The following is a 57671-nucleotide window of genomic DNA, read 5'->3' as shown; positions in this document are numbered from 1 at the left end:
GGCCAGAAATTCCGTGTGTCCGGGGAAGTCGAACCCGACCTGATGCAGGGCCTGTTTGTGGATGGGGTTGGTCACCACGGCGGCGGCGCGCCCGGCCTGGGTCAGGGCGACGGCGGTTTCGATGGCGGCAATCACCGCCGGGCCGTTGGCCGGGTCGAGCCGGCCCGGGACCACGGGCGCGGGCAGGGGGCGATGGAGGACCGGCAGGGCTTGTCCAAATACCTCGCCCGCCTGATCGGGAGACTCGATGGGCTGCACGGGAATGGACGGCCCGAGGGTTGCGGCCATGCGGGCCATGCGGTCGGCGTCGTCGATGAGAAAAAACGGCGGCACCGGCTCGCTACGGGATCTCAGCCAGGCCTTGAGGGTGATTTCACCCCCGATCCCGGCTGGCTCCCCCATGCTCAGGGCGAGTGCGGGAGCGGGGCTCACAGTCGAATATCCACCAGGGCGTCGCGGCGCAGATCGCGCATCAGGCGTTGGGCCGCCTTGTCGGTGCGGGTGTCGAGCAGCATGTCCTTGACCTTGGTCCGCAACGCCTCCTCCGAGGTCCCTCCGGAGCGTTCACAGACCATCAGCACCACCACACCCTGCTCGGTGCGGATCGGCGGGCTCGGTTTGTTGTCGGGCAAGGGACCAATGACCTGCTGGAAGGGCAGCGGCAGGCTGGTCAGTTCGAGCGTACCCAGACTGCCGGACATGCGGGTACCCAACTGCTGGCCGATCTTTTCCATGTCGTCGCAGGAGGCGGCGGCCTGGGTCGCCTCGCGCAGCCGCCGGTTGCTCTCTTCCAGGGCGGTTGCCGGAGCTTGCCCGGCCAGCGGCAGAAAGACCTGATACAACCGGACCTTGGCCGGTTCTCCGGCCGACAGACCGGCGCTTATGCGGCGCTTGCGCAACAGCAGAATATGATACCCCGAAAGGGTGCGGACCGGATCGGAGACCGTTCCCGGCTCCATGGTGGCGAGAGCGGCATCCAGTTCCGGATCAATTTGGCCTTGCAGGACCCAGCCAAGATCGCCGCCATTGGCGGCGGAGGCGGACTTGGAGAAGCTGCGGGCCAGGGCCTGAAAATCCGCCCCGGCCCGGATCTGGCTGATCAGGCGCTCGGAGATCTGGCGGACTTTTTCTTCCTCGCGCGGGTTGTCCACCGGCAGAAAGATTTCCGCCGCCAGATGTTCGGGTTTTCCCTTATTGGCCCTGATGCGTTCGATGGCTTCCTCGACCTCGTCCTCACCGACGCGAATGTTCGTGCGCAGACGGAAGCGTTGGACCTTGCTCCAGGACATGGCGGCGCTGAGTTGACGTTCCAGGGCCGTTTGATCGACGCCCCGGGCGGCCAGAAACTGGCCCAGGGTACCGGGCGGCAGTTTGTTCTGTTGCTCCAGGTCGGCCTTGGCCCGCTTCATGTCGTTTTCCGTCGCCTCAATGCCCAGGCGGCGCGCCTCCTGAAGCTGCAGGGTTTCGTCGATGAGGCCGCGCAGCACCTGGGGGACCAGGCGTTTTTGGACTTCCGGGGTGTTGGGCAGGTCCGACGAAGAGATGACAATCTGCATGCGCGCCCAGACATCATAGACCGAAATGACCTCATCGTTGATGACGGCGGCGATTCCCTGAATCGACTGCTGCGCCCGACTGTCCGGCTGGACAAGCAGGCAGGTGAACACCAACGTGAAGAGGCCTAGGCGAAACAACGACATGATCGGTCCTGATTCAGGTCATACGAGAGACAAGAGCATAGTCCGGCCTGTCCGGGAGAGCAACTAATAGGCCTGGGTTTCGGTGTCGCCCAGGGTCTTGAAATTGAACCGCAGCATGACGGAGTCGGCGGGCTGTATGTCGCGATCCTTGAACAGGGTCTTACGATACACGATGCCGAACACCATGCATTCATCCTCGTAGGTCAAATCGGTCTGCAACGATCGCAGTTGATTGTCGTCGTCCAGATCGTGCAACGCCGACAGGCTGCCGGACCAGTAACGGGACAATTGCGACCGAATGCCGGTCTGCAATTCTTCGCGGGTGGAGAATTCCTGGTCTCCCTGAGCTTCCAAAAATTGGTACGACATATTGAAACGGAAGGCTGGAACTCCTGCCGAAAAGTCCAGTTCATTTCGGGTTGGGGAGAGGTCGTCCTTGTCAATTCTCGCGCGGTAGGACAATTCCAGGAAATCCTCACGGCTGAGGGTCAGGCTACCGACAATATCTGAAAAATGATCTTCGAGTCCCGAATTGGCGGCGAACGTGGAATCCACATGGGTGCGGTAGGATTGTCCGATGATGGCGGTGGCCTGGCCCGTCGTCGGGGCGAAAATGCCCCAGCGCATTCCATAATTGATTCGTGGCCCTCCTTCGACTCGGTCCAACCCGGTAAATCTGTTGGAGCTGAACAGGTTGGTCTCATCAAATTCGAAATCGATGCTGTCCTCGTTGGGAATCTTCTCGGAATTGCCGCCATAGGGGCTGACCACCACGGAGGCGATGGGTTCGATCATCTGGTGCACCCGCCGACCCTGGCGCACGAACGGCAGCCGCCAGTCCAAGGCGACCTGGGGAAGGATGCGCCCGGTGGTGCCATTGTAGTTTCCCGGCTGTCCGGCCATGGGGTGATTGTTGACATAATAACCGTCGCCCCGCAGGGACACCGACAGGCTGTAGCGGTCGCCGATCCAACCGGTATAGGGCAGTTGCCACCCCCCTTCCAGCGAGGCCCGGTGCACGTCGCGGCCTTCGGTGCGGAACAAGGTGAGATAGGAGGCGTCGAGGCTGGTCCGACCGCCGAAACGGTCGGCCTCTCCCACATGATTGTATTCGGCCAGGGGTAGGATGTAGGGCGTCTCGCCCGGATCGTCGTTGGTGCTCAAGCCTTGAAAGGCAAAGGCTTCCACCGAGGCGTGATTGCGTTTGCGAAAGCCTTCCGTATAGGCCCGGGTGGTCAGGGTTTGTTTGCTGTCAAAGCCATAGCGTCGCAGATAGGTTTCGCCGCTGGCCCGTTCCACATCCAGACCGGCGCGCCAGGTCTCGTCCAGATCGAAACGCATTTCGCTGTCCACGTGACCGAGCCACTCATGGCTTGAATTCCGGGTGATGCTGGCACCCATGTCCCAGGTGCCGTCCCTGTAGCGTTGGCGGAACTTACCCGATAACACCCCGCCTTCTTCCGTCGTCAGGATCGGTTCAAGGGTCATATCGGCCGTTTCGGAAATGGCCCAGAAATAGGGTGTGCGCACGATGAATCCCAAATCCGAGGAACTGCCGAAAGACGGAATCAGGAAGCCGCTCTGGCGTTTCACCGTCGGGTCCGGATGCGACAAATAGGGTGTATAGAGCACGGGAATCCCGGCCACTTCCAGCCAGACATCCTCATAGCTGATGGTCTTGGCGTCGGTGTCGTGGGTCGCGCTTTCCGCCTTGACCTGCCACAGGGGGTCTTTGCTCGGGTCGTCGCGGCAGATTTCGCAGGGGGAATAGACGACCCGCCTGAATTCGGTGATGTGCCCGTCGGTGCGCCGTCCGCCGTTGGCCGCCAGACGGGCACCATCCTGCAAAATAATGCGCAAGTCTTCGATAATGCCGTTTTTCAGGTCGCCGGTAAGCGCCACATGGCGAGCAAACATTACCTCTCCGGTGGGTTCATGGATGACCACCTGTCCGGTCGCGGTGACCACATCGTCCTTTTGGTTATAGGACAGCACATCGGTAAGAAGCGTCCGCTCGCCGTAGGTCACCTCCACATGGCCGCGGGCGGTGATGGTGTGCAAGGCCCGGTCGTGGACCACCTCATCCGCAGTAAAGACGGCGGATTCCTCTTCGGCGGCAATGGCCACCGAGGGCAAGGCGGCCAGCAGGGCCAGGGCAGTGAGCGTGGCGAGGGTCCTCATGGGGGCTAACCATCTTCCAGATGCAGCAGCATGGCAAGCCCCAACAAGGTGGTGACGCCCGAGGGAGTCCAGGCCGCCAGAACGACCGGAATGCGGTCCGACAATCCGAGGGCAAACACCACATCGGTAAAGACATGCAGCATGAACCCGGCCAGGACACCGCCAACGATAATCCGCGTCGCGCCGCCGCGCCGTTGCGACAGGCGCAGGGTGAAAGTGGCAGCAATCAGCACCATGGCGCAAAGCAACAGCGGCGCCGCCAATAGGGCATGGAAATGCAGCCGGTGGCGCAGGGCCGAAAAGCCGGACGCCTCCAAGGTCTTGATGAATTTCGGCAGGTCCCAGAAGGACATGGTCTCCGGCGGGGCAAAACTGTCCTGGATGCGGTTGAGCGTCAGGTCGGTGGCGAACAGCAGTTCCTCGGCGAAGCGCGGCGGCTGCTCGGGGGTATAGATCCAGACCTTGTAGAGATGCCAGAACCCATCCTCCAACTCGGCGCTTTCCGCCTCGATGCGATTGCCGAACTGGTCGATGCCCTTGTAGATGATGATGCTGACATCCTCCAGGCCAACCGATGTTCGGGCCTGATGGACCCGGACCGCATGGACCACCGATTGCCCGTCCTCATTGGCCTGGCGTAGCCAGAGTCCGGTCTGTGAAAGGGCTAGGGCGCTTTGCTGACCTTTCAGAACCGCCGTTTCGATCTGTACGAAGCGGGCTAGGGTCATGGAGGAAACCGGGTTGAAGACGGTGACTTGTAGAATCCCCAGGGTCACCGACAGCACCATCACCGGCAGCAGGAATTGCCAGGCCGAAACCCCCGCCGAGCGGGCAATGACCAGTTCATGATTGCGGCTCAATCGCCAGAAAGCCATCATGCCGCCAAGCAGCACCGCGAAGGGCAGCGCTTCCTGTCCCATCTGCGGCAATTTGAGCAGGCCCATTTCGACGATCAGACCAAAGGATATATTCGGTTTCGACGCCGCCCGGCGCAGCAGTTCGATCATGTCAAAGATCAGGATCAACGTCAGGAACGACACATACAGCCCGAGCACCGAAATCAGGAAACGGCGACCAATGTAATAGGACAAGGTGGAGGAAACGCGCATGTTCGACTCGCCTAGACGGGGGAAGGCGGGGCATGGCGGCCCGCGCGCGGTCGCAGATGAATGGCCGCAAATCCCAGAATAATCGGCAACAGGGCCACCAGATAGATCAGCGGTACCAGTTCCAGACGCTTGGCCGCCAGATTTTCCACGCCGAGATAGGTGGCCTGGAGGCCGACCACCAACAAGACGGCGATCACAATGCGCTGGGTCTGACTGCGGCGGGTGATGCTGCCGGAGATCAGGGCACCGATTCCGACCATCACAAAGCCGAAGATCCAGAGGGGAGAGGCCAGCCGTTTGTGCCCCTCGACGATGAAGCGACCCCGGTCGCGGGCATCGGGAACGGATTCCGCGTTGGCCCCCAGCAGCTCGGGAAGCATATGCTCGCGCGGTTCCCGGTAGCGTTCGGCGGCATCGGCCTGCGGTCCGACGATATCCAGGGCATAGCGGTCGAAGAACAGCACCGACATCTTATGTTTTTCCCGGTCCACCACCTGCCGGTTGCCTTTGAACATGATGACCCGAGGACCGGTTTTCGTCATCACCAATGCCCCGCGTTCGGCCATCAGGGTGGTCGGATGATCGGGGTCCTTGGTCATATGGGCCAGAATCCCCTTGAGCTGGCCATCCGGGGTGCGTTCCCGAATATAGACGGTGATATCCGGGGTCAGGGAATTGAAGGCCCCTTCCTGCAAGACCACGTGGGAATAGGAGTAACGGACCTGCCATTGGAGATCCCGGAACATCTGATAGGACTTAGGCAGGAAATAGAGATTCAGGGCATAGCTGGCGGCCATGGCGATGAGGGTCAGCACAACGGCCGGAAAAATCAGCATCCCCTGACTGAGCCCGGTGGCGCGCATGACCACCAGTTCCCGGTCGCCGATCATCTTGGCATAGACAAAGAGCACTGCGGCAAACAGCGCCAGGGGCAGAATGATGGTCAGAATATCGGGCATCAACAGCATGGTCAGACGCAGAAAACCGCCCATGTCCAAGCCGCGATTGACGATCATCTCGATGAATCGCAACGACTGGGTCAGCCAAATGATCGTGGTGAGGCCGAGGGTTACCAGAATGGCCCCGGTCGCCAACTGCCGAAAAATGTAGCGGGATATCCCGTTCATGCCCAATGTCTTGTTCCCAAGGTCTGGGCCAACCTGTCAAAAAAACCGGCTTTTAGCAATAGAATGCGGTGTTCAGTCGTCGTCGGCACCCCGCAAGGCAAAAAAATGGGGCGGCAGAGCCGCCCCTGAGGTTGCTTGGGAGGTGTAATAAAAAAACAGTCCGACGCGTTAGTTGAACGCCTGCCCCGGCTTGATCCCCAGTTTCTTCAGGATGATGGCCAGCGGGCAGAACCCGGTGAAGGCCGCCTGAAGAAGGTTCAGACCGACGAAAGCGGTCAGAAAAAGCCAATAGACATGGACGTAATGCCCCAGCGCAACGCTGGCGAGAATGACGATACCGGCAAAAGCCATAACCATACGATCGATAGACATGACGCTTTCCCTGCTTCCTGCGTTGAGGTTCAATATATTAACTGATACTAAATTAGTGCATGCTAATATAATTGTCAACAGGTTTTTCTCACGGGCTCCCGAAGGAGGGTGTAGGCTGGAGGGAATAACGAGGGAAGGCACGATGATCGTCGAGGACCAGTCGGAAGTATTGCAATTCTTGTCCCGTGTGGAGTCGTACGAAACCCGGGCCAAGGCCCCGGTGGTGCGCCTGGACACCCATATATCGGCGGTGTTCAAGGTCGGGTGCCGGGTTTTCAAGCTCAAGCGGGCGGTTAAATTCTCCTACCTGGATTTTTCCACCGCCGATCTGCGCCATGCGGCCTGTCTGGAGGAAGTGCGGTCCAACAGCCGGGCGGCGCCGGATCTCTATATCGGCGTTCTGCCGGTAACCCGCGAGGCCGATGGGCGGTTGGCCCTGGCCGGTCGGGGCGATCCGGTGGATTGGCTGGTTGAAATGGTGCGCTTCGACGAGGCGCAACAGTTCGACCGTCTGGCTCAACAAGGCGCGTTGAAGCGGCGGCGCATGGAGGATCTGGCGGCGGTCATTGCCCGCTTTCACGCCGAGAGCGCGTCGACCCCGGATTTCGGCGGCCACGACGGTCTGGCCTTCATCATCGACAGCAACAGTGCCTGTTTTGCCGAGGCCCCGCCGACCATGTTCGATGCGGCGGCGGTGCGCGATCTGGAGGCCCGCTCCTGGGCTGCCTTGCGGGAGCAGCGGACGCGCCTCGAACGCCGTCGGCAACAGGGGCGGGTCCGCCATTGCCATGGCGATCTGCACCTGCGCAACATTTGCATGATGGGCGAGGGGGATGCCTGTCTGGGTGGCAGTCCGGGGAGCCTGCGGCCCATCCTGTTCGACGGTATCGAGTTCAATCCGGCCCTGGCCAACATCGACGTGTTGTACGATCTGGCCTTCCTGTTGATGGATCTGGAGCATCAGGGACTGAAGCGACAGGCTGGCATTCTGTTTAATCGCTATATGGATATCACCGGCGACACGGCAGAACTGGCCGTGCTGCCGCTATTCATGTCGGTCCGGGCGGCCATCCGGGCCCATGTGGGCGGGGCGGCTCTGGCGACCCTTGAAGACGCAGCGCAGCGGGATGCCCTCATCGCCGACTCCCGGCGCTATCTGGACAGCGCCCGCGCCTATCTGGAGCCCCCGTCGCCCCGACTGGTGGCAGTCGGCGGCCTGTCCGGCAGTGGCAAGTCCCGACTGGCGAGAGAACTGGCGCCGGAGCTGGATCGCGGACCCGGGGCGCTGGTGGTGCGCACCGATGTGCTGCGCAAGCGGCTGTGCGGGGTGAGTCTGTTCGAGCGCCTGCCCCCGGAAGCCTACAGCCCGGAGATGACCGAACGTACCTATCAGGCGCTGTGGGAAGAAGTGGCCCAGGCGCTGGCCGGAGGGCGTTCGGTGGTGGCCGACGCCGTCTTTTCCAAGCCCCGTGAACGACAGCGGGCGGAACAGCTGGCCGCCGCCGCCGGGGTGCCCTTTGCCGGGCTCTGGTTGAGCGCCGCGCCGGAGATCATGGCTGCGCGGATCGTCAAACGGACCCACAACGCTTCCGATGCCACCCCCGAAGTGCTGAATCGGCAACTGACCTATGATCTGGGGGAGATGACCTGGAGCGAGATCGACAGCGGCGGTCCGCGCGAGGCGACATTGAGCGCCGGGCGGGCGCGGCTGGGCCTGTGAAAGGCCACCGTCGTTTCCCTTTGCTCCCCGTCGCCCGAAGTGAGATAATGTTACTCTATAAGAGGTTAGACCATGGGAGGGGCATCATGACATTGCGAACAATCCTGGTTCCGGTCGATGGGTCCAAGGCGGCACGGGCGGCACTGGAGTTGGCGTTCCTGGTTGGACGAGGCTTCATGGCCCATGTGGACGTGGTCCATGTGCGGGCCGATCCCAAGAACGCCCTGCCCATGCTCGGCGAGGGCATGTCCGGGGCGATGATCGAGGAAATGATGGATTTGGCGGAAAAGGAAAGCGCCGGTATTGCCGCGGCGGCCCGCGCCATGTTCGAGGATCTCACGACCGATCAGGGGGTAACGGTGGTCGATGCGCCGCCCGGACCGATTGACGTCTCGGCCAGTTGGCGCGAAATGGTCGGTCGGGAGGATGATCTGGTGGCCCGCATGGGACGAATCCGCGATCTGGTGTTGCTCCCCGCACCGGTGGACGGCATCGAAGGCCCGACCGATCAGACTCTGGTGGCGGCGCTGTATGAGACCGGCAGGCCGGTTCTGGTGGCTCCCGCACAGGTCACCGAGACCATCGGCCGCAAGATCGTGGTGGCCTGGAATGGCAGCGCGGAAGCCACCCGCGCCGTGACGTCCGCCATGCCGTTTCTGGCGCAGGCCGATTCGGTCTATCTGTTGACGGCAGAAACCGAGGGAGATGCGGAATTCGGGGTGGATGAACTGGCGACCTATTTGTCGTGGCACGGCGTTTCCGCCCTGGCGCAGGTTTTTTCGCCGGGCGGCTTGTCGGTGGGCGAGGCGCTGCTCGGGGAGTGTGGGAAGGTGCAGGCCGACCTGCTGGTCATGGGGGCCTACTCCCACTCCCGCATGTGGGAAATGGTGCTCGGCGGCGTTACCCGCCATATTCTGGAAAAGTCGCGCATTCCGGTTCTGATGGCACACTGAGTGCGGTTCAGAACAGCGACATCTGTGGGTCCGGCGGCGGTGTTTCCTCAACGAAGCAGAGGGTGTCTGCGGCCTCGGGCGGGCGCAGCAGCGGGGAAACCCGGTCGAACGGCAGGTCGTTGTCCATCCATTGCCGTTCTGCGGCAGGGTCCAGGATGACCGGCATGCGGCCATGGATATGGGCAATGACCGGCGCGGGGGCGCAGGTGATCAGGGTCACGAAGCTGCCGTCGGTGAGGCCGGCAAAACCCATGGGCAATCCATCACACCGCCCGATTTTGTTCTTGTAGCTGCGTTTTCCATCCTTGCGCCATTCCGTGTACCAGGCTGCCGGAACCACCACGCGGGAACGCAGCAACGGGCGAAAGGTCGGCTTTTCTCTCAGGGTCTCAGCCCGCGCGTTGATCAACGGCTTGCCGTCGAAGGGGGAGGGCAGACCCCAGGTGAGCAGTTTTGCACCGAGGGCCGGGGAGAGGGCCAGAACCGAATCCGTAGGCCGACACTCACCGAGGGGGAGGCCTTCGGGCCACGGCCAAACGCCGAACCGAGGTTGCAATTGCGCGGGCGTGCCGCCACTGTTGAAGCGTGAACACATGCGCTAAACTGACTCTCTGAGGGTTCCATTGCAACATGTCTGCGCGACCAATAAAGGCTTGCCGAGTTTCCACCATGCCCTGCCAGATTCCGTTTCCCAGCCGTAACCGATTGTCGTTCCGCCATGCGTTCTGAGACTTGGTATCCCGCCATTCCAGGTATCTTCAATCCGGCCCCCATGGGGCTCGTGGTGCGTCGGTTCCTGCTTTATTTTCTGCCCATTACCGCCGGGCTGATCGGCATCTTTCTGCTCTACGAGGCATCCGAACACGAACAGAACATCGCGATGCGCCTGACCAACGAACGCGCGCAGTTGCAACTCTATAAAACGTTGATGGAGCGAGACCTGGAAATTCTGGTGGGTGACCTGTTCGTGCTGGCCGACAGTTCCGATCTGCGGCGGATGGTTGACGACCCCACCGAGGAGCACCGCCGGGAACTGGAGCACCGGTTTCTCAATTTTGCCAGCGACCGCCGACAGTACGATCAGATTCGCTATCTGGACGAGACCGGTCAGGAAGTCGTGCGAGTCAATTACAACGACGGTCGTCCCTCAGGCGTGCTTCAGAGAAACCTGCAAAACAAGGCGGATCGGTATTATTTCAAGCAAACCCAGGCACTGGGTGATCAAGAAGTCTATATTTCGCCACTCGACCTGAACATCGAAAACGGGCAAATCGAGCACCCTCTGAAGCCCATGTTGCGGGTCGCGATGCCGCTCCGGGACGCCAGCGGTCGGCGCCGGGGAATCCTGATTCTCAACTATTTGGCCAAGATCATGCTGCACCGCCTCACGACCCAGCTAGCGGACGAGGAGAAAGCCAAATCCTCCATTACCAACAGCCAGGGGTATTGGCTGCACCACCCCAATCCGCAGCGGGAATGGGGCTTTGCCCTCGAACACGGGGAGTCTTTCGCCCGGGATGACCCCGAAGCCTGGCGTTTGATGATCCATTCCGACCAGGGGCAGGTGAAGTCGGCGGGCGGCGTCTACACCTATGCCAAGGTCCGTCCGCTGGCGGTGATGATGTCGCAATTTCTCAGCCCCATGTCCGACCTTGGCGCGGTGACCGGCCAGTCGGATGCGGACTCGCGGTTTTGGATCATCATGACGCGACTGGATCCCGAAGAACTTCGGTTCACGCTGGCCCAGGTGCTGGAGGACCAGATCATGCTCGCCGCGCTGTTCGGATTGCTGTTGTTTTCGGCCTTCGGCATCTGGCAGATGGCGCAGTCCCGAATTCTGCGCGAACAGTCGGAAACCTATCTGCGCGTCCTGTCCCTGGGGCTGGAACAGAGTCCGGCTGCCATCATGATCACCAACGCCTCGGGCCTGATCGAGTATATCAACGGCAGGTTTACCCAGATTACCGGTTACGGACCGTCTGAAATGATTGGCCATAATCCGCGCATCCTCAAATCCGGAGAAACCGCACCCGAGGAATACGGGCGGCTCTGGGACACCATTACCCGTGGCGAGACCTGGCGTGGCGAGTTTCATAACCGACGCAAAAACGGCACGCATTTCTGGGCCAAGGCGCAAATTTCTCCCATCCACGATGCTCAGGGACGGATCACCCATTTTATCGGCGTCCAGGAGGATATTTCGGAAAAGCGCGAGTTGCAGAAAAACCTGAAGACTCTCTCTGCCCTTGATCCTTTGACCGGGGTCTATAATCGCCGCCAATTTTTCACCCTGGTGGAGGCCGAGGTGGCCCGCAGTCGGCGTCAAAATCACCCCATGGCATTGATGATGATGGACCTGGACCACTTCAACAATATCAATACCAAATACGGATATCCGGCCGGGGATGCCGCCCTGGTGGGGTTTGTCGAGGTGCTTCGCCCATACCTGCGCGCCGGAGATATTCTGTGTCGGTTCAGTGGTAAGGAATTCGCGGTCGCGCTGCCTGAAACCACGATGCTCGATGCGGTGGCCCTGGCCGAACGGTTGCGCCAGAAAGTGGCCGACTATAGGGTCGCCCATGCCGGATTGGAATTCGGCCTGACGGTCAGCATCGGCTGTGCCGCCTGGACCCGCAGCGAGCCGACCCTGGAAGCGGCGCTGCACAGGGCCGAAGACGCCCTCGCCGTGGCGCAACAGGGTGGGGGAAACCGGGTCATCTCCAAATAGGGAACGGTTCAGCCGAGGGACAGACAGACCATGACCGACCACCGCAAGACCGTCGTCATCACCGGGGCCAGCCGGGGCATCGGCCATGCCACTGCCTTGCTGTTTTTCGAGCGGGATTGGGAAATCATCACCTGCGCCCGGGGCGCGGTGCCGCCGGAATGCGGGCGTGATCCCCGCTGGACCCTGCATGTGCCGACGGATCTTTCCAATGCCGAGAGCACTGCGGCCTTCGTCAAGGCGGTCAATGCCCATCTTGGCGAGCGGCCGTTGCATGCCCTGGTGAATAATGCCGGCGTGTCGCCCAAGACCTCGTTCAAGGAGCGCCTGGGCTGTCTGAATGGCGATTTGAATGCCTGGCGCGAGGTTTTCGAACTGAACTTTTTTGCCGGATTGCGGCTGGCGCGGGGTTTCGCCTCGGCGCTGCATCGGGGGCAGGGGGCGATCGTCAATATCACCTCCATTGCCGGGCACGCGATCCATCCCTTTGCCGGGTCGGCCTATTCCATTTCCAAGGCCGCCCTGTCGGCGCTGACCCGTGAAATGGCCAACGAGTTCGCGGCGCTCGGCGTGCGGGTCAATGCGGTGGCCCCGGGCGAGATTGAGACGGAGATGGTGCAGCCCGAGTACGAGGTGCTGATTCCCCGCATTCCCCTGGGGCGCATGGGGACGGCCCGGGAAACCGCGACCACCATTTATTTCCTCTGTTCCGAGGACTCGTCCTATGTCACGGGGACCGAGATCTGGGTCACCGGGGGGCAGCACATGCTGTGATAGTTTGGACCTGTTTCAAACTAGAATTCTTGCTCCGTTGTCTGGGCTGTTGTTAGAGTGAAGTCGAAAACCAAGAAACAAGACAAAACAGGCAGGCAGGGAACATCAAGGATCATGTCGGAAAGGCGCGACTCTCTTCCGTCGACGGTGGACGGGACGTTGGAGGTGTATCAGGAGCTTCTCACCTCCGTCGGTCGCCGGTTTTGCGCCCTGGGCATCGACATTGCCGACATTGCCGGCCACATGGACGATATCAGCGAACAGGCGGGTAAGCAGGTTGGGAGAACCGAGCGCCTGCATCACATGGCAGGCCAGATGCTCGATACCAATTCCGGCATCAGCGAGGCGGCGGCCAAGGCGCTGGGGGTCACCATGACCGTCGAGCGCGATATCTCCGATTCAAGGCAGGCGGTGGATACGGCCCTGGAAAACATTCAGCATTTGGTGGCGGGGGTGCACCGGATCGCCGAGCAGTTCGCCACCTTGAGCCGCGCCCTGGGCGGGGTGGCCCAGGTTTCGAGTTCCATCGAGGCTATCGCCAAACAGACCAACCTGCTGGCGCTCAATGCCACCATCGAGGCGGCGCGGGCGGGCGAGGCGGGCAAGGGGTTCGCGGTGGTCGCCGGAGAGGTCAAGCGGCTGGCCGACCAGACCCGGCTGGCGACCCAGAAAATCGGCGAGACGGTCCTGACCCTGACCGATGAAATCCAGATTCTGAAAGACATCGGCTCGGCCGCCGCCGAACAAGCCGGGGTGGCCAGCGCCGGCTCGGTGCAGGTGATCGAGATCGTGACCCGGCTGGATCGGCATGTGGCGGCGGTCAATCAGGAAGTGGAACATATCGCAAATGCAGCCGGGGACAATCGGGCCTCCTGCGAGGCGGTGCTGGCCGATGTGGAGTCTCTGCACCAATCGGTCCAACTGTCGGCGTCCAGTCTGCGGGAGGCCGACGTGCGACTGGGCGGCATGCGCGACCGGGGCGAAAAACTGATCGAGGAGCTGGCCTCCTCGGGGCTGCGCAACGACGATACACCGTTCATCGAGGCGGTGGTGAAGGGAGCTGCGCATATTTCCCAGCTGTTTGTCCAGGCGCTGTCCGAGCGGCAACTGAGCGAGGCCGATCTGTTTGACGAGAATTATCTGCCTATTGCCAATACCGACCCGCAACAATTCACCTCCCGCTTTCTGCCCCTGACCGACCGGCTGCTGCCCGAACTGCTGGATGACATGCTGCGCCTGGACCCGCGCGTGGTGTTTTGCGCAGCGGTGGATCGCAACGGCTACCTGCCGACTCACAACAAGAAATTCTCGGCACCGCAGGGACCGGACCCGGTGTGGAACGCCGCCCACTGCCGCAATCGACGCATGTTTGATGATCGTACCGGGCTGGCCTCGGCGCACAACCGGAAGCCCCACCTGATGCAGGTCTATCGCCGCGACATGGGGGGCGGCAATTTCGTTATCATCAAGGAAGTGGCGGCTCCGATTTTCATCCGGGATCGCCATTGGGGCGGGCTGCGGATGGGCTATTTGCCGTTGTGATTTCCCCAGTGCCAAGCGGGTTGAACCGCCGCGCCGGGCGGTCCATATTCCTGGTTCGATTTCAGCAGTGATTCCCAACGAAAGGGCCGTGCCCATGCAGGTGACCATTAACGGCGAACAGCGGGGCTTCGACGGCCCGCTGTCGGTGGCGCAACTTCTCACCCGGATCGGTCTCGATCCGGGCAAGGTGGCGGTCGAGCGGAACCTGGAAATCGTCCCCAAGTCCACCTATGAGCAGGTGAGCGTGGGCGAGGGGGACAAGCTGGAAATCGTTCATTTCATCGGCGGCGGGGCGTTGATGAGCGATGACGACTATTTCGAGGTGGCGGGACGCAAGTTCTGGTCGCGGCTGCTGGTTGGCACCGGCAAATACAAGGATTTCGAGGAAACCAAGGCGGCCATCGAGGCTTCGGGAGCCGAAATCGTCACCGTGGCGGTGCGCCGGGTCAATATCTCCGATCCCACCCAGCCCATGCTGATCGATTACCTGGACCCCAAGGTTTATACCTATCTGCCCAATACCGCTGGCTGCTTCACGGCGGACGATGCGGTGCGGACCCTGCGTCTGGCCCGCGAGGCCGGGGGCTGGGATCTGGTCAAGCTGGAAGTGCTGGGCGACCAGAAGACCCTGTATCCCAATATGGCTGAAACCTTCCTGGCCGCCGAGGCGCTGATCAAGGACGGCTTCAAGGTCATGGTCTATTGTTCCGACGACCCCATAGCCGCCCAACGCCTGGAGGACATGGGCTGCGTGGCGATCATGCCGCTGGGCTCGCTGATCGGTTCCGGCCTGGGCATTCTCAACCCGGTCAACATCCGGCTGATCAAGGAACAGGCCAAGGTGCCGGTGCTGGTCGATGCGGGAGTCGGCACGGCCTCCGATGCGGCGGTGGCCATGGAACTGGGCTGTGACGGGGTGCTGATGAACACGGCCATCGCCGGAGCCCGCGACCCGATCAAGATGGCCAAGGCCATGAAGCTGGCCATCGAGGCGGGCCGTCTGTCCTACCTGGCCGGACGGATGCCGAAAAAAAGCTACGCCGATCCCTCGTCGCCCCTGGCCGGGTTGATCTGATCCGATGATCGACGCCGCTTGGCGTCTGCTATACCGCCTGGCCTATCCGTTGGTGCGGGGCTGGTGGCGTCTGACCCGCCGCCACAGCCACGGCGCGGTGGTGGCGCTGGTCTGCGAGGGGCAGGTGCTGGCTGTGCAGCCGTCTTACCGGCGATACCTCTCACTGCCCGGAGGATATCTACAGTCTGGAGAGACGGCCCTTGATGCCGCCTGTCGAGAACTGGGTGAGGAACTGGGGGTGGTGGCCCAGGCGGCGGACCTGCAATGGGTCCTCCAGGTGCGCGACGGACACGACGTGACGGACTGTTTCCGTTGGGATTTGGAGCGCCTACCGCCGTTGCGACCGGACCGACGGGAGATCGTCGCGACCCGTCTGCTCCCGTTGGACAACCTGTCGGCAGCGGATTTCGTGCCCATCCTGCGGCCGTTCGTGACCTTGCTCTAACGGACCGGGAAACGCATGTAGTAGTAGCCGCTGGGACGTTGAACCATCAGCAGGACGAGCTTCTTGCCCTTGCTCCGGGCGGCGTCGATCAGGTCAATGAACTGTTTCGGCAGCCAGACGTCTTGCTGATTGACCTGCATGATGACGTCACCGGGGGCCAGGGAGATATCCTCGCCGGCGATTTTGGCATCGACGATGGTCACCAGCACTCCGGTGGTGCCCCAGCGCAGGGCGAATTTATCCAAAAAGCGTTCGCGCAGTTTATGAGTCAAGGCGGACAGGGTGATGCCATGGGTCGGCAGGGTGGCGAAAGCCCCGCGCTCCACATCCCAGGCCTCTTCCCAATGGGCCAGAGTGACCTTGAGATCCAGTTCCTTGCCGTTGCGACGTACCTTGAGGGCCAGAACATCCCCGGGCTTGCTGGCCTGCATGATCTTAATCAAATCCGGGTGGGTGGTCGGGGCGCCGTTGACCGTCAGGATCAGATCGCCGCGCCGGAGTCCGGCCTGGGCACCGGGCCCGTCGGCGGCCACGTCGCGGATCAGGATCTTCCGGTCGTCGGGCAAATCGAGGATCTCGGCCAGTTCCTTGTCGACCCCCTGGATCTGGATGCCGATGAAGCCAAAGGACGGCTCGGCCATGACCATGCCGGACGTACCCAGAACGCCCAGATGGATGCCCAATATCATCACGATAAGCCGCAGCGATGGCCGCATGAATCCCTATCCCCTTTTGCGCCGATCCTAACCGGCGAAACGCTTCCGCACAACCGCTACCAGGGCGTTGGCCGTCCGCTGCGCCGTCTCCTCCCAGGAGAATAGCGCGGCCCGCCGCACGGCGCGTGCGGAATATTCTTCTCTTCGGGCCGCATCGGTCCACATGTTTTTGAGTGACCGGGCCATGTCGGCGGGGTCGCGGGGATCGAAATACTCCACCGCATCGCCCGCCACCTCGGGCATGGCGGTGATTCGGGCACAGGCCACGGGGGCCCCGCAGGCCATGGCTTCGACCAAAGGATTGCCAAAGGTCTCGGCCAGCGACGGAAACACGAACAGGCGGCATTGACGATATAAATCGGCCAGTTGGTCGGGGGCGAGCGAGCCGAGGAAGTCGACCCGGTCGCTCAGACCCAGTTGGGCCAGACGTTGGCGCAGGCGGTCCCCATAGGCCTTATCGACCGGTCGCCCGGCCACCTTGAGGCGCAGATCGGGCAGTGCCTCGGCCAGCAGCGCCAGCGCCTCGATCAGCCCGTGCAGGTTCTTCTGTACGTAGAGATCGCCCACCGCCAGCAGGAAATCCTGGCGCGGGGAGTCGTCCGGGTGGAAGCGCGGCGAGACCCCATGGGGCACGATGACCAGCTTGTTTTTCTGGTGCGCCGACAGCCCCTCGGTGAGCACTTCCCCGGCGTAGCGCGAGACGGCCAGGGCGACCGGGGCCCGGCGCACCGACCAATGGGTCATCCAGCCCAGGACCAGCCAGTAGATTTGTTTGCGCCAGCGCCGGTCGCTCTGCCCCACGGCCAGGGTGTTGCGCAGCAGGACCACCGGCGCCGGGGCGAACAGGGGGCCGAAATTGGCCGGAGAATAGGTGACCGCGCTGCCCAGGCGACGGGCCAGGCCGGGGAGCCGCAGTTGCTCCCAGATTAAGAGGCGGGCGAAGCTGTTGCGGAAATCGACCCAGTGGATCGGCAGCTGATCGGGCAGGTCGGGATAGAGGCCGCGCTGATCCTCGTGCAGCAACAAGGTGACCGCCAGTTCCGGGAGGGCGGCGAGGCGCGGCATCAGTTCCCGGAGATAGGTCACGCCGCCGCCGCTCTTGGCATGCAGGCCGTTGACCAGGACGCGCACCGGCGCGGGAGAGGCGTCAAAAACCAAGGCCTAGGACTTTTTCGCGCTCTCGACCGGCAAGGCCTCGACTTCGTGGGTCAGGCCATGGGTAACGGTGAACGGCAGTTTGAGACGCTGGGAGCCCTTTTTCAGCACCAGATTGCCCTTGTGCAGGCGCTGCTTCCAAATGATCCGATAGAGCACCTTGGTTTTCGGGGCGACCTTGAAGGTGACATGCAGGCCGCGCGATTCCTCGACTCCGACCTTCATGCCGAGGGATTTTTCAAGACTGTGGGCCAGCCCGGCCTCAATGATCTTGACCACCCCCTGCTCGACGAACAGATTGGTTTCGGTTGTGCGCTCCATGCTCAGATGGCTTTCCGCCGTGCAGGAAAACGAATGTTCCGAGATCAGGGTGTCGGAGCCCTCGCGGTTGTCCAGCGGTACGTCCTCGGTGGTGACGACGACCGTCTCGTCGGGATGGGCTTCACCGTCCTTGTCATCGTCCATTTCGATGCCTTCGATGACGGCCTTTTCCTTGGACTTGCCGCCGAACAGCAGCAAGACGAAAGACGTCAGCAGCATGGCCAGACCACCGGCGATCATGAAGGGAATGAGGGGCATGTCGAACCTCCTTCGGCTCAGTCAACAGGATCAGTATGGTCCTCTTTGTCACCGTTTTGCAACGACCCCTTGCCGCCGCACCAGGAACGGTCACGGGGCAGGCCAATCGGCTCTTCGTGAATTTGCACATCAATGTTGGTGAAGGCCGCCTCAAGGTCCGAGATGACCGCCTCGGAAACCGCGTGGGCCTGGGCGAGGGTCAGGGTGGGGTCCATTTCCAGGTGCAACTGCACAAAGAGTGTGGGGCCCGAGGTGCGGGTGCGCAAGTCATGCACGTTTTGAACTTGCGGATGGGCCAGGGCCAGTCCGCGAATGCGTTTGCGGTCCTCTTCGGCGATTTCCTTGTCCACCAGCACGTCCAACGCCTCCTTGGCAATATGTCCGGCGTTCCACAACAGGAACAACGCGATGCCAATGGTCGCCACGGGATCGACCCAGGGCAGGGCCAGCCGTTCGGACAGGGCCAGCGAGGCGATGATGATCCCATGCATCATCACATCGGCCTGATAATGCAGGGAATCGGCGCGTACCACCAACGAACCGGTGAGGCGGATCACCCGCCGCTGATAAAAGATCAAACCCAGCATCAAGACGGTCGCCAGGACAATGGCCCAGATTCCCGCGTCGGCATTGGCCATCAGCACCGGATGGCGCAGGCGGTCTATGGATTCGATGATGACCATCAGCCCGACCCCGGAGATGAAGGCCGCCTGCACCAGACCGGCCAGGGGTTCCAACTTGCCGAGGCCGAAGCGGTAGGACCGGCTGGCCGGCTTCAGAGCCTGTCGGATGACCACGAAATTCATCACCGCCATGGCATTGTCGAGCACCGAATCCAGCACCGCCGTCAGCACCGACGTCGCCCCGGTCATCGCCCAGGCCGTTATTTTCAGGCCGAGCATGACCAGCCCGACGATCAGCGCCAACAAGGTCGCCCGTTTCTTCAGGTGGGCGATCTGTTCGGCGGAGAGAGGAGACAAAGACATGAAGCGAATCCCAGGCTGTTCAGATAATGTTATAATATAACATATTTCAAATATAACGGAAAGCCTAGAGTGGGGCGCTCAGGTCCGCCGCCATGGTGCGCCGATGCCGGAGGATCAGATAGGTCAAGGGCAGCAGATGGACCAGGAGCAACAGACCAATCAGCACATCCCCCATTGACCAGACGAACGCTACCGGCAGGAACGGGCCGACGAACGAGACCCCGGCGAAGAACCAGCGATAGGCCAGGACGTTGGTGCCGCCCAGGCGCTGGAAGCAGCGCTCGGTGAAATAGGCCCAGTTGACGATGGTGGTGAAGGCGAACACCACCAGTGCGAGGGTGACGAACGTGCGGCCCGGACCGCCCAGGCTTTCCTCGAACACCGAGACGGTGAGAAAGGCTCCGGTGAGGTCGGTCCACATGTCGGTGCTCAGAATGACCAGCCCGGTGGTGGTGCAGACCACCAGGGTATCGACCAGCGGCACGGCGGCGGCCATGTAGGCCCCGCGCGCCGGATGATCCTTGTTGGCCCCGTGCCAGAAGGGGGCGATGCCGATACCCGAGCCATGGGAGAAGACACCGCGCGAAATGCCGTATTGCACCGCCTGCAAGGTGAGATATCCGGCCGCTCCCCCTGCTGCGGCATAGGGTTCGAAGGCGTAGCGGAACACCTCGCCGAGGGCCTTGAGAGTCAAAACCGGATCGCCGAGCAGGAGAATCCAGGACAGCAACAGATAGCCCAGCACCATCCAAGGTGCGGCGGCGACGCTGAACTTGAGGACGCTTTTGGCCCCGCCGACGACCACCGCCGCCACCGCACCGGACAGCATCAGGGCGACCACCAGATGGGAGGTCCCGATTTCGTCGCCGATGGCATGGGCCACCGAATTGGCCTGAATCAGGTTGGCGGTGACCAAACCCTTGACCAGCATGATCCCGGCCAACACCGCGCCAAGGAAGCGCCAGGGCTTGGGCAGCAGACGCTCCATGTAGAGCATCGGAGTGGCGAACAGTTCGGGGCTCTTGTCCTGGCGGGCCAGTTTGACGGCGAAATAGGTGGAACTGAGGCGGAAGCTCATGCCGACCAGGGCCGAAACCCACATCCAAAACAGAGCTCCCGGTCCGCCCAGATGCAGCCCGGTGGCCACCCCGGCCAGATTGCCGACCCCGATGCTGGCCGCCAGGGCGGCGAGAAACGCCTTATGGTGTGCGACGTGATCTTCGTGCGTCGCTGCACCCCGGTCCTGCCAGATGGCCGTCAGGGCGCGCTTGAGATGACGGAACGCCGCGCCCCGGGTCACCAACAGGAACAGCAGCCCGATCTCCAGATAGAGAAAGGCCAGCAGCGGATTCCAGAGCCAGGCGGAGAGGGTATCCAAGAATCAGGCGTCCTTGACAATGCGTTGGCGATTTATGCCACGGTTCCCGTGCTTCGGTCATCCCAAAACACGATTGAAGCGTCGTCCCCCCCTTGCGCCGACCGGGAGGCGAGGGTAGGTTAACGCCGTTTTCGCAGGGAGCGCAGCATGGACGTCATCCTGATACCTTTGATCCAAGTCATCCTGATTGCCATTGATCTGTATATCTATGTGCTGATAGCCAGTGTCATTCTGAGCTGGCTGGTGGCCTTCAACGTGGTCAATACCCATAACCAATTCGTCCATACCATCGGCACCTTCCTGCATAAGGCGACGGAGCCGCCGTTGCGGTCCATCCGGCGCTATGTGCCGGACCTGGGCGGCATCGACGTGTCGCCGATCATTCTGATTCTGCTGCTGTATCTGGTGCAGAACATTTTGGTGCAGATGGCGAACCGCATGTGAGCGGCGGGGGGCCATTTACATCCGTGGCCGACGGGGTCCGGGTCGCCATTCGACTCACCCCCAAGGCGGCGCGCAATGGCATCAGTGGACTTGCCGGGGAGGCCGACGGGGGGACTCTGCTCAAGGTCACGGTGACCACGGTGCCGGAAAAAGGCAAGGCCAACGCCGCGCTACTCAAGCTGCTGGCCAAGGCTTGGCATCTTCCCAAGTCGGATCTGGCGGTGGTGACGGGGGCCACCGACCGCCGCAAATGCGTACATATCGCCGGGGATTCCGAGGTGATTCTCGGCAAGTTGACCGGCTGGCTGCAACAGGAGGGCTATGATGTCCGAGGCAAAAATCATTGACGGCAAGCAATTCGCCGCCGGGCTGCGCGGGCGCATCGGGGCGGTGGTCCAGGAATTGAAAGCCCAACACCGGCTCACGCCGGGGTTGGCCGTGGTTCTGGTTGGCGAAGACCCGGCCAGTCAGGTCTATGTGCGCAACAAGGGTCAGCAGACCCTGGAAGCCGGGATGCATTCCTTCGAGTTTAAGCGTCCGCCGGACATTGCCCAGGACGACCTGCTGACCCTCATTGCCGGGCTCAACGACCGGGACGACGTGCACGGGATTCTGGTCCAGCTGCCGCTGCCGAAACATATCGATTCCCATGCCGTGCTCGATGCCATCGACCCGGCCAAGGACGTAGACGGCTTTCATGTGATCAATACCGGGCGGCTGGCCACCGGCATGGACAGTCTGGTGCCCTGCACCCCGGCGGGGTGCCTGATGATGCTCAAGGATGTGCTGGGCGACGACCTGTCGGGACAGCGCGCCCTGGTGCTCGGGCGGTCCAACATCGTCGGCAAGCCGATGGCGCAGTTGCTGCTGGCCGAAAGCTGCACGGTGACCATTGCCCATTCGCGAACCCGCGATCTGGCCGAGGAATGCCGCCGGGCCGATATCCTGGTCGCCGCCGTGGGCCGTCCGCGCATGGTGCCCGGCGACTGGATCAAGCCCGGGGCGACGGTCATCGACGTGGGCATCAACCGCATCGACGCGCCGGAAAAAGGTCCCGGCAAGACCCGGCTGGTCGGCGATGTGGATTTCGAAACGGCGGTGCAAGTGGCCGGGGCCATCACCCCGGTGCCCGGCGGGGTCGGTCCCATGACCATCGCCTGTCTGCTGCGCAACACGGTGATCGCCGCCTGCCGCCAGAATGGTCTGGACGATCCGGAGATCTGAGCCATGAAAACCGCCGTTGCCCTGCGTCACGTGCTGTTCGAGGACCTGGACCTGCTGGGGCCGCTGTTGACCGAGCGGGGCTATGCGGTGGGATATTTGGAGGCCTGGCAGGCGGCGGCGCTCGATCCTCTGGCGGCCGACCTGCTGGTGGTTCTGGGCGGCCCCATCGGGGTCTATGAAGAGGCCCAGTATCCCTTCCTGAGCGACGAATTGCGACTGATCGAGGCGCGCTTGCAGGCCGGACGTCCGACCCTGGGCATTTGCCTGGGTTGCCAATTGATGGCGCGGGCACTGGGGGCGCGGGTCTATCCCTCGGGACTGAAAGAAATCGGCTGGGCCCCTCTTGATCTGACCGACGCCGGGCAACAATCGGTGCTGGCGCCGCTGGGGGAGGGGGATCGTCATGTGCTGCATTGGCATGGCGATACTTTCGACTTACCCGACGGCGCGCGGCATCTGGCCCGTTCGGCGCGGGTTGAGAATCAGGCCTTTGCCTGGGGTGACCATGCGATGGCCTTGCAATTCCATGTGGAGGCGACGGCGGTCGGACTGGAACGCTGGTATGTGGGCCATGCGCTGGAGATCGCCACCACCGAGGGGCTTGATCCCAAGGGGTTGCGACGGGATGCAGATATCCATGCGGCGGCCTGCAACGCCCGGGGGACGAGGTTCCTGGGGGATTGGCTGGATTCCCTGGAGTTACGGTAAGCCGGTCATGTGTGAGCTTTTCGCCATGTCCAGTTCCCACCCGACGACGGTCACCCTGTCGCTGACCGAGTTGGCCCGTCATGGCGGGCTGACCGGGCCGCACAAGGATGGCTTCGGCATCGCCTATTACGAAGCGGGGGACGCCCGGGTGATCCGCGACGTGGGGGCGGCCTATGACAGCCCCTGGGTCCGTTTGGTGGCCGAGCGGGCGCTGACCTCGGACTTGGTGCTCAGTCACATCCGCAAGGCGACCCTGGGCAAGGTCTGTCTGCGCAATACCCATCCGTTCCGCCGCGAACTGGGCGGGCGGCTGCATGTGTTCGCCCATAATGGGGATCTGCATGATCTGGCCCAGGTGCAGCCGCTGCCCGGCCCGCGTTTCCGGCCTATCGGCGAGACCGACTCCGAACATGCCTTCTGCCTGCTGCTCAACCGTCTGGCCCCGTTGTGGGACGCCGGAACGCCGAGTCTGGAGGCCCGTCTGGATGTGGTGGAAGCCTTCGCCGCCGATCTGCGGGACCTGGGACCGGCCAATTTTCTCTACAGCGACGGACAGGTGCTGTTCGCCCACGGCCACCTGCGGACGCAGCGGGAAGGCCAACCGCCTCGGGCTCCCGGGTTGCAGGTGCTGTGCCGTCACTGCACCCGTCAGCGCGGCGAGCACGACAAGACCGTGGACGGGGTGACCATCGGCGGCGGGCGGCAGGACGTGGTGCTGCTGGCCAGTGTTCCCCTGAGCGATGAATCCTGGCGTCCCCTGAACGAAGGCGAAGTCCTGGCAGTGACCCAGGGGCGGATTGCCGCCCGGCGAACAGTCGATTGACCGGCGTGCAATAGTTGCTAGAATTCGTGGGAGTTATCCGAAGGGGGGGGAGAATGACCAATTTTGCCGAGGAAACCATTCGGCTGTTCGAAACGGTGCTGGAGGATATTGCCGACACCCTCGAACGTCAGCAATTCGCTGCCGGGGACAGCATCTTCAGGGAGGGAGACCCGGGCGACAGGGCCTATTTCGTACGCTGGGGGGGCGTCGAAATCGCCAAAAAAACCCAGGATGGTAATATGATCCACCTCGGGGCCATTCATCCCGGCGATATTTTCGGTGAAATGGCGCTGATCGACGGTCAGCCGCGCATGGCCAATGCCATCGCCATCCGGGAGACCGAATGCATGGTGCTGCCGCGCCCGCTGTTCTTCAAGGAACTGTCCAAGACCGAGCCGTTCACCCGCTTTCTGATCAATACCTTGTTGGTCCATGTACGCAACATGGGCATCCGCATTGTCTCCCAGGCCGATCTGGCGCAGGTGCCGTTCGTCGAGCGGTTCGTCAATGCCTATGTGGCCCATGGCCGGGGAATCAGCGATATCAGCTATTTCTTCTGCGATGCCGATGGCGAAAAAAGCGAACTGGCGGTCCGGACGATCAATAACGACCCCCTGTGCAAGACCTGGGGCACCATTGCCGCCAAGCTGGGCTTCGTCAACGACATGAATGTGCTCGACATGGACGAACAGAAGGCGATGGCGGAGATGTTCGGCGAACAGGAGATCGAGGACCACGATAGCAGCCTGATCGAGTTGATCTACGAGTCCCTGACCCAGCGGGCCCGTCTGGTGGACAGCGCTCAGAACCTCTACGAATCGCACTTCAAGGCCTATGCCTCACCGCATCATCTGGAAAATTCTTTCCTGCCCTGAGGACATTTTTGTTCAAGCCTTCAAGGGATTGAGCACGAAAATTTTTTTCTGGGCGGTGCTTGATTTTCTTAACATTAGATTCATATAATATGCTATACTATCACGATTGAAGGCCACAGAGGGGGATTGTGGAACGATGAACTAGAGGAGATTTGAGATGAACAGAATTCTGCCGATGAGCGTGTTAGCCCTGATCCTTTTGGGCGGCCTGCTGTTTGCGTTTCTGGCCACTCCGGTGCTGGTCTGATCTCCTCTTCTCGACCCTCTTCGGTTCGACCATAAAGATACGCCGCGCCCGGCTGACGAGCGCGGCGTCCGAGTGTTGAAACGACGGGATCTCAACACAGCATTCCTTAAGACATCGAGGCGATAGGGGCGGCCCAGGTTGCTCCATATGGCGCTTGTTATTTTCTTGTTCCGACACTTTCCACAGGGTGTGATGACCGTCACAGATATCATAACGATATCGTAATAATATAAGTGAAAGTCAGGTATTCAAGGAGTGCCGAAAATGTATAGATCCCCAGTTTCCTATGCCATAGGCATTTATAAAGCGCATGGCCCCTCTATAAAAAGGGTCTTATCGGTGCTTTCCTCAGACTTGCAAGATTCTAAAGACGCCAAGTTCTTCTCAGAGGCATTGCGCCACATAGAGCACATGCATAAAAACCCCTACAAGAACAATATTCAGTGGTGAAGTTGGATTTCCCAGCCGCAAGATAGCGGGGACGGATGCGGCGGCCGTTGGCCGATGGTGTGTCCTCCGTCCCCGCGATGCCAGCTTGAAAACCCCCCCTGCAGGGCGCACGTTCTCGTCACATTTTCTCTCTCCAGGACGGGGTCCCCCATGTCAACGCTCGACAAGCAGCACAAAGCCAAATTTGGCACGGTTCTCGGGGTGGCCGAGGGCGGGGTGGCGGTCTACTCCTCCCACTACGCCTCCGCCGACAGGGACGATCTGCCCAACCGGCAGGCCTACCGCAGCGTGATCGACGGGGTTTATCTGGGCTACAAATGGCAATGTGTCGAATTGGCGCGGCGATGGCTTTACCTCAATAAAGGCTATGTCTTCGATGATATCGCTATGGCCTATGACATCTTCCGGCTGCGTCATGTCACGGTGGTTGCCGACGGCACCAAACTGCCTCTGCATTCCTTTGCCAACGGGTCGAAACGTCCGCCGGAGCCCGGCTGCCTGTTGATCTGGAACGAGGGCGGCGAATTCGACGTCACCGGTCATGTGGCGGTGGCCACCGAGGTCCTGCCTGACCGGGTGCGCTGCATCGAGCAAAACGTGGAGGACAAGATCTGGCCGCCGGGGCAGTCATTTTCCCGCGAACTCAAGGCCACCACCGGGGCCGATGGCAGCTACTGGATCGACTGCACCTACGGCAACTCTGGAATCATGGGCTGGGTGATTCAGACCGACGACCCGACCCACGCCGAAGATCTCTCCGACCCTTCGCCTGACCTGTTCAATCTGCGGGCGCGGGAATTGCCGCCGGAGCAGCGGGCCGATGGTCCTTGGCTCGATCAATCCCGGGCCGACGATGCCGCCTTTCTGGCCCTGATGGGGGGCGACCGCCTGTCGACCCAAAGCGCCGATCAGTTCAGGTATTTTCACGTCAGCGAGACGGCGATCAGGGAAGTCAAGCGGGCCACCAACGAACTGCACGCCATGTTCATGCACGCCACGGAGCGGGTGCTTCAGGATGAGACCCTGCTGCGCCATTTCAATCTGCCTCCGGCGTTGTTGCCGCGCATCCGCCAATCCTGGGACAATCGTCGCAACCAGATGATCACCGGACGCTTCGACTTCTGCCTCTCCGAGCGCGGCCTGAAGGTCTATGAGTACAACTGCGATTCCGCCTCCTGTCACATGGAAACCGGTCGAGTGCAGGGGCTGTGGGCCGAGCATTTCGGCTGTTCGGAAGGCCGGGATGCGGGCGCGGATCTTTTCAAGGAACTGGTGGCGGCCTGGTCAGAGGCCGAGGTCGGCGGCGTGCTCCATATCATGTGCGACCGGGACGCCGAAGAGACATACCACGCCGAATTCATGAAAACGGCGATGGTGGCGGCGGGCCTGTCCTGCAAGATCGTCAAGGGGGTCGCCGGGCTGCGTTGGGGGGCGGACGGCCGGGTGCTGGACGCCGAAGGAACCGAAATAAACTGGGTCTGGAAGACCTGGGCCTGGGAGACCGCCCTGGATCAGATCCGCGATCAGTTGTCGGAGGATGATCAGAACCTGCGCCTGGGCAGGACCATCGACCGGGCGACCCAGCCGCCGCGTCTGGTGGATGTGCTGCTGCGGCCCGATGTGATGGTCTTCGAGCCCCTATGGAGCCTGATTCCCAGCAACAAGGCCATGCTGCCGGTGCTGTGGAGCATTTTCCCCGATCATCCCTACCTGCTCGACAGCCACTTCGAACTGACCGATTCCCTGACCGCCAATGGCTATGTGGTCAAGCCCATCGTCGGACGCTGTGGCGAGAACATCCGCATCGTCGACGCCGCCAACCGGTTGATGACCGAAACCGAGGGCCGCTTCGACGACCGGGACCGGATCTATCAGCAACTGTTCCCCTTGCCTCGGTTGCACGGCCTCAATGTCCAACTTAGTTCCTTCTCCGTCGCTGGAACCTATGCCGGCTCCTGTCTGCGCACCGACTCCTCCGCCATCATCACCACCGGCAGCGACATCCTGCCCCTGCGGGTCCTCCCGGACGACGACCTGGCCCCGGGGGAAGGCTGAAGGCGGGGGATGCCGGTAGGGGCGGAGACGCCCGAGTCCAGGTTATGGGCCGGGATATGCCAAATCCTTCATTCGCAATTTCAGTTTGAATTCAGTTGGTTGGGGGCGCTGATCGGCCTTTTTGTGTCGGGTATAAAAAAATATTCCTACAAATGGTCATTATATCCTTGATATTTGGCGTTCGTAGATATATGTTCACTTATGTTCTGACTTTTTTGTCTCTTTTTAGGAGTATCGACCATGCCCGTCCTTCGCCCCACGACCCGCCGGGCCCGCGCCTTCGCGGCCTTTGCCCCACCGTCGGACTACGACTGGGACTGGCGGGAGACCGTGCCCGAGACCGTGGCCGAGCGGGTTTTGTCCCGCCCCATCGAGACCTGGACCAGTTCCGACATGGCCAGAGTCATGGGCTCGGACTGTTATGGGAATCGTTTTCACCGGCTTCATCGCCGGGCCCAGGAGGCGGTGTCCGACTGGTTCAAATATGCGTTTCCCGAGGACCCGGCCCTTGCCGACCTGCCGCGAACCCAGTGGTCGGCCCATTCCTTTCTTCATGCGGAGGACCGCCGCGCCGTCGATGCGCAACTCGCCGCCCGCGCCGCCGCCCGCGCCCTGGCCGGACTGGGCCGCCATGGGGACACCATCCTGGCCCACCTGACGCCCGAAGAGGCACGGTTCCTGGATCGCGTCACCGATGGCGGCTCCATCAACCCGGCCACCGGATTGCTGGAATTCTGGCAGGAAGGCGACGCTCTCAATGACGACACGGAGCAGAAGCAGGGCAAATACATCTGGCACACGGCAGGCGACAGCAAGGTCCGCCCCGCCCATGCCGAACGGGATGGCAAGGAATTCTCCTGGGACGATCCCCCCGAAGGCGGCCACCCCGGCGAAGAACTCAATTGCCGTTGCTGGGCGGAGGAGCCCAATTGCACCAAAGAATGGCTTGATCTCCGTGAAATTGTCAAAGAGTTGGTAGGTCTGGACGCTGAACTCAGTGAGCTAAAACGAAAAATACACAATAAGAAACTGGATATTGAAATTGACGAGGCGGATATCGAATTTTATGAAGCCGTTAACACCGCAGCAAAATATGGATCATTACTTAAAATGGTTCCCCATCCAGCAGGAAGGTTTGCTGGCTGGGTTTTCACCTTTGGTGAGACAATCTCGTCAAGTATTCTCATTGAAATCAATGCCTCTTTAGTGAATAACATGGCCGAACTAGACAGTCTTGAGTCGGGACATCCTGAACTGGAAAGGATGGTTATTAAACTTATGGATCGAGAAAAAAATGCAATTCAATTATATAACAAGTGTAAAGGAATTATATGATAATTAAAAAAAGAGTATTAATATCATACTTATACAAAATCCATTGTATTTCACGGTATTTGCTCTTTAAACTCAGCGAATCTCTGGATCTTATTGGCAAGCAAATAATGGCTAAAAAGCACATATGATTCCTCAGGGTCGGCATTTATTCGCTCAATATTAAAGCTTCTGAGGCTGCTAGAACCAAATATTTCGAAGTGCTTTGCTGCAAGCTCGCGTAAAGCGACCGGATTCATTTGGTTCAAGCTTTTCGCCCATAAGAGAGCCTCGGCCATTCCTCGACTCTCCAGAGTTGGATAAATCCGTCCGCATTGCAGAATATCCTCTACATTTTGGATGAATCTCTTTTCGAACTGGACAGACAACGCGAGTTCTTTTTGCCTAAGTTGCTCAGCGGGACCCATGCGACTTTTAGGAAATATTCTCTCAATCGACCGCTGGTAGTTACATATACGCAGTACGAATTCATCGTTATCCATTCCCAAGGGGCGGATCTGCGCATGGATGGACAGATTGCCCAGATATCGGAGCCCCCCAGTCCGGGCCATCAGTTCGTGTTCCACTGCAAGGTAGGCTTTGATGTCCGTATGTTTTTTTAGGCCTCTGAACTTTTCCATATACGTCACAACTTCCTGGTCCGTCAGGGGTTCGGGAACCTCGTGCGTTAAGGGCTGGAATGATGGCGGGATGTTGATACCGCTCAAATCGAGGTCATCATGGACATGCGCCAGATAGGCCAAAACAAAGCGTTCTTTTTCATCCATCTCTTCAAGGAGACGCTCTAAGGGGATCGTCGTGATGAGGGATATGTCGGCGTTTGCTTGCTGCGCCCGTTTCAGCCAATACCAGGCCACGCCTCTGTTTCTGTCCACCCCGTCGCCCTGAAGGTGGCGCCGGGCCATATCCAAAATGGCGGGAAGATGTCCCTCTTCCGCGAGAGACCTGAGCCGCCTTTCGCTAAAATCTCCATTTTTGGACCCATACTCTTGCGCAACACCGGACCCAGCCTGGAAGACCCAAAGCGCACCGGCGAGAAAAATCGTGGTGAGGTTTATTATGCGTCTCATGATCGCATTATATTATAGAAAACCAACTAGAGAAAGGGGGCGATGGCGTGACTCTGACATAAACGTTGCTTGAAGGAACACAACTGCCCAGATCAATGACCATGCATCACGGTAGGCCGCCGTGCTGCATCCAGTACGCAATCTTTTGACGATCTTCCGGCGACAGATGCGGTTCGATGCGCCGCTTGGCGTCCTCGACTTCAATTCCGTGCTGTTGACCCTTAATCAGCCAGTAATAGGCAGCAGGATCATTTCGCTTGATTCTCGCTCCGCTGGTATAGGCGTCAACCAGATACCACATGGCTTTTTCATGGCCATCGAAGGCCAGCCAGCGGAGTCTGTCGAATCCCAGTTCAATGGATTGGGTGTCTGCAGGATCGTATTCGATGAAATGGTAGACAGCCATATCAAACGCAGCGTCCTTGTTTCCCTTCTTCTTCGCAAGGGATAAAAGAGTAAAATCCAGTGGCCGGAGACCTTCTATCCCCCGTTCATCTAGTGATTTCTTCCATATACGGTATGGAACTGCAGAGTCACCGGCCTCAAGGTCATTCACCTCAACAATGACTTGGCCAAACATGATTTTGAAACTTGCCCGCCAGTCACTGTCGTCTACCCACTTCCGGTTCTCGTTCGTCAGGTCTGCAGAATCATTGAGGACTCTGTAAAACAATTCACTTCTGGCCCCTTCGCATTCACCTTTTTCAAAAAGATCATAAGCATGGAGGATATCTGACCCGGGCAATTTTGCCACAAGTTCAGATTCGGACTTTCGGTCTAAATCTGATTGAGTCGAAAATGGTGACGCAATTTTAGCTTCTTCGGGAATATCGCCCCAAACATAGGTCAATGCTTCGAATGTGCAGGGATTCGCTCCGTTCCGCAGCGCTAGGGGAATCATAATAAACGAGATCCCCGTATAGATGCCGATACCGGAAATCAGAATAGCACCGATAATAATCAAGATTAAGCGCATCTTATGACTGAACACGTACAGTTTCGCCTTATCCATTCATCTCCATGGGTTACGGTGGGTTACGGTGACAGTGCATTTAACTATGGGTATTGCGGTGACAGTGCATATACTATCATGGCGGCAGATGCTTATGGCTCGTACAAAGTGCATGAGGCGACCCAACTTCAAAATGAGCTTCGCAGACGGAATAATAAAAAATGAAGCTTCGAATTCAGTACATATAATTGCAACCTCTATATCGACCGAAAACAGCCGTTCCCAATCGTGTGACGATGGGAATCATGGGCATTCTGACAATCTTTTCGGGGGTTTGATTCTTGGCCAGCCATTGGGAATGGCTTGTTTTTACTTCTTCGATACCTGCGTCTGTTAGGAACCAGTCGTCATAGGCATGTCCGTTCTCCAGAGCCTCGAGGGCGTCCTCATTGTCATGGCTGGCGGCCTCGTAGATCCAGTGCAAGCGTTGCTGCGGCCTGTGCGCCAGACTCCCCCAACCCGATATTGGGCCGCCCATGGCATCCGCCAATTCCATCTGAGCCGCAGCATGTCCCTGTCTGGCGGCGGCATCAATCCACTCGATCGCGAGGCAATCATCTTCTTCAGCACCCCAACCAAGGGAATACATTGCAGAAACGCGATACTGCGCCTCCCGGTGCCCGTTGAGAGCCGCTTGCTGCAATAGCGGAAAGGCCGCTTTATAGTCCCGTTCTTTGAAGTGCACCATTCCTTGGCGATACAGGTCCTCGACTTCGGTGGCGGGCAGGGTCGCGGTGATCTGCGCGGGCAGTTGGTTATCGGGGGCCATGAGACCAAAGTCGATCAGCCCGGTATAGATGGCGGCCATCAAATTTGTCGCCACCAGAACCTGGGCCACCCTAAAGCTCCACCTCTTCGCAGGCTTGGTCAGCCAAAATGCTTTGGTGAAAATTGGTATCATGGAGCCGACACCTTGTTTTCTATTGATGGTAGTTTAGCATTTTAGGCAGTCAAAAAAAGAGCGAAATTGTTCTTGCGTCCCCTTGTTCCCGGCTCAAAAAAAACGCCGCGCTCCGGTTATGGGCGCGGCGTTTATGGAGAGTATTTACAGAGTAGATCGGCGGTCAGACGCAGCCCGTCGGCTTGGGCAGGCCACCCCATTTGCAGATCATCTTCATGGGGCCGGTCGGGAAGTGGGCATAAAGCTCCTTCACGTCCATGCCCATTTCCTTGGAGAACTTGCGCAGGGCCGGAACCGTGCCGTTTTCGTCATACATGCGACGGGCTTCCTGAATGAATTTCAGTTTGTCCTCGTCCAGTTCATAGCCATCGGTTTCGGCCAGTTGAGCCCCTACGGCTTCGTTCCATTCGGTGCGGTCTACGAGGTAGCCTTCACCATCCACATTCAATCCCATCGTTCAACTCCAATAAAATAATAACGATTTGCACTTGTTGGTCAGATGGGGACACAAATTGCGATATCAAGAGGGGTTGGGGAGGGGTTTCGGCAAAATTTTAGAAAAAATAATTCTAATTATTTCGAAAAAAAAATGATTTCCTGTGATGGCCGTCACGGCAAACGGGGGCGAAAAGCGCGATGATGATCTTAACGCGATGGGGCGGCCCATCCTCCCCGCTTCCCCCAAGCACCTCGTCCCATCGCGCCCCTCTAAACTTTCAGGCCCGGTTCTTCTTTCCCCCCGGAGAACCGGGCTTTTCTATTGCCTTCGGACATGATCTACTGAGCCGATGACCGGGACACTCACCACTCTCGCCCTTGCCAGCCTGGCCTTTGTCGGGAGCCATATGCTGTTGTCCTGGCCGGTTGTGCGCGGGCCGTTGGTGGCCCGTCTCGGGGAATGGCCCTTCCGCGGCCTGTATTCCCTCATCGCGGCGCTGACCCTGGTGTGGATGGTGGTGGCGTACCAGCAGGCGCCGAAAGTCGTGCTTTGGGTGCCGCCGATGTTTTTTCAGCATCTGCCGATGACCGGCATGCTGATGGCCGCCCTGTTATTGGTAGCGGGCTACACGGTGGTCAACCCGACCTCGGTGGGGATGGAAAAACTGGCCGTCCGGCAGCCCCTGGCTGGCATCATCAAAATCACCCGTCATCCGGTGATGTGGGCGATGGCGCTGTGGGGGATCTGTCACGTCCTGGCCCTGGGTGACGCGGGCTCGGCGCTTTTCTTTGGCGGATTGGCCTTTTTGGCCCTGGCCGGTTCGGCCTTGCTCGACCGCCGCAAGGCCGCCGTGGGTGGTCTGCTGTGGCAGCGACTGGCGGAAGAGACCTCGCATGTGCCTTTTGTCGCGATTCTCCAGAAGCGCAGCCGCACTTCGCTGGCCGAGATCGGCATCTGGCGGTTGATTGGGGGTGTGGTGCTGTTCGGCGCGCTGATGTTCTGGCACAGCCGCATTTTCGGCGTCAATCCCTTGCCCGGCATCGAATGGTAGAAGCGCCGATCCGATGACGGCCAAGCTCCCCTTTATCCCCGAAAAGCGCCAGCCGGTTGGTGATGGTCCGGCGTTTCGGCTGGAATCCGACTATACGCCGGCCGGGGATCAGCCGCAGGCGATCACCGAGTTGGTAGCCGGTTTGCAGCAAGCGGAGCGCGATCAGGTGCTGTTGGGGGTCACCGGCTCGGGCAAGACCTTCACCGTCGCCAAGGTCATCGAGCAGGTGCAGCGCCCGGCGCTGGTGCTGGCTCCCAACAAGACCCTGGCGGCGCAGCTCTATGCGGAGATGAAGGGCTTCTTTCCCCATAACGCGGTGGAATATTTCGTCTCCTATTACGACTACTACCAGCCGGAAGCCTATGTGGCGCGGACCGATACCTATATCGAGAAAGACTCGGCGATCAACGAGCAGATCGACCGCATGCGCCATGCGGCCACCCGCGCTTTGTTCGAGCGCGACGACGTGATCATCGTCGCCTCGGTGTCCTGTATTTATGGTATCGGTGCTCCGGAAACCTACGCCGAGATGGTGGTCCGGGTGGCGGTGGGCGAGGAGGTGCCGCGCAACGGGTTGATGAAGCGGCTGGTGGAACTGCAATATCAGCGCAACGACGCCTCGTTCCATCGCGGCACCTTCCGGGTGCGCGGCGATGTGGTGGAGATCTTCCCCAGCCACTACGAAGACCGGGCCTGGCGGGTGTCGTTCTTCGGCGACGAGGTGGAGGAAATTCGCGAGATCGATTCCCTGACCGGCGAGAAAACCGGCAGCCTGGAGGAGATCACCGTCTATCCGGCCAGCCACTATGTCACCCCGCGCCCGACCATCCAGCAGGCGATGATCAAGATCAAGACGGAGCTGAAGGCGCGACTGGAGGAACTGCATGCGGCGGGCCGATTGCTCGAAGCCCAGCGGCTGGAGGAACGGACCACCTTCGATCTGGAGATGATGGAAACCACCGGTCATTGCTCGGGCATCGAGAACTACTCGCGCTACCTGACCGGTCGCGAACCGGGGCAACCGCCGCCGACCCTGTTCGAATATCTGCCTGAGAACGCGGTGCTGATCGTTGATGAGAGTCATGTCACCGTGTCGCAGCTGGGCGGCATGTACCGGGGCGATTTCAATCGCAAGAGCACCCTGGCCGAGTTCGGCTTCCGGCTGCCCTCCTGTGTGGACAACCGACCGTTGAAGTTCGAGGAATGGGATGCCATGCGCCCGCAGACCATCCATGTGTCGGCCACCCCAGGCGACTGGGAAATGGAGCGCACGGACGGCGTGTTCGTCGAACAGGTGATCCGTCCCACCGGCCTGATCGACCCGGTCTGCCTGATTCGTCCGGTGGAACATCAGGTGGATGACCTGATGGCCGAATGCCGGACCAGCGCCGCCAAAGGTCAGCGGGTATTGGTCACCGTGCTGACCAAGCGCATGGCCGAGGATCTGACCGAGTATCTGCATGAGCAGGGGGTGCGGGTGCGCTACATGCATTCCGACATTGATACCCTGGAGCGCATCGAAATCATCCGCGATCTGCGCCTCGGGGCCTTCGACGTGCTGGTCGGCATCAACCTGCTGCGCGAGGGGTTGGATATCCCCGAATGTGCCCTGGTAGCCATTCTCGATGCCGACAAGGAAGGCTTTCTGCGCTCCAAACGCTCGTTGATTCAGACCATCGGACGGGCCGCCCGCCATGTGGAGGGGCGGGTGATTCTCTATGCCGACAAGATGACCGAGAGTCTGGACTATGCCCTTTCGGAGACCAACCGCCGTCGGGAAAAGCAACAGGCCTACAATGCTGCCCATGGCATCACCCCGGAAAGCATCCGCAAAAAGATTTCCGATATCCTCGAAGACGTGGCGGAACAGGATTACGTGACCGTGCGGCTGTCCGAGAGCGGCGGCCCGACCGAGGTGGTTGGCAAGGATCTGGCCCAGGTCAAGGTGGAACTGGACAAACGCATGCGCGCCGCTGCGGCCGACCTGGAGTTCGAGGAAGCGGCCCGCCTGCGCGACGAGATTCGCCGCCTGGAAGCCCATGAACTGGGGCTCGACGGAGCCGGGGTGGCTCCCCGCGCCGCCGCCCGGGCCCAGGGTCAACCGGGGTCCGGCAAGGGCCGCGCGGGGCGTCGAACCGTTCGCTGATGCAATGCCCCTTGCTAGATTTTGTTTGCGGCGCAACAATGATCCCAACAACAGAGTCTGAAACGCAATGGGAGTGGGCTGGGATGACAATACGAATCGCCGATGTGATTAAGGGCCACGAGTTGGTGCAAGTGGATGGTCACGCCACGGTGCGCGAGGCCGGACGGGCCATGAACGACAAGAACGTCGGGGCCGTGGTGGTGGTCGAGGAGGGCAAGCTGCTGGGGATTTTCACCGAGCGCGATGCCCTGCGGATTTTCGTCGCCACCCGCCGCAACGCGGACATGACCGAGGTGCGGGACGTGATGACCCGCGATCCCAAATGCGTTACGCCGGAAACACTGACCTCCGAAGCCCTGCATATCATGGACGCGGGGGGCTATCGGCACCTGCCGGTGATGGACGGCGACAAGCTGGTGGGCGTGGTTTCCCGGCGGGCGCTGGCGAACTCGGCGGACGGCGATACAGGGTCTTGACCTTTGCCGTGCCTTCCACTAGAACAACCGCTCTTCGGGGCCGGTTGCCGGTTCCGCCTGTGTTTTTTATTGAGGAATTCGGACCATGGCACGACGCTGCGCCCTGACCGGCAAAGGCGTGATGACGGGAAACAACGTCAGCCACGCCCATAACAAGACCCGCCGTCGCTTCCTGCCCAATTTGCAGGTGACCTCGGTCATGAGCGATGTTCTGGGTCAGGCTGTGCGCCTGCGGTTGAGCACGCAAACCATCCGCACCATCGAACACAATGGGGGTCTCGACAGCTACCTCCTGAACACCGCCGACACCCGCCTGACCGACGAGGCGCGTCGTTTGAAGCGGCGCCTCAAGAAGGCCATGGAACGCAAGGCGGCCTAAGGGTTTAGCCCTTCGGTACGACCGGACGAGCCCGCCTCACGGCGGGCTTTTTCATGTGGATCGGGTCTCCATTGCCTCGGTTTGCCCTTTTTTCGCCACAAGATATGAGGACAGTGAGCATCGGGAATCGGAGGCCCGCAAAGATTAATATTAATTTGACAGAATCGGACCAAACTGGGTTGATAGTGTTATAAGATAATACGAGGTGACTATGAATCGCCTGATTCGGGTGTGTGCCGCCGCCGTGTTGGCGACGGGAATCGGGATGACGACTGGATCGGCCAAAGCGGCGGATCTGGAAGTGATCATCAATGGTCTGCGGGATCACGGGGGAACCGTGCGCGCTTTTCTGTGGAAGAGCAGCGAGGATTTCCGCCATTTTGACAAAGCCGTGCAAAGCACGCGGTTCAAGTCCCGTCCGGGGCGTGCGGTCTTGGCCTATGCCGGATTGGAACCGGGGCAGTATGCGCTGATGGTCTTCCATGATGAAGACAACGACGGCCAACTGAATCGGTTTCTGGGCATGATTCCGACCGAGGGTTGGGCGCTCAGCAATAACCCCAAAATCTCCGGTCCTTCGGCGTTCGAGGATGCGGTGGTGAATATTGATGATCCCGGGGCTCAGATCGTCGTGCGCATGGTATATTAGATCTTTTGATTGTGCTAATGTGTGCTGCGTCGCATCATACATCTTGACCACCATCCTCTGATGGCGTGAAACTGACCGCCTTCGCCAACGATACTTGGCCGCTAAGGGGATGGGGACAGATGAACGCACAGGGTATGGATTGGACTTCCGGTTTTCCTGAAGTTGGCTACGACCAATGGCGCGCTCTGGCCGAGCAGGCGCTGAAGGGCGCGGATTTCGAGCGCCGTCTGGTGTCCCGAACCCACGAGGGGTTCGCCGTGCAGCCGCTCTATGGGGCGGCGGACAGAAAAACGGAACCGCCGAGGGCCTATTCGGCCCAACCGGGAAGCTGGGATATCCGGCAATTCCATGATCACCCCGATCCGCGGGCCTGTAATGAGGCTTTGCGCAAGGACCTGGACAATGGCGTGGACAGCCTGTTGCTGGCCCTTGACGCCGAGGGTGCGCAGGGTGCCCTGGTGCGCAGCCTCGACGATATGGACCTTCTGTTGGCCGGGGTCGATCTGACCCGAGTCCCGCTGGCCCTGCTTCCCGGAGCCGATTTTGCGTCCTATGCGGCCCTGCTGATTGGTCTGGCGTCGCGGCGCGGATGGGATCTGGGAGAACTGCGCCTGTCCTTCGGGGCCGATCCGCTGGGCACTTTAGCGGCCACCGGCGTGCTGCCGCAAGGGCTGGAGACCGCCTATGCGCAGATGGCCGATCTGGCGGCCTTTGTGCATGGGGACGCGCCCGGGTCCAAGGCCCTGCGTCTGGATATGGCCCCCTACCACGAGGCCGGGGCCGACGGGGTGCAGAGTCTGGCCTGTCTATTAGCCAGCGCCGCCACCTACGCCCGCCAACTGGCCGACCGGGAGAATATGTCGCCGACCGATTCTCTGGCTCTCATGGAGGCTTCGCTGCCGGTGGACGGGGACCTGTTCCTGACCATGGCGCAAATGCGCGCCGCCCGACGCCTTTGGGCGCGCTTCGCCGAAGCCTGCGGTATCGCCGAGGAGGGCCGTCACCTGACCCTGCATGCGATCACCGCCCGACGGGTGATGACCCGGCGCGATCCCTGGGTCAATCTGCTGCGCGCCACGGCCACCACCTTCGGGGCGGCGCTCGGCGGGGCCGACAGTATCACCGCCCTGCCGATGGACGCAGTCTCTGGCCTGTCCACCGAATTCAGCCACCGGGTGGCGCGCAATCTGCAACTGGTGCTGCGTGAGGAATCCAACCTGGGTCGGGTCGCCGATCCGGCGGGCGGGTCCTGGTACGTGGAGCATCTCACCGACGAATTGGCCTCCCGCGCCTGGGCCTTGTTCCAGGAGATCGAGGGGCAGGGCGGCTTGGTGACGCTGCTTGAAAATGGCGAATTGGCCAAGCGGCTGGCCGACACCCGGGCCGCCAGGCGGCGCAATCTGGCCAAGCGCAAGGAGCCGATCACCGGGGTTTCGGAATTTCCCAATATCGCCGAGAAAAAGATCGAGACCGAACCGGTCGACCGGGAGCGTCTGCGCGCGGCGGCGGTCCAGGGCGGCGCGCCGGTGAGCGATTCCGTGGAGACCGGCGGCGGTGCCATGACCGTGGCGCTGGCCTTTTCCACCGGGGCCGGGAGCACGGTGGCGACCATGCGGGCGGCTTTTGGCACCTCTGCGAGCCATGTGGAGCCGCTGCCCTCGCACCGTCTGTCCGAACCCTTTGAGGCGTTGCGTCAGGCCTGTGAGGTCTGGGAAGAGAAAACCGGCGTGCGTCCGAAGATCTTTCTGGCCAACCTGGGTCGGGTCGCCGAACACACGGCGCGTGCCTCATTCGCCAAGAACTATTTCGAGGCCGGGGGCATCGAAACGATCCCCAATTCCGGGTTCAGCGATCCCGAGGCCATGGTCGCGGCATTCCGGCAAAGCGGGGCGACTCTCGCCGTGCTGTGCGGCAGTGACGCGCAGTACGAAGAGCAGGTATCGCGGTTCGCCCCGGCACTCAAACAGGCGGGCTGTCAGCGTCTGCTGTTGGCCGGAAAGCCGGGCGAACGGGAAGCCTCCGACCGGGCGGCGGGGGTGGATCAGTTCATTGCCTTGGGCGACGATCTGTTGGACGCCCTGAGCACCATTCTGAGCGACATGGGGGTGATTGGATCATGACCGGCATACCTGATTTCACCACCATTCCCTGGGCTCCGGCCCGCACCGATGAAAAGGTCGAGGGGGCCGACTGGCTGACCCCGGAAGGCATCACGGTGAAGCCGTTGTACGAGCCCCGGGACCTGGACGGCCTGGATTTCCTCAACACCTGGCCGGGACTGCCGCCGTTTCTGCGCGGTCCCTATCCGACCATGTATACCCAGCGCCCCTGGACGGTGCGGCAATATGCCGGGTTCTCCACCGCCGAAGATTCCAATGCCTTCTACCGGCGCAATCTGGCCGCCGGTCAGAAGGGGCTATCTGTGGCTTTCGATCTGGCGACCCACCGGGGCTACGATTCCGACCATCCCCGGGTGGCCGGGGACGTGGGCATGGCCGGGGTGGCCATTGATTCCATCCTCGACATGCGGATTCTCTTCGACGGTATCCCGTTGGACAAGATGAGCGTCTCCATGACCATGAATGGCGCGGTACTGCCGATCATGGCCCTGTTCATCGTCGCCGCCGAGGAACAGGGGGTGCCGCTGGAAAAACTGACCGGCACCATCCAGAACGACATCCTCAAGGAGTTCATGGTCCGCAATACCTACATCTATCCGCCGACCCCGAGTATGCGCATTATCTCGGACATCTTTGCCTTCACCTCGCAGAACATGCCGCGCTTCAACTCCATCTCCATTTCCGGCTATCACATGCAGGAAGCCGGGGCGACGGCGGATCTGGAACTGGCCTACACCCTGGCCGACGGGGTGGAATATATCCGCGCCGGGCAGAAGGCGGGGCTGCATGTGGATGCTTTCGCGCCGCGTCTGTCGTTCTTCTGGGCCATCGGCATGAATTTTTTCATGGAGGTGGCGAAGTTGCGCGCTGCCCGGCTGCTGTGGGCCAAGCTGGTCAAGCAGTTCGATCCGCAAAACGACAAATCCCTGTCCCTGCGCACCCATTCGCAGACCTCGGGCTGGTCGCTGACGGCGCAGGACGTGTTCAATAACGTGACCCGGACCTGCATCGAGGCCATGGCCGCCACCCAGGGTCATACCCAGTCCCTGCATACCAATGCCCTCGATGAGGCGCTGGCTCTGCCGACCGATTTCTCGGCCCGCATTGCCCGCAATACTCAGCTCTACCTGCAACAGGAATCCGGCACCTGCCGTGTGATCGACCCCTGGGGCGGCTCCTATTATGTGGAGAAGCTGACCGCCGATCTGGCGGCCCGGGCCTGGGAACATATCACCGAGGTGGAACAGACCGGCGGCATGGCCAAGGCCATCGAGGCGGGCATTCCCAAACTGCGCATCGAGGAGGCGGCGGCCCGCACCCAGGCGCGCATTGATTCCGGTCGTCAGACGGTGGTCGGGGTGAACCGCTACCGGCCCGACCATGAAGACCCCCTCGACGTGCTCAAGGTGGACAATTCCGCCGTCCGTCAGGCGCAGTTGGACAAGCTGTCCCGGCTGCGGGCCGAGCGCAACGACGCCGATGTGGCCTCGGCCCTCGCCGCCCTGACCGCCGCCGCCGACTCCGGCCAGGGCAACCTGCTGGCCCTGGCGGTGGAAGCCGGACGGGCCAAATGCACCGTCGGAGAGATTTCCGAAGCCCTGGAAAAGGTCTATGGTCGCCACAAGGCGGTGGTGCAGACCATCTCCGGGGTCTATGGCAGTGAAGTGGGCGAGGGAAGCAACGTGATCAAGCTGCGTGAGATGGTCGAACGCTTCGATGCCCGGGAGGGACGCCGACCGCGCATCCTGATCGCCAAAATGGGTCAGGACGGCCATGACCGGGGCCAGAAGGTCATTGCCTCGGCCTTTGCCGACCTGGGGTTCGATGTGGATATCGGCCCGTTGTTCCAGACGCCCGAGGAAGCGGCCCGGCAGGCGGTGGAAAACGATGTGCATGTGGTCGCCGCCTCGTCGCTGGCCGCCGGTCACTTGACGTTGGTGCCACAACTCCGGGAGCAGTTGGAAAAGCTCGGTCGTCCAGACATCATGGTGGTGGTCGGCGGGGTCATTCCGCCGCGCGACTTCGAGGCGCTCTATGCCGCCGGGGCACAGGCCATTTATCCGCCGGGGACGGTGATCGCCGATGCGGCCATTGAGTTGCTGGAGAAGCTGGAAGCCATCCTGGGACATCAGGACAAGGCGGATTAATGGCTGGACCACCACCCGTTACCGTCCGCCGCCGACCTACCGTGGCGGAATTGGCAGCGGGACTGAAATCCGGGGACAGGGCGGCGCTGGCCCGCGCCATCACCCTGATTGAGAGCACCCATCCGGACCACCGGAAAGAGGCCCATGCCCTGTTGCAATTGGTGCTGTCCGGCACCGGACAGGCGCACCGCATCGGCATCACCGGAGTGCCCGGAGTCGGCAAGAGTACCGCCATCGAGGCTTTTGGATGCTACCTGACCGCACGCGGCCATCGGGTGGCGGTGCTGGCTGTGGACCCGTCGTCGAGCCGTTCCGGCGGCTCCATCCTTGGCGACAAGACGCGCATGGAGCAGCTCTCCGCCGATCCCAATGCCTTTATCCGTCCGTCCCCTTCGGCGGGCACCCTGGGCGGCGTCGCCCGGGCCACCCGCGAGACCATGCTGCTGTGCGAAGCGGCGGGCTACGATGTGATCCTGGTCGAGACGGTGGGGGTCGGTCAGTCAGAAACGGTGGTCGCCCAGATGGTCGATGTGTTCCTGGTGCTGATGCTGCCTGGGGCGGGGGACGAACTGCAAGGGCTCAAGAAGGGCATTCTGGAACTGGCCGATGTGATCGCCGTCAACAAGGCCGATGGCGACAATCTGCTGCGCGCCGAATCCGCCGCACGGAGCTATCGCAGCGCCTTGCATATCATGACCCCCAGCGCTTCGGTCTGGCAGCCCGAAGTGCTCTGCATGAGCGCCGTGACCGGCAATGGACTGGACAAACTCTGGGATACCCTGCAAGCCCATCACCAAGCCCTGGACGCCAACGGCGAACTGACCGAAAAGCGGCAAAAGCAGCGCCTGCGTTGGATGTGGGCGATGGTCGAATCACGGCTGCAAGAGGAACTGCGGGCCCATCCCCGAGTGCGTGGGATGATGGCCGAACTGGAACGGGCAGTGCATGACGGGGACCTCAATCCCAGCACCGCCAGCGACCAAATTCTAAACGCCTTTCGGGTCGAGGATTAAAACCGTACCGATACCGACAGCGCGCCGAAGCGGTCGATGGCCCCTTGCCCCACGTATTCCGCCGAACGGATGATGTGGGTATAGGCAATGCGGGCGCGGCCCCAGGTGAGCGCCAGCCCGCCCTGGAGATCGCCGACCAGCCGTTCCTTATTGACGCTGTGGCTGTGGCCGAACGTGTTGCCATCGAGAAAAATGTTATGGCCGACTAGGCGCCCGCCGAGCCCGGCGAACACATACCAGCCGAGTCCTTCGGTGGGGTGGAAGAAGTCGGAGCCGGGCAGGCTGGGGCGGATGCGCGGCGGGCCGTAATCGGACGGCAGGTCGTTGCCGAGGCGCAAAGTGACACCGGCCTCCAGATGGGTGTAGACGTTGCCCAGGCTACCCCCGGCGCGCGGCGTGGCATCGACTTCCAGGCCCATGAAGTTGAACTCGTGCCATTTGCGCCATTGCCGTTCGTAGGTCAGCACCAGACCCGGCTCGTTATGCAGTTGGTTGCCCCAGCCTTTGGGGTCGGGACTGTCGATGAGGCCATGCACAAAGGCCTGGGTTTCCCCGGCCAGGGCCGCCGGACCGACCATGCCCAGTTCCAATTGCAAATTGTCCAGCCGTCGTCCGGTATCGGAAATCAGGCCGATGCCGCCATAGAGCCATCCGGCGTAGGGGCGGTCATTGACCAGCAGGGTGGCGGGTCGGATGTCCGTGGGGGTATAGATGTTCTGACCGAGACTGTAGGACACCCGCTTGCGTCCCCCCTCGGCGAACAGCGGCATCAGATTGGCCCATTCCGCCACCTTGGTTGGCACATCCCCTTCCGGGGACAGCCAGGCGGCGCGAGTGCCATGGGTGTAATGCTGATCGGTGCCGCCGCCGAACAGATCGTTTTCCAGCACCAGCGTGAAGGTGCCGCGCGCGTCTGCGGCGGAGTCGTCGGCGATGCAGGGGACGGTTGCTCCGATCCAGGCCGCCAAAATGATCCAGAAAAAACGCATGAATGGGCCGCGACTCTATTGACTTCGGGGGAGTATAGCACGTGCGGAAAGACGTTTCGCAGTGGCAATACGAAAAAGCCACAAATCCCCTTTGCATGTTGGTTGGATTTTGGCACACTTCCCCTTCTCGGGCAGGGCTATTCCTGCCCAAACAGGTAGGATTTCGTGTCATTTTGCAAAGGGGGGTCCCATGAGTAACGCCTATGATCTGGCCTACAAACGGTCGCTGGAAGACCCGGAAGGATTCTGGGGCGAGGCCGCCGAGGGGATCGTCTGGAGCAAAAAATGGGATCGCGTGCTCGATGACAGCAACGCCCCGATGTATCGCTGGTTCGTCGGCGGTGAGTTGAACACCTGCTACAACGCCGTGGACCGCCATGTGGAAGAGGGCCGGGGCGCGCAGGCGGCGATTATCTATGACAGCCCGATCACCAACAGCAAACGCAGCATCAGTTATGCCGAGCTTCAGGCGCAGGTAGCGGCCTTCGCTGGAGCCCTCAAGGCGCGCGGGGTTACCAAGGGTGACCGGGTCATCGTCTATATGCCGATGGTGCCCGAGGCGCTGGTGGCCATGCTGTCCTGTGCCCGCCTGGGGGCGGTGCATTCAGTGGTGTTCGGCGGCTTCGCAGCCAATGAACTGGCGGTACGGATCGACGATGCCAAACCGAAAGCCATCGTCTCGGCCTCCTGCGGCATCGAGCCGGGGCGGGTGATCGCCTATAAACCCCTGCTCGACAAAGCCATCGAATTGGCCAAACACAAGCCGGGTACCTGTTTGATCTTGAAGCGCCCGCAACAGGACTGTGACCTGATCGCGGGTCGGGATCTGGACTGGGCCGAGGCGACGGCGGCGGCGCAACCGGCCGACTGCGTGCCGGTGGCGGCGACCGATCCGCTTTATATTCTCTATACTTCCGGCACCACCGGCCAGCCCAAGGGTGTGGTGCGCGACAACGGCGGCCATGCGGTGGCGCTCAAATGGACCATGAAGAACGTCTATAACGTGGAACCCGGCGAGGTCTATTGGGCCGCCTCCGACGTGGGATGGGTGGTCGGTCATTCCTACATCTGCTACGCGCCGCTGCTCAACGGCAACACCACCGTGGTCTACGAGGGCAAGCCGGTGGGCACCCCCGATGCCGGGGCATTCTGGCGGGTGATCTCCGAGTACAAGATCTCGGTGATGTTCACCGCGCCAACGGCTTTCCGCGCCATCAAGCGCGACGATCCCAAGGCGGAGTTGCTCCGGCAATACGACATGAGTCACTTCCGCACCTTATTCCTGGCCGGGGAGCGCACCGATCCTGATACTTTGCAATGGGCCATCGACACCTTGAAGGTGCCGGTGATCGACCACTGGTGGCAGACCGAAACCGGCTGGGCCATCGCCGCCAACTGCATGGGATTGCATGAATTTCCGGTTAAGCCGGGCTCGCCAACCAAGGCGGTGCCGGGCTGGAATGTGCAGGTGCTGGACGATGACCTGAAACCGGTGAAGGCCGGGGATATCGGCTCCATCGTGGTCAAGCTGCCACTGCCGCCGGGGACCCTGCCAACCCTGTGGAACGCCGAACAACGGTTCCGCGAGGCCTATCTGGAGGACTTCCCAGGCTACTACAAAACCGCCGATGCCGGGTTCATCGACGACGAAGGCTACGTCTATATCATGTCGCGCACCGATGACATCATCAACGTGGCCGGTCACCGGTTATCCACCGGTGGCATGGAGGAAGTGCTGGCCCATCATCCGGATGTGGCCGAATGCGCCGTCATCGGCGTGGCCGATCAGCTCAAGGGACAATTGCCGTTGGGCTTCCTGGTGCTCAAGGCCGGGGTGGACAAGCCGCACGACCAGATCATCAAGGAAGTGGTGCGCATGGTGCGCGAGCAAATCGGCCCGGTGGCGGCCTTCAAGACGGCGACCGTGGTTCAGCGCCTGCCCAAGACCCGCTCGGGCAAGATTCTGCGCGGCACCATGCAGAAAATCGCCGATAACGAGGACTTCAAGATTCCGGCGACCATCGACGATCCAGTCATTCTCGACGAGATCGAAGAAAGCCTGGAGGGAGTCGGATACGCAAAGGCCCGCAAGAGCTAGGGATTTTGGTTCTGGTACTTTGGTTTGAGGGGCTGCGGTCATCGTGCACAGGTGGCGTGCACTATGGGGGATGGCGCGCGCGGTTGATCTATGACACTCTTCCTTTCCCCCGTCTCCTCCCTAGGCGTATAGACTTACAATGTCCATCCTTGCCAGTATCCACCACCTGACTCACTACCAATATGACCGGCCGGTCACGCTGGGGCCGCAGATTATTCGCCTGCGCCCGGCTCCGCACAGCCGGACCCGGGTGGTTTCCCATTCGCTGAAGGTCAGTCCGCCAGACCATTTCGTCAATTACCAGCAGGACCCCTATGGCAACTGGCTGGCCCGTTACGTGTTCCCGGAACCGGTGCGGGAATTGAAGATCGAAGTGGATCTGGTGGCCGACATGGTGGTCTACAATCCGTTCGATTTCTTTGTCGAGAGCCGGGCTGAATTCTGGCCGTTCGAGTATCCGGAAGATCTGCGCGAGGATCTGGCGATCTACAAACGGGCCGATCCGGTGGGGCCGCAGTTGCAGGCCTTTCTGGACGGCATTCCGCGCGAAAAGACTCGCACCGTGGATTTCGTGGTCGATCTCAATGCCCGGGTGCAGAAGGCGGTGGGCTACGTCATCCGCCTGGAAACCGGGGTTCAGACGGCCGAGGAAACCTTCTCGGCAGGCACCGGATCGTGCCGCGATTCGAGCTGGTTGCTGGTCCAGGTGCTGCGCCATTTCGGCTTTGCGGCGCGCTTCGTGTCGGGCTATCTGATCCAGCTCAAGCCGGATGTGGTGTCCCTCGACGGGCCTCCGGGCACCGATCATGATTTCACGGATCTCCATGCCTGGGTGGAGGTCTATCTGCCCGGTGCCGGGTGGATCGGACTCGACCCGACTTCGGGTCTGCTGGCCGGGGAAAGCCATATCCCCCTGGCGGCGACCCCGCATTATCGCAACGCCGCCCCCATTTCCGGGGCCGCCAGCCTCGCCGAGGTGGATTTCGCCTTCGACATGCAGGTTGCCCGGGTGGCCGAGCATCCGCGCATCACCAAGCCATTCTCCGACGAGGCCTGGGAGGCTTTGGACGTTCTCGGGCACAAGGTCGATGCGGTGCTGAAGGCCAACGACGTGCGCCTGACCATGGGCGGCGAGCCGACGTTCGTTTCCATCGACGACTTCGAATCCGCCGAGTGGAATACTGACGCCGTGGGGCCGCACAAGCGCGCCTTGGCCGATACCCTGATCCGTCGCCTGCGCGACCGCTTCGCGCCGGGCGGTTTCCTGCATTATGGGCAGGGCAAGTGGTATCCCGGCGAAAGCCTGCCCCGTTGGACCTTCTCCCTGTATTGGCGCAACGATAGCAAGCCCATTTGGCGCGACGCGGCATTGGTGGCTGAGGAAGGTCAGCAAACCGGCTGCGGTCCGGCGGAGGCGGAATCCCTCTTGCAATCCATCGCCGAGACTTTGGCCGTGGCGCCGGAGATGGTGGTGCCCGCCTATGAGGACCCCGCCGAATGGATCATCAAGGAAGGCAGTCTGCCGGAAAACGTCACGCCGGAGAATTCCAAGCTGAAGGACCCGGAAGAGCGGGGCCGTATCGCTCGGGTGTTCGGGCGTGGGCTGACCGAACCGTCGGGCTATGTACTGCCGATCCAGCGCTGGCAATCCAAATCGACGGGCCGGAAATGGAAATCCGAACGCTGGAAGACCCGGCGCGGCCATGTGTTCCTGGTGCCCGGCGACAGCCCGGTCGGTTTCCGGTTGCCGTTGAAGGCGCTGCCCCATGTGCCCGCAGCCTCCTATCCCTATATTTATACCGCCGATCCCACCGAGCCGCGCGGCGAACTGCCCGATTTCGACAAGACCGATCCGGAAAAGCCCGGTCTGGAACAGCATGGGCAGGCCGTGGCCCGCTTTACTGCCAACGAAGCTGTGCAGAATGTGGTCGAACAGGAAATCGGAGAACTGGGCGAAGAGGTGCGAACGGCCCTGTCGGTGGAACCGCGCGACGGACGTCTGTGCGTGTTCATGCCGCCGGTGGAGCGTATCGAGGACTATCTGGAATTGATCGACGCGGTGGAAAAGGCGGCGAAACGTCTGGGTATGCCCATCCATATCGAGGGCTATACGCCGCCCCACGATCCCCGGATGAATGTCATTCGGGTCGCCCCGGACCCGGGCGTGCTGGAGGTCAATATTCATCCCGCCGCCAGTTGGGAAGATTGCGTCGCCACCACCGAGGCGGTCTATGAAGAGGCGCGCCAGTGCCGACTGGGGGCCGAGAAGTTCATGATCGACGGGCGCCATACGGGCACCGGCGGCGGCAATCATGTGGTGGTGGGCGGGGCGACGACCCTCGACAGCCCGTTCCTGCGCCGACCCGACCTGCTGCGCAGTCTGATTCTCCATTGGCAACGCCATCCCAGCCTGTCCTATCTGTTTTCCGGCTTGTTCATTGGCCCGACCAGTCAGGCCCCGCGCATCGACGAGGCGCGCCACGATTCCCTGTATGAACTGGAGATCGCCCTGGCCCAGATTCCGCATCCCGAAGTGGGTGCGGCCCCGACGCCCTGGCTGGTGGATCGGCTATTGCGCAATATTTTGATCGACGTGACCGGCAACACCCACCGGGCCGAGATCTGCATCGACAAGCTCTATTCTCCCGACGGGCCGACCGGTCGGCTCGGGCTGGTCGAATTCCGCGGCTTCGAGATGCCGCCCGATCCGCGCATGAGTCTGGCCCAGCAGGTCCTGCTGCGCGCCTTGATTGCCCGCATGTGGTTGTCTCCGGTCGGGGGCCAACTCACCCGCTGGGGGACGGTGCTGCATGATCGTTTCATGTTGCAGCATTTTGTCTGGGAGGATTTCCTCGATGTGCTGGGGGACCTCAAGGAGCATGGGTTCGAGTTGCGTCCCGAATGGTACACCGCCCAGGCCGAGTTCCGGTTTCCGTTCTGCGGTGAAGTCACCGTCGAGGGGGTGAACCTGGAATTGCGTCAGGCCCTGGAGCCTTGGCATGTGTTGGGCGAAACAGGTGCCATCGGCGGCACCGTGCGCTATACCGACAGCTCCGTCGAACGGCTTCAAGTCAAGCTGACCACCGCCGATCCGCAACGCTACGTGGTGACCTGCAACAAGCGCCGGGTGCCGCTGATCAAGACCAACACCAGCGGGGTCGCGGTCGGCGGGGTGCGCTACAAGGCCTGGCAACCGGCCCTGGCCCTGCATCCGGTATTGCCGGTGGATGCGCCGTTGACGTTCGATATTTTCGATACCTGGGCCGGGCGCGCCATCGGCGGCTGTGTCTATCATGTGGCCCATCCGGGGGGGCGCAATTACGAGACGTTCCCGGTCAACGGCTACGAGGCGGAGGCCCGGCGTCTGGCGCGGTTCGAACCGCATGGCCATAGCCCCGGCCCCTTTGAGCCGCTTTCGGAGGTGCCGCATCGGGAATTCCCCATGACCCTCGATCTGCGTCGACCGCCGGGGCTCTGAACCATGTCCGTATTGGAAAACGCGACGGATCAATACCTGGCTGCGCTGCTCGACGGGTATCGCCCGCCAGCCGGCGTGGCCGACGAACTGCTGGATTCAACCGGGAGCATTCGGCCGGTCTGGCGGCGTTTCGCAAATCATCTGGCTCATATGTCGGAGCAGGACATCACGCGGCATTTCGCCCGTGGCGATCAGCATTTGCGCGATGCCGGGGTCTATTATCGTCAGTACGGCCCGGAGGACGAAAGTCTGCGCGATTGGCCTTTGAGTCATGTTCCGGTGCTGGTCGACGAAAAGGAATGGCGGCAGATTTCGGCCGGTCTGGTGCAACGGGCGGAACTGTTGGAACGGGTGGTGGCCGACCTGTACGGCCCCAACGAGTTGGTGGCGCAGGGATATCTGCCCGCCTCGTTGATCGCGGCCAGCCCCGAGTGGCTGCGACCGTTGGTCGGGGTGCGTCCACCTTCCGGCCATTTCCTGCACTTCATCGCCTTTGAAATCGGTCGCGGGCCGGACGGTACTTGGTGGGTGCTCGGCGACCGGACCCAGGCCCCATCGGGTGCCGGTTTCGCCCTGGAAAACCGGGTGGCGACGCGGCGCGTGTTCAACGACATTTTTTCCAGTTCGAATGTGCTGCGCCTGTCCGGGTTTTTCCGCGCCTTTCGCGACGCCATGAAGCATCACTGGGGCGACTCGGAAAACCGCGTCGGTATTTTGACGCCGGGACCGCTGAACGATACCTATTTCGAACATGCCTATATTGCCCGATACCTGGGGTTCATGCTGCTCGAAGGGGAAGACCTGCGGGTCGAGAACGGGCAGCTCATGGTGCGCACGGTAGAAGGTCTTCGGCCGATCAGCGTGCTCTGGCGGCGGCTCGATTCCGTCTGGACCGATCCGCTGGAACTGAACGAGGGCTCGCGACTGGGCACGCCGGGGCTGCTGGGGGCCATTCGTCAGGGCAATGTGACCCTGGTGAACGCCATCGGGGCCGGGGTGCTGGAAACCCGGGCCATGCTGGCATTCCTGCCGCGGATCAGCGAATTTCTGCTCGGACAGTCGTTGGTCCTGCCCAACCTGGCCACTTGGTGGTGTGGGCAGGAGAAGGAGGGCGCCTACGTTCGGGCAAACGTGGACCGCATGGTCATCGGTCGGGCGTTGTCGACCAATTTGCCCTTCGAGCGTTCTGATACCACCGCCATCGGCGGGCGCTTGATCGGGGAAGGGACGGGCACCCTGGCCGATCATCTGCAAGACTGCGGGGCGCAATTTGTCGGTCAGGAAGCGGTCACCCTGTCGACGACCCCGGCCCATGTGGACGGTCGACTGGTGCCCCGTCCCATGAGTCTACGGGTCTTCCTGGCCCGAACGGAAAACGGCTGGCAGGTGATGCCGGGCGGATTCGCGCGTATCGGGCGCACCGAAGATCCCTCGGCCATTGCCATGCAGACCGGCGGCTCGGCGGCGGATGTCTGGGTCGTTTGCGACAAGCCGGTCGATACCAGCACCATGCATCCAACCTCATCCGGCCCCTATCTGCGGGGGGAGCCGGGCGTTTTGCCCAGTCGGGCGGCGGATAATCTGTTGTGGCTGGGACGGTATGTGGAGCGCGCCGAAGGGACTATTCGCTTGCTGCGCGCCTATCATGCGCGACTTGCCGAGTCCGGCAATCCGAATATGCGGCTGCTGCAACATCTGTCAAATCACATGAAGGTTCGGGAAGTCGACCCGGAGGACGGATTGCGCAAGGGGTTGTTGCAGACCCTGGGGGCGGCGCTGAACAGCGGTGGAAATGTCCGCGACCGGTTCTCCGTCGATGGCTGGATGGCGCTGGAGGATCTTGGCAAGACGGTCCGTCAGATGGAACGCAATCTGGAACCGGGCGATGACACGGCGCGCGCCATGGGCGTTTTGCTGCGCAAGGTCACCGGCTTTTCCGGTCTGGTGCACGAAAACATGTACCGCTTCATAGGGTGGCATTTCCTGAGCATCGGTCGCTCGCTGGAGCGGGCGTTGGCCATGTCGCAACTGCTGGCCCGCTTCATCGACCTGAAGGCCCCGGACGGCAGTCTCGATCTGGCCATTGAGGTCGGCGACAGTGTGATGGTGCATCGACGTCTGTATCCCATTGAGGCGACCCGGGAAACGGTGATTGATCTGCTGGCGCTTGATACCAAAAATCCGCGCGCCATTCTGTTCCAACTCAACGAGTTGCGCGAGAATGCCGATCAACTGCCGGGGGCTGAGATTGCCGGACAGATGTCGCCCCTGACGCGGGCCATTCTGAAAGCACAATCCTCCCTGGCCGTCAGCACGCCCGATACCCTTGGGGCCTCCTCCTTTCACGCCCTCGGCAACCAGATCGCGGCCCTGTCCAATGATCTGACAGCCGCCTATCTGAAATAGTGAGCCGTCGGACATGCGCTACGACATTGGCCTGAAAATCACCTACGCCTACGCCAGCCCGGCGGATACCGGACGGCATGCCCTGCTGCTCATGCCGATGGATCTGCCGGGTGAACAGCGGCTGATCGCCGGAAATCTGGATGTCCGTCCGACGCCGGAGGAACGTCTCAACAAAACCGATTTCTTTGGCAACCCGGTGACGGAAATTGCCTATCGAAAGCCGCACAGCCGGATCACGTTCTCGGTTCAGGCCCGAGTGGAACGACTGATCCCGAACGAGTTCTATGGCTCGGCTCCCAACCTTGAGAACCTGAACCGGGAATTGCAGGAATGCCGGGACCTGGGGCCGACTTCGCCGCTGCATTTCCGGGCGCAGTCCCCCCGCGTGATACCGCATGCCATGATGACCGATTATGCCCGGGCCCAGACGGCACCGGACTGGAATGTCCGCGACATGGTCCTGGCCATCGGGCAGGCCCTGCATCGGGACATGAAATTCGATCCCGAGGCGACCACGGTCACGACCACCCCCCTGGAAGCCTTTTCCCATAAGCATGGAGTGTGTCAGGATTTCTCCCATGTCATGATTGCCTGCCTGCGTGGCCTGGGTATTCCGGCCGGTTACGTGAGTGGCTTCCTGCGCACCATCCCGCCGCAGGGAACGCCGCGGCTGGAAGGGGCGGACGCCATGCATGCCTGGGTTCGGGCCTGGTGCGGGGCGGCTTGCGGCTGGATCGAATACGACCCGACCAACGCCATGACCGCCGGGACCGATCATATCGTCGTCGCCCGTGGGCTGGATTATGCCGATGTTGCCCCCGTGCGCGGCGTGTTGCGCACCGCTGGCGGACAGACCAGCAAGCAGGCGGTGGACGTCATTCCGCTGGAGGACATGGAGACGTGAGACTCCCCCCCCGGTCTCTGTCGCGCCGGGCTCTTGCCTTGCCATCTTTCGCCCCGGGGCGTATATCCATTGGGAACTCATGCTCGTTGGAATGGTTTTTCCGTGCCTCGATTGCACCGTTTACATATTCGCGTCCTGGTCCTGTTGGCGGCGATAGCTGCCGGGTTGTACACGAACATCGGGTTTTCGAAGCGCGGTGTGTGGATCGTCGCGGACGCCGTTGAACTTTCCGAGTCCGAGAAAACAAGCGAGGATGGCGCGGGCGCGGGTCTGGTCGCGGGCCAAATTCTGCCGCGTCCAGGCGTGAGGGATGCCTGCATCTCCGACGCGAACGTTTTTTCCCTCCATCTCCCCTTTACCGGCCATCGCATTCAACCAACGGGGCCACCTGTCGTCGTCTGACGCTCTGACGCAGAACGATCATATGACACACAGGAGACCGAAATGGACGAACTGATGGAACGGGCCTTTGCCGCCCTGAATACGCTGCCCGAACAAGACCGCGCCCGGATGGCCCACGACATTCTTGATCGAGTGGAGGACAAAACCGAATGGGACCGCCTCATAGCCACGCCGCAGGCCCAGAAGTGGCTGGAAGTAACGGCCAGCAAGGCGCTCAAGGCTTATAAAAAAGTGGCCGCCAAAATGTCCCTGCAATTCATTACCCAGCCGCTGGATAATCTGGGACGCGAGGGTGCCTATTGGGATAGCTTCGACGATCTACCCGAGGAAATCCGTACTTTGGCCGAACAAACCTATCGTCAATGGAAACAGAATCCCATGACACCGGGTTTGCGGTTCAAGCAGATTCATCAAACCCAGCCGATTTTCTCCTTCCGCGTCGGCATGAAGCATCGCACGGTGGGGGTCGAGGCCCCGGACGGCACGGTGGTCTGGTTCTGGGTCGGATCGTTCAAGACCTTCAAGGCGCAAACCGGCATGTAGATCGGGCGGTCACAGCCTGAACCCGACCACCGAGACGTCATCCCGTCTGACTTCCTTCCCCTGGTAGTCGGCCAGGGCTTGGCGCAGGCGTGCCTTTTGTTCGTCCATGGGCAGGGGATGAATCTCGATCAACAGATTCATCAAACGCTTTTTGCCGAACGCCCGTCGCCGCGTGCCGCCGACCTGATCAATCAAGCCGTCGGATGTCATGTAGAAGGAACTGCCGGAGATCCCCTCAATGCGGTGGGTGTCATAGGTCTGATCCTGGGGAATGCCCCGATAGCCCAAACCCGCCTTGGTGCCCCGGGTGACCTCCACTTGGTCGCCCCGGACCTTGAACAAATCAAATCGGGCTCCGGCAAACAACATCTCATCTGTTCCGGGCGTCAGGTAGCACATGCCCAGTTCGATGCCGTCATCGGAATCGCCGCCCTCGGATTCCTGGCCCAGGGTGGTCTGAACCAGTTGATGCATGAGGGAGATGAGGCGTCCCAGGTCGCCCGGCGGAACGTCGAGCAGGGCCCGTTCCAGCGCCCCCGTTGAAATCAGGGTCATGAAGGCCCCAGGGACTCCGTGGCCGGTGCAGTCGCCGAGCGTGATCAGTGTCGCCGCGCCCCAGGGCAGGGCCCAGTAGATATCGCCGCCAACTACATCACGCGGCTCCCAGATCACGAAATGGTCCGTCGTGATGCTGTCCAGAGTTGCCGGATCGGGCAATACGGAACGCTGAATGCGCGAGGCGTAGGTGATGCTCGCCGACATTTCGTTGAGCACTGCCTGCAATTCCCGGCGCGCGGCTTCCGCATCGGCCATCATGTTCAGGGTGGCCCGGCGGGCTTTGTCCAGTTCCTGCACCTGATGCTCAATTTGTTCCTCGGTAATCTTGCGTTCGGTGATGTCCGAATAGGTGCTGACAAAGCCGCCGCCGGGGATCGGCCCGCCTTGGACTTCGATGTATTGACCGTTGGGACGCTTGCGTTCGAACTGATGGTAATGGAACTGACGCGCTGTCTGGACCTTTTCCTGAAAGATCTCTTCCGGGTCACCATCGCCGAATTCGTGGCTCTCTACATCGTACCGGATCAGCGCCTCGAAGGTCTGGCCTTCGTGAATCATGGATTCCGGATAACCGCGAATTTTCAAGAACCGTTCATTGAAGGCGATCATGACCAAGTCCTGGTCATAGGCCGCGATTCCCTGATTCATGCTGCCCATCACCGCCTGCAACAGCTTGGTCTTGCGGGAAACTTCCTCGGTCCGTTCGCGCACCCTGGCCTCGACGCTTTCGTTCTGGAGCAGCAGAAACATGATGAATAGATCGGCCAGGACCGTTGAAATGATTCCGCCGATCAACACCGCATTGGCCAGATCGTAGTCCGGGCCTCCGGCAAAGTCTGGGGCCACGTCCCACTTGAAATCGAACACCGTGCTGCCGCTCACCGTGCGGAACGGCACGCTGCGCACGGTCGCCGGGTTGGCGTTCAGGGGACCATAGAGTAGCAGGCTCTCGATGCCGCCATTGCTGTTCCGGGTTTCACCGGTCATGCGCAGCTTCAACCCCTGGGCATCGGGGCGGGTGAACAGGCCGTCCAGGGTCGTGGTAAGATTGATGGTGGCGATCAACACCCCTTCCTGTTCCTGGCTGTCGGCCCGAACAGCGGTGAACATCAGGCGTTCCTCGGCTTCGCCCACACCAATCGTGATATGCATGGTTCCGGGATCGGCCCAGGCGGTATCCAGGACCCGCGCCAGGGGGGTATCGGCGGGGAGGATGTTGTCGGTGGCAAGTTGCCCCTGATCATCGGTGGACAGCAGGATGTTCCAGGACTCGGCATCTTCCGGGCGCTGCGCATAGGCCAGACTCGACGGGAAATAGGCCCCCTGGGCCGCTTCCAGGGAATCCACCACATCCAGAAACTCGTCCTCGCTGACCTCCCCCGAGCCGCTGAACAGGGCGGTCATGCCATGGACAGAAGAATAGGAAAGATCGAGCCACAGTAGAAAAGTCGAGGTGAGCTGTTCGGTGGTGCGATCGGAGCGGGTTTCCCAGACCTTGGTCGATTGGTCGCGCAAGGATGAACTGGCGATATAGGTGACCAGAAAACCGGCCCCGATGACGCCGACCAGGACACTCTGGCGCAGCAAGGTCATGCGCCACAGAAGCAAGGTGAAGGGTGCGAAAATCAGCAGGCCGATGGTATCGCCGATCCACCATGTGGCGAACGTGGTCTGCCACTGCTCCAGGGGAATCAGGCCGGTGCCCAGCAGTCCGGACGAACCGATGCTGGCGCTGACAAGGCAAATCAACGGGGCCAGTCCGATGAAGGCCGCCCCGGCGCGGACCGTGCTCAGGGGGTTACCCGGGTCGCTGAACCGTCGTACCGCCAGAGCCCCCACGTAGGGTTGCAGGATTGATCCCAGCCCCATGATCGCCGAGGCCAGGGCCAGCGTCTCGGTGGGAGGCGGCGCGGCGAGGGCTAGAAAATCCCAGCCATTGACGACCACCGCGCCGATCCACAACCCGGGCAGGCTGCGGGCCCCCATCCCCAACACGGCGGCCAGGGCAATCCCGGACGGCGGCCACAGCAGGGTGACGTTGCTGTGGGGCAGCGCCAGGGCCTGCCCCACCTTGCCCGCGATGACGTAGACGAGCGCCAGGGCCAGCGTCTCAAGGGTCCAGCGCAGGAGGGCGGGCAAGCCGTTCATGGGATCAGTTCACCTTGAACACCACCCGGAAGCCCTTGGGGGCCAGCGTGGTGGTCAGGTCGAATTTCTCCAGATTGGCAGCATTGACCACAGCGATTTTCGGTCCCACATGATGCAGCACCGGCTTCTTCTCCAACAGCCGCACCGCCTGATCGACAGCGATGCGGGCCTGGATGGCGGGCAGGTCGCTGGGGGCGCCGAGGATCTTGCCGCGCTTGATCCCGCGATAGACACCCGGTCCGAAATAGTAGGAGACGATCCCCACCTGATCGTTCAGCTTGCGCTTGCGCAGAATCGAAATGGCGGCCTCGGCGGTCACCGCAGTGCCTGCGATATAGGCCACGTCCGGAATCTCATCGAGCACCTCGTTGATCAACTGGCTCTGCGCGGCCTCGCCGGTGTCGCCATGGCGGCTGGCGACGATCTCCAGAGGACTGCCCGCCAGAGCCTCCCGGAAGCCCTCATCTCCGGCGGTGACCCAGGCGGCCCCCTCCGGGCCGGGGAACCAGGCCACCTTTGCCGCGCCGCCCTGAGCGCCATGCTTGTCGACCAGATAGCGACCGGCCTGGAATCCCATGTCGCGGAACGAGACCAGAGACTTGGCCGACATGGCAGTGCCGTTCATGCCATTGATGAGATCAATGACCGGGATATCCTTGGCCCGGATCTCCGAGACCAGCGGAGTCAGGCCGTCGGCGGAGATGGCGCCGATGATCAGCGCGTTGTCCCCGGCGGCGATGCATTCGCGGATCTGCGCCATCTGCTTTTCTAGGTTTCCATAGCCCCCGGCCTCAAAGAGCGTCATGGCGACGCCCAGCCGCCGCGCCTCGGAGGCCAGTCCGTAATTGACGGCCAGCCAATAATCGTCCTTCAGGTGGGGTATGGAGACGCAAATCCGCCATTTCTGTTCCGCCTTGTCGAGCGCCACGTAGTCCTGATCCGTGCGGGGGCTCTGAGCCTCGAACGGGGGGTGGGTGACCTCCACCGGAAAGGGATACCAGGCATCTTCAGCAACAGCGGCAGCCCCTGAGCACACAAACGCCAACGCCGTCAGCGCGGCCCGAGTCTTATTCAACGATTTCATATTTCGCCTCCAATCCCTTGTCACGGAGCAGGGTATTGATTTCCTGTTTCAATTCGATCATGCGCAATTCCCGGTCGATGGCCAGGGCGTTGAACCGCTCCACTTCCGCCAGATGCTCGTGCAGGGTTTCCCGGGCTTCATGGGCCTCCGTGGTGTCGCGGAACGAGATGACCGCGCCGACCAAGGCGTCGTGACGCCACAGGGGCGTGGCGTTGTATTCCACCGGGAACGACGTGCCGTCCTTGCGCCACAGGACTTCATTGTCGATGCGGGCCGAAATGCCTCGGGTGTAGGCGGCCCACATGGGGCAGTCCTCCAGCGGATAGTCGGTACCGTCGGTGTGCGTGTGGTGGATCAGCGCATGCACCTTCTGGCCGATCAGTTCGAGCGGCGTGAAGCCCAGATCCTCCGCCGCGACCGAGTTGACAAACGTCACTCGACCGTCCTGGTCCACCCCGAAGATACCTTCTCCGACGGATTCCAGCAGCAGCCTCGTGCGTTGCTCCGCTTCGTGGCGTTCCTCCACCTGTCGGTTGAGCTTGCGGTTCCAGACGACGACGACGGCAAAGACAGCGATCACCCCCCCGGCAACAGGAAGCACCCAGGTCAGGATGGTCGCCAGATCCAGGCCGAATTCCACTTGTAACGCCATCCAGGCATTCTGGATCGCCGCTTTTTCCCGGTCGTCGATGCTGTCGAGCGCCTTGTTCAGGATGCCGACCAGTTCCGGCCAGTCCTTGCGCACGCCGATGGACAGCGGGAACGCATATTCGGTGGGGGCGGCGATCTTGACGTTTTCAAGTTTTTGCCGGTCAACCTCGTAGGTGATGGCCCCCAGGTTGTCGGCAAAGGCATCCAGTTTGCCCTCGGAGAGCGCCCGCAGCCCCACGCTCAGGTTAGCGAACGGGACCAGATGAATGTCTGGATAATCCTTGCCGATCAGTTCATGGGTCACATAACCCT

General features: G+C 61.3%; 49 protein-coding genes (2 of these 49 running past the window's edge). 28 read left to right on the top strand and 21 right to left on the bottom strand.

Annotation, left to right across the window (positions count from 1 at the left end):
• From pdxA to ACYQ1P_RS16320, 6 genes are all read right to left on the bottom strand, one after another.
• Positions 1-432, bottom strand: partial view of a 4-hydroxythreonine-4-phosphate dehydrogenase PdxA gene (pdxA, locus tag ACYQ1P_RS16345; protein WP_460021410.1) — the beginning only. It extends 585 nt beyond the left edge of the window; only the first 432 of its 1017 coding nucleotides appear in the window; the start codon lies at positions 430-432; its stop codon lies beyond the left edge, outside the window.
• Complete coding sequence (locus tag ACYQ1P_RS16340) at positions 429-1700, bottom strand: peptidylprolyl isomerase (protein ID WP_460021409.1); 1272 nt, start codon at positions 1698-1700, stop codon at positions 429-431. Before ACYQ1P_RS16340 ends, pdxA begins: the two co-directional genes overlap by 4 nt.
• Positions 1701-1763: 63 nt before the next feature.
• The gene (locus ACYQ1P_RS16335) at positions 1764-3881 is read right to left on the bottom strand and encodes an LPS-assembly protein LptD (RefSeq protein ID WP_460021408.1); all 2118 of its coding nucleotides are present in this window, start codon (positions 3879-3881) and stop codon (positions 1764-1766) included.
• Between the two features lie 5 nt (positions 3882-3886).
• Entirely contained in the window at positions 3887-4990 is a 1104-nt protein-coding gene (gene lptG, locus ACYQ1P_RS16330; RefSeq protein ID WP_460021407.1) for an LPS export ABC transporter permease LptG, read from the bottom strand.
• A gap of 11 nt (positions 4991-5001) precedes the next feature.
• Positions 5002-6117: an LPS export ABC transporter permease LptF gene (lptF, locus tag ACYQ1P_RS16325; protein WP_460021406.1), complete on the bottom strand. Its 1116-nt coding sequence runs from the start codon at positions 6115-6117 to the stop codon at positions 5002-5004.
• Between the two features lie 168 nt (positions 6118-6285).
• Positions 6286-6489 (bottom strand): YgaP family membrane protein, encoded by a 204-nt coding sequence (locus ACYQ1P_RS16320; RefSeq protein ID WP_460021405.1) that lies wholly within the window; start codon positions 6487-6489, stop codon positions 6286-6288.
• Positions 6490-6631: 142 nt separating this feature from the next.
• On the opposite strand from ACYQ1P_RS16320, the gene ACYQ1P_RS16315 reads away from it, so the two are divergent.
• Positions 6632-8209 carry a bifunctional aminoglycoside phosphotransferase/ATP-binding protein gene (locus ACYQ1P_RS16315; protein ID WP_460021404.1) on the top strand — a complete coding sequence of 526 codons (1578 nt, stop codon included), beginning with the start codon at positions 6632-6634 and terminating at the stop codon, positions 8207-8209.
• 86 nt (positions 8210-8295) lie between these two features.
• The gene (locus ACYQ1P_RS16310) at positions 8296-9162 is read left to right on the top strand and encodes a universal stress protein (RefSeq protein WP_460021403.1); all 867 of its coding nucleotides are present in this window, start codon (positions 8296-8298) and stop codon (positions 9160-9162) included.
• A 7-nt stretch (positions 9163-9169) separates the two neighbouring features.
• Here the strand turns inward: ACYQ1P_RS16310 and ACYQ1P_RS16305 are convergent, their stop codons facing one another.
• Complete coding sequence (locus tag ACYQ1P_RS16305; protein ID WP_460021402.1) at positions 9170-9757, bottom strand: SOS response-associated peptidase; 588 nt, start codon at positions 9755-9757, stop codon at positions 9170-9172.
• Between the two features lie 123 nt (positions 9758-9880).
• On the opposite strand from ACYQ1P_RS16305, the gene ACYQ1P_RS16300 reads away from it, so the two are divergent.
• The 5 genes from ACYQ1P_RS16300 (at position 9881) to ACYQ1P_RS16280 (ending at position 15723) form a co-directional block, all read left to right on the top strand.
• A complete protein-coding gene (locus tag ACYQ1P_RS16300) occupies positions 9881-11890 on the top strand; it encodes a diguanylate cyclase (protein ID WP_460021401.1) in 2010 nt (669 codons plus the stop codon).
• A gap of 30 nt (positions 11891-11920) precedes the next feature.
• A complete protein-coding gene (locus ACYQ1P_RS16295) occupies positions 11921-12661 on the top strand; it encodes an SDR family NAD(P)-dependent oxidoreductase (protein WP_460021400.1) in 741 nt (246 codons plus the stop codon).
• Positions 12662-12775: 114 nt separating this feature from the next.
• Positions 12776-14203, top strand: coding sequence for a methyl-accepting chemotaxis protein (locus ACYQ1P_RS16290; protein ID WP_460021399.1), 1428 nt, complete (start codon positions 12776-12778; stop codon positions 14201-14203).
• Between the two features lie 94 nt (positions 14204-14297).
• Positions 14298-15278, top strand: a complete 981-nt coding sequence (gene thiS, locus ACYQ1P_RS16285) for a sulfur carrier protein ThiS (RefSeq protein WP_460021398.1) — start codon at positions 14298-14300, stop codon at positions 15276-15278.
• A 4-nt stretch (positions 15279-15282) separates the two neighbouring features.
• Positions 15283-15723: an NUDIX domain-containing protein gene (locus ACYQ1P_RS16280; protein ID WP_460021397.1), complete on the top strand. Its 441-nt coding sequence runs from the start codon at positions 15283-15285 to the stop codon at positions 15721-15723.
• Here the strand turns inward: ACYQ1P_RS16280 and ACYQ1P_RS16275 are convergent.
• From ACYQ1P_RS16275 to ACYQ1P_RS16255, 5 genes are all read right to left on the bottom strand, one after another.
• Positions 15720-16439, bottom strand: coding sequence for a PDZ domain-containing protein (locus tag ACYQ1P_RS16275; protein WP_460021396.1), 720 nt, complete (start codon positions 16437-16439; stop codon positions 15720-15722). The genes ACYQ1P_RS16280 and ACYQ1P_RS16275 overlap by 4 nt on opposite strands.
• A 27-nt stretch (positions 16440-16466) precedes the next feature.
• On the bottom strand, positions 16467-17597 hold the full coding sequence (locus ACYQ1P_RS16270) for a glycosyltransferase family 4 protein (protein ID WP_460021395.1): 1131 nt from the start codon (positions 17595-17597) through the stop codon (positions 16467-16469).
• Positions 17598-17600: 3 nt separating this feature from the next.
• Complete coding sequence (locus tag ACYQ1P_RS16265) at positions 17601-18173, bottom strand: hypothetical protein (protein ID WP_460021394.1); 573 nt, start codon at positions 18171-18173, stop codon at positions 17601-17603.
• A 17-nt stretch (positions 18174-18190) separates the two neighbouring features.
• Positions 18191-19159, bottom strand: a complete 969-nt coding sequence (locus ACYQ1P_RS16260) for a cation diffusion facilitator family transporter (RefSeq protein ID WP_460021393.1) — start codon at positions 19157-19159, stop codon at positions 18191-18193.
• A 64-nt stretch (positions 19160-19223) separates the two neighbouring features.
• A complete protein-coding gene (locus tag ACYQ1P_RS16255) occupies positions 19224-20537 on the bottom strand; it encodes an alanine/glycine:cation symporter family protein (RefSeq protein WP_460021392.1) in 1314 nt (437 codons plus the stop codon).
• Positions 20538-20684: 147 nt separating this feature from the next.
• Here ACYQ1P_RS16255 and ACYQ1P_RS16250 point away from each other — a divergent pair, with 147 nt between their 5' ends.
• The 8 genes from ACYQ1P_RS16250 (at position 20685) to ACYQ1P_RS16215 (ending at position 28698) form a co-directional block, all read left to right on the top strand.
• Positions 20685-20981 carry a YggT family protein gene (locus ACYQ1P_RS16250; protein ID WP_460021391.1) on the top strand — a complete coding sequence of 99 codons (297 nt, stop codon included), beginning with the start codon at positions 20685-20687 and terminating at the stop codon, positions 20979-20981.
• Between the two features lie 23 nt (positions 20982-21004).
• Complete coding sequence (locus ACYQ1P_RS16245; protein WP_460021390.1) at positions 21005-21328, top strand: DUF167 family protein; 324 nt, start codon at positions 21005-21007, stop codon at positions 21326-21328.
• Positions 21306-22205, top strand: a complete 900-nt coding sequence (gene folD, locus ACYQ1P_RS16240) for a bifunctional methylenetetrahydrofolate dehydrogenase/methenyltetrahydrofolate cyclohydrolase FolD (RefSeq protein WP_460021389.1) — start codon at positions 21306-21308, stop codon at positions 22203-22205. The genes ACYQ1P_RS16245 and folD overlap by 23 nt, the downstream gene beginning before the upstream one ends.
• Before the next feature lie 3 nt (positions 22206-22208).
• The gene (locus tag ACYQ1P_RS16235) at positions 22209-22913 is read left to right on the top strand and encodes a glutamine amidotransferase (protein WP_460021388.1); all 705 of its coding nucleotides are present in this window, start codon (positions 22209-22211) and stop codon (positions 22911-22913) included.
• Positions 22831-23736, top strand: coding sequence for a class II glutamine amidotransferase (locus tag ACYQ1P_RS16230; protein ID WP_460021387.1), 906 nt, complete (start codon positions 22831-22833; stop codon positions 23734-23736). The genes ACYQ1P_RS16235 and ACYQ1P_RS16230 overlap by 83 nt, the downstream gene beginning before the upstream one ends.
• Before the next feature lie 53 nt (positions 23737-23789).
• Positions 23790-24611 carry a cyclic nucleotide-binding domain-containing protein gene (locus ACYQ1P_RS16225; RefSeq protein WP_460021386.1) on the top strand — a complete coding sequence of 274 codons (822 nt, stop codon included), beginning with the start codon at positions 23790-23792 and terminating at the stop codon, positions 24609-24611.
• 847 nt (positions 24612-25458) lie between these two features.
• Positions 25459-27363: a bifunctional glutathionylspermidine amidase/synthase gene (gene gss, locus ACYQ1P_RS16220; RefSeq protein WP_460021385.1), complete on the top strand. Its 1905-nt coding sequence runs from the start codon at positions 25459-25461 to the stop codon at positions 27361-27363.
• A 240-nt stretch (positions 27364-27603) separates the two neighbouring features.
• A complete protein-coding gene (locus tag ACYQ1P_RS16215; RefSeq protein ID WP_460021384.1) occupies positions 27604-28698 on the top strand; it encodes a phage minor head protein in 1095 nt (364 codons plus the stop codon).
• A gap of 50 nt (positions 28699-28748) precedes the next feature.
• Here ACYQ1P_RS16215 and ACYQ1P_RS16210 read toward each other — a convergent pair whose 3' ends face one another.
• The 4 genes from ACYQ1P_RS16210 to ACYQ1P_RS16195 all read right to left on the bottom strand — a co-directional run bounded on the left by ACYQ1P_RS16210 (position 28749) and on the right by ACYQ1P_RS16195 (position 32132).
• The gene (locus tag ACYQ1P_RS16210) at positions 28749-29765 is read right to left on the bottom strand and encodes an SEL1-like repeat protein (RefSeq protein WP_460021383.1); all 1017 of its coding nucleotides are present in this window, start codon (positions 29763-29765) and stop codon (positions 28749-28751) included.
• A gap of 106 nt (positions 29766-29871) precedes the next feature.
• On the bottom strand, positions 29872-30777 hold the full coding sequence (locus ACYQ1P_RS16205) for a hypothetical protein (protein ID WP_460021382.1): 906 nt from the start codon (positions 30775-30777) through the stop codon (positions 29872-29874).
• 175 nt (positions 30778-30952) lie between these two features.
• Complete coding sequence (locus ACYQ1P_RS16200) at positions 30953-31615, bottom strand: SEL1-like repeat protein (RefSeq protein WP_460021381.1); 663 nt, start codon at positions 31613-31615, stop codon at positions 30953-30955.
• 226 nt (positions 31616-31841) lie between these two features.
• Positions 31842-32132 (bottom strand): TusE/DsrC/DsvC family sulfur relay protein, encoded by a 291-nt coding sequence (locus tag ACYQ1P_RS16195; protein ID WP_460021380.1) that lies wholly within the window; start codon positions 32130-32132, stop codon positions 31842-31844.
• A gap of 334 nt (positions 32133-32466) precedes the next feature.
• On the opposite strand from ACYQ1P_RS16195, the gene ACYQ1P_RS16190 reads away from it, so the two are divergent.
• The 8 genes from ACYQ1P_RS16190 to meaB all read left to right on the top strand — a co-directional run bounded on the left by ACYQ1P_RS16190 (position 32467) and on the right by meaB (position 42098).
• Complete coding sequence (locus ACYQ1P_RS16190; RefSeq protein ID WP_460021379.1) at positions 32467-33168, top strand: NnrU family protein; 702 nt, start codon at positions 32467-32469, stop codon at positions 33166-33168.
• A 13-nt stretch (positions 33169-33181) separates the two neighbouring features.
• Positions 33182-35314, top strand: coding sequence for an excinuclease ABC subunit UvrB (gene uvrB / locus ACYQ1P_RS16185; protein WP_460021378.1), 2133 nt, complete (start codon positions 33182-33184; stop codon positions 35312-35314).
• An 83-nt stretch (positions 35315-35397) separates the two neighbouring features.
• The gene (locus ACYQ1P_RS16180; protein WP_460021377.1) at positions 35398-35790 is read left to right on the top strand and encodes a CBS domain-containing protein; all 393 of its coding nucleotides are present in this window, start codon (positions 35398-35400) and stop codon (positions 35788-35790) included.
• Positions 35791-35875: 85 nt separating this feature from the next.
• Positions 35876-36169 carry a 50S ribosomal protein L28 gene (rpmB, locus tag ACYQ1P_RS16175; RefSeq protein WP_460021376.1) on the top strand — a complete coding sequence of 98 codons (294 nt, stop codon included), beginning with the start codon at positions 35876-35878 and terminating at the stop codon, positions 36167-36169.
• 211 nt (positions 36170-36380) lie between these two features.
• Positions 36381-36818 (top strand): DUF2141 domain-containing protein, encoded by a 438-nt coding sequence (locus ACYQ1P_RS16170; protein ID WP_460021375.1) that lies wholly within the window; start codon positions 36381-36383, stop codon positions 36816-36818.
• A gap of 119 nt (positions 36819-36937) precedes the next feature.
• Positions 36938-38938 (top strand): methylmalonyl-CoA mutase family protein, encoded by a 2001-nt coding sequence (locus tag ACYQ1P_RS16165; protein ID WP_460021374.1) that lies wholly within the window; start codon positions 36938-36940, stop codon positions 38936-38938.
• Positions 38935-41085 carry a methylmalonyl-CoA mutase gene (gene scpA, locus ACYQ1P_RS16160; protein WP_460021373.1) on the top strand — a complete coding sequence of 717 codons (2151 nt, stop codon included), beginning with the start codon at positions 38935-38937 and terminating at the stop codon, positions 41083-41085. Before ACYQ1P_RS16165 ends, scpA begins: the two co-directional genes overlap by 4 nt.
• A complete protein-coding gene (meaB, locus tag ACYQ1P_RS16155; RefSeq protein ID WP_460021372.1) occupies positions 41085-42098 on the top strand; it encodes a methylmalonyl Co-A mutase-associated GTPase MeaB in 1014 nt (337 codons plus the stop codon). Before scpA ends, meaB begins: the two co-directional genes overlap by 1 nt.
• On the opposite strand, the gene ACYQ1P_RS16150 is transcribed toward meaB, so the two are convergent.
• A complete protein-coding gene (locus tag ACYQ1P_RS16150) occupies positions 42095-43087 on the bottom strand; it encodes a lipid A deacylase LpxR family protein (protein ID WP_460021371.1) in 993 nt (330 codons plus the stop codon). The genes meaB and ACYQ1P_RS16150 overlap by 4 nt on opposite strands.
• Before the next feature lie 190 nt (positions 43088-43277).
• Between ACYQ1P_RS16150 and ACYQ1P_RS16145 the strand changes: the two genes are divergently transcribed.
• From ACYQ1P_RS16145 to ACYQ1P_RS16130, 4 genes are all read left to right on the top strand, one after another.
• Entirely contained in the window at positions 43278-45185 is a 1908-nt protein-coding gene (locus ACYQ1P_RS16145) for a propionyl-CoA synthetase (protein ID WP_460021370.1), read from the top strand.
• Positions 45186-45324: 139 nt separating this feature from the next.
• The gene (locus ACYQ1P_RS16140; protein WP_460021369.1) at positions 45325-48663 is read left to right on the top strand and encodes a transglutaminase family protein; all 3339 of its coding nucleotides are present in this window, start codon (positions 45325-45327) and stop codon (positions 48661-48663) included.
• 3 nt (positions 48664-48666) lie between these two features.
• Positions 48667-51069, top strand: a complete 2403-nt coding sequence (locus ACYQ1P_RS16135; protein ID WP_460021368.1) for a circularly permuted type 2 ATP-grasp protein — start codon at positions 48667-48669, stop codon at positions 51067-51069.
• Between the two features lie 13 nt (positions 51070-51082).
• Entirely contained in the window at positions 51083-51973 is an 891-nt protein-coding gene (locus ACYQ1P_RS16130) for a transglutaminase family protein (protein WP_460021367.1), read from the top strand.
• 120 nt (positions 51974-52093) lie between these two features.
• Here the strand turns inward: ACYQ1P_RS16130 and ACYQ1P_RS16125 are convergent, their stop codons facing one another.
• Complete coding sequence (locus ACYQ1P_RS16125) at positions 52094-52348, bottom strand: hypothetical protein (protein ID WP_460021366.1); 255 nt, start codon at positions 52346-52348, stop codon at positions 52094-52096.
• A gap of 69 nt (positions 52349-52417) precedes the next feature.
• Between ACYQ1P_RS16125 and ACYQ1P_RS16120 the strand changes: the two genes are divergently transcribed.
• Positions 52418-52918, top strand: coding sequence for a hypothetical protein (locus tag ACYQ1P_RS16120; protein ID WP_460021365.1), 501 nt, complete (start codon positions 52418-52420; stop codon positions 52916-52918).
• A 9-nt stretch (positions 52919-52927) separates the two neighbouring features.
• Here the strand turns inward: ACYQ1P_RS16120 and ACYQ1P_RS16115 are convergent, their stop codons facing one another.
• The 3 genes in view from ACYQ1P_RS16115 to ACYQ1P_RS16105 are tightly spaced (at most 4 nt apart) and all read right to left on the bottom strand, a layout consistent with a single transcriptional unit that may run on beyond the window.
• Positions 52928-55624, bottom strand: coding sequence for a PAS-domain containing protein (locus ACYQ1P_RS16115; protein ID WP_460021364.1), 2697 nt, complete (start codon positions 55622-55624; stop codon positions 52928-52930).
• A gap of 4 nt (positions 55625-55628) precedes the next feature.
• Positions 55629-56708 carry a TMAO reductase system periplasmic protein TorT gene (torT, locus tag ACYQ1P_RS16110; protein WP_460021363.1) on the bottom strand — a complete coding sequence of 360 codons (1080 nt, stop codon included), beginning with the start codon at positions 56706-56708 and terminating at the stop codon, positions 55629-55631.
• Positions 56692-57671, bottom strand: partial view of a transporter substrate-binding domain-containing protein gene (locus ACYQ1P_RS16105; protein WP_460021362.1) — the final stretch only. It continues 1924 nt past the right edge of the window; 980 of the gene's 2904 nt are visible here — the last part of the coding sequence; the start codon falls outside the window, past its right edge; it ends in the stop codon at positions 56692-56694. Before ACYQ1P_RS16105 ends, torT begins: the two co-directional genes overlap by 17 nt.

This window comes from Magnetospira thiophila (assembly GCF_054657015.1).
Note: the sequence above shows the minus strand (reverse complement) of the source record. Positions and strands in the feature narration are given on the sequence as shown.

Bases quoted from the DNA above. Each gene is read 5' to 3' on its own strand.
- ACYQ1P_RS16340 (WP_460021409.1), bottom strand. From the start codon at position 1,700: ATGTCGTTGTTTCGCCTAGGCCTCTTCACGTTGGTGTTCACCTGCCTG.
- ACYQ1P_RS16335 (WP_460021408.1), bottom strand. From the start codon at position 3,881: ATGAGGACCCTCGCCACGCTCACTGCCCTGGCCCTGCTGGCCGCCTTG.
- lptG (WP_460021407.1), bottom strand. From the start codon at position 4,990: ATGCGCGTTTCCTCCACCTTGTCCTATTACATTGGTCGCCGTTTCCTG.
- lptF (WP_460021406.1), bottom strand. From the start codon at position 6,117: ATGAACGGGATATCCCGCTACATTTTTCGGCAGTTGGCGACCGGGGCC.
- ACYQ1P_RS16320 (WP_460021405.1), bottom strand. From the start codon at position 6,489: ATGTCTATCGATCGTATGGTTATGGCTTTTGCCGGTATCGTCATTCTC.
- ACYQ1P_RS16315 (WP_460021404.1), top strand. From the start codon at position 6,632: ATGATCGTCGAGGACCAGTCGGAAGTATTGCAATTCTTGTCCCGTGTG.
- ACYQ1P_RS16310 (WP_460021403.1), top strand. From the start codon at position 8,296: ATGACATTGCGAACAATCCTGGTTCCGGTCGATGGGTCCAAGGCGGCA.
- ACYQ1P_RS16305 (WP_460021402.1), bottom strand. From the start codon at position 9,757: ATGTGTTCACGCTTCAACAGTGGCGGCACGCCCGCGCAATTGCAACCT.
- ACYQ1P_RS16300 (WP_460021401.1), top strand. From the start codon at position 9,881: ATGCGTTCTGAGACTTGGTATCCCGCCATTCCAGGTATCTTCAATCCG.
- ACYQ1P_RS16295 (WP_460021400.1), top strand. From the start codon at position 11,921: ATGACCGACCACCGCAAGACCGTCGTCATCACCGGGGCCAGCCGGGGC.
- ACYQ1P_RS16290 (WP_460021399.1), top strand. From the start codon at position 12,776: ATGTCGGAAAGGCGCGACTCTCTTCCGTCGACGGTGGACGGGACGTTG.
- thiS (WP_460021398.1), top strand. From the start codon at position 14,298: ATGCAGGTGACCATTAACGGCGAACAGCGGGGCTTCGACGGCCCGCTG.
- ACYQ1P_RS16280 (WP_460021397.1), top strand. From the start codon at position 15,283: ATGATCGACGCCGCTTGGCGTCTGCTATACCGCCTGGCCTATCCGTTG.
- ACYQ1P_RS16275 (WP_460021396.1), bottom strand. From the start codon at position 16,439: ATGCGGCCATCGCTGCGGCTTATCGTGATGATATTGGGCATCCATCTG.
- ACYQ1P_RS16265 (WP_460021394.1), bottom strand. From the start codon at position 18,173: ATGCCCCTCATTCCCTTCATGATCGCCGGTGGTCTGGCCATGCTGCTG.
- ACYQ1P_RS16260 (WP_460021393.1), bottom strand. From the start codon at position 19,159: ATGTCTTTGTCTCCTCTCTCCGCCGAACAGATCGCCCACCTGAAGAAA.
- ACYQ1P_RS16250 (WP_460021391.1), top strand. From the start codon at position 20,685: ATGGACGTCATCCTGATACCTTTGATCCAAGTCATCCTGATTGCCATT.
- folD (WP_460021389.1), top strand. From the start codon at position 21,306: ATGTCCGAGGCAAAAATCATTGACGGCAAGCAATTCGCCGCCGGGCTG.
- ACYQ1P_RS16235 (WP_460021388.1), top strand. From the start codon at position 22,209: ATGAAAACCGCCGTTGCCCTGCGTCACGTGCTGTTCGAGGACCTGGAC.
- ACYQ1P_RS16230 (WP_460021387.1), top strand. From the start codon at position 22,831: ATGCAGATATCCATGCGGCGGCCTGCAACGCCCGGGGGACGAGGTTCC.
- ACYQ1P_RS16225 (WP_460021386.1), top strand. From the start codon at position 23,790: ATGACCAATTTTGCCGAGGAAACCATTCGGCTGTTCGAAACGGTGCTG.
- gss (WP_460021385.1), top strand. From the start codon at position 25,459: ATGTCAACGCTCGACAAGCAGCACAAAGCCAAATTTGGCACGGTTCTC.
- ACYQ1P_RS16215 (WP_460021384.1), top strand. From the start codon at position 27,604: ATGCCCGTCCTTCGCCCCACGACCCGCCGGGCCCGCGCCTTCGCGGCC.
- ACYQ1P_RS16210 (WP_460021383.1), bottom strand. From the start codon at position 29,765: ATGAGACGCATAATAAACCTCACCACGATTTTTCTCGCCGGTGCGCTT.
- ACYQ1P_RS16205 (WP_460021382.1), bottom strand. From the start codon at position 30,777: ATGGATAAGGCGAAACTGTACGTGTTCAGTCATAAGATGCGCTTAATC.
- ACYQ1P_RS16195 (WP_460021380.1), bottom strand. From the start codon at position 32,132: ATGGGATTGAATGTGGATGGTGAAGGCTACCTCGTAGACCGCACCGAA.
- ACYQ1P_RS16190 (WP_460021379.1), top strand. From the start codon at position 32,467: ATGACCGGGACACTCACCACTCTCGCCCTTGCCAGCCTGGCCTTTGTC.
- uvrB (WP_460021378.1), top strand. From the start codon at position 33,182: ATGACGGCCAAGCTCCCCTTTATCCCCGAAAAGCGCCAGCCGGTTGGT.
- ACYQ1P_RS16180 (WP_460021377.1), top strand. From the start codon at position 35,398: ATGACAATACGAATCGCCGATGTGATTAAGGGCCACGAGTTGGTGCAA.
- rpmB (WP_460021376.1), top strand. From the start codon at position 35,876: ATGGCACGACGCTGCGCCCTGACCGGCAAAGGCGTGATGACGGGAAAC.
- ACYQ1P_RS16170 (WP_460021375.1), top strand. From the start codon at position 36,381: ATGAATCGCCTGATTCGGGTGTGTGCCGCCGCCGTGTTGGCGACGGGA.
- ACYQ1P_RS16165 (WP_460021374.1), top strand. From the start codon at position 36,938: ATGAACGCACAGGGTATGGATTGGACTTCCGGTTTTCCTGAAGTTGGC.
- scpA (WP_460021373.1), top strand. From the start codon at position 38,935: ATGACCGGCATACCTGATTTCACCACCATTCCCTGGGCTCCGGCCCGC.
- meaB (WP_460021372.1), top strand. From the start codon at position 41,085: ATGGCTGGACCACCACCCGTTACCGTCCGCCGCCGACCTACCGTGGCG.
- ACYQ1P_RS16150 (WP_460021371.1), bottom strand. From the start codon at position 43,087: ATGCGTTTTTTCTGGATCATTTTGGCGGCCTGGATCGGAGCAACCGTC.
- ACYQ1P_RS16145 (WP_460021370.1), top strand. From the start codon at position 43,278: ATGAGTAACGCCTATGATCTGGCCTACAAACGGTCGCTGGAAGACCCG.
- ACYQ1P_RS16140 (WP_460021369.1), top strand. From the start codon at position 45,325: ATGTCCATCCTTGCCAGTATCCACCACCTGACTCACTACCAATATGAC.
- ACYQ1P_RS16135 (WP_460021368.1), top strand. From the start codon at position 48,667: ATGTCCGTATTGGAAAACGCGACGGATCAATACCTGGCTGCGCTGCTC.
- ACYQ1P_RS16130 (WP_460021367.1), top strand. From the start codon at position 51,083: ATGCGCTACGACATTGGCCTGAAAATCACCTACGCCTACGCCAGCCCG.
- ACYQ1P_RS16120 (WP_460021365.1), top strand. From the start codon at position 52,418: ATGGACGAACTGATGGAACGGGCCTTTGCCGCCCTGAATACGCTGCCC.
- ACYQ1P_RS16115 (WP_460021364.1), bottom strand. From the start codon at position 55,624: ATGAACGGCTTGCCCGCCCTCCTGCGCTGGACCCTTGAGACGCTGGCC.
- torT (WP_460021363.1), bottom strand. From the start codon at position 56,708: ATGAAATCGTTGAATAAGACTCGGGCCGCGCTGACGGCGTTGGCGTTT.